Annotated in this window: 55 protein-coding genes and 1 pseudogene (1 of these 56 cut by a window edge); 30 read left to right on the forward strand and 26 right to left on the reverse strand. The window is 64.7% G+C overall.

Annotated features, from left to right (window positions below; translation table 11 throughout):
• The 4 genes and pseudogenes from HYH08_RS37495 to HYH08_RS18105 all read left to right on the forward strand — a co-directional run.
• Positions 1–86: pseudogene (locus HYH08_RS37495) on the forward strand (chemotaxis protein CheW); the annotation flags it as partial.
• Between the two features lie 73 nt (positions 87–159).
• Complete coding sequence (locus HYH08_RS18095; RefSeq protein ID WP_008138864.1) at positions 160–525, forward strand: response regulator; 366 nt, start codon at positions 160–162, stop codon at positions 523–525.
• 75 nt (positions 526–600) lie between these two features.
• Positions 601–1,794, forward strand: coding sequence for a protein-glutamate methylesterase/protein-glutamine glutaminase (locus HYH08_RS18100; protein WP_220011160.1), 1,194 nt, complete (start codon positions 601–603; stop codon positions 1,792–1,794).
• A complete protein-coding gene (locus tag HYH08_RS18105; RefSeq protein WP_220011161.1) occupies positions 1,791–2,663 on the forward strand; it encodes a CheR family methyltransferase in 873 nt (290 codons plus the stop codon). The genes HYH08_RS18100 and HYH08_RS18105 overlap by 4 nt, the downstream gene beginning before the upstream one ends.
• A gap of 159 nt (positions 2,664–2,822) precedes the next feature.
• On the opposite strand, the gene HYH08_RS18110 is transcribed toward HYH08_RS18105, so the two are convergent.
• From HYH08_RS18110 to ctrA, 4 genes are all read right to left on the reverse strand, one after another.
• Positions 2,823–3,983 (reverse strand): glutathionylspermidine synthase family protein, encoded by a 1,161-nt coding sequence (locus tag HYH08_RS18110; RefSeq protein ID WP_220011162.1) that lies wholly within the window; start codon positions 3,981–3,983, stop codon positions 2,823–2,825.
• 3 nt (positions 3,984–3,986) lie between these two features.
• Entirely contained in the window at positions 3,987–4,388 is a 402-nt protein-coding gene (locus tag HYH08_RS18115; protein WP_220011163.1) for a hypothetical protein, read from the reverse strand.
• A gap of 1 nt (position 4,389) precedes the next feature.
• Positions 4,390–4,794 carry a DUF350 domain-containing protein gene (locus tag HYH08_RS18120; RefSeq protein ID WP_220011164.1) on the reverse strand — a complete coding sequence of 135 codons (405 nt, stop codon included), beginning with the start codon at positions 4,792–4,794 and terminating at the stop codon, positions 4,390–4,392.
• A gap of 164 nt (positions 4,795–4,958) precedes the next feature.
• Positions 4,959–5,660: a response regulator transcription factor CtrA gene (ctrA, locus tag HYH08_RS18125; RefSeq protein WP_008138878.1), complete on the reverse strand. Its 702-nt coding sequence runs from the start codon at positions 5,658–5,660 to the stop codon at positions 4,959–4,961.
• 416 nt (positions 5,661–6,076) lie between these two features.
• On the opposite strand from ctrA, the gene fliI reads away from it, so the two are divergent.
• The 6 genes from fliI to HYH08_RS18155 all read left to right on the forward strand — a co-directional run bounded on the left by fliI (position 6,077) and on the right by HYH08_RS18155 (position 12,559).
• The gene (gene fliI / locus HYH08_RS18130) at positions 6,077–7,402 is read left to right on the forward strand and encodes a flagellar protein export ATPase FliI (protein ID WP_220011165.1); all 1,326 of its coding nucleotides are present in this window, start codon (positions 6,077–6,079) and stop codon (positions 7,400–7,402) included.
• Positions 7,403–7,535: 133 nt separating this feature from the next.
• On the forward strand, positions 7,536–7,955 hold the full coding sequence (gene fliJ / locus HYH08_RS18135; protein WP_008138882.1) for a flagellar export protein FliJ: 420 nt from the start codon (positions 7,536–7,538) through the stop codon (positions 7,953–7,955).
• Between the two features lie 344 nt (positions 7,956–8,299).
• The gene (locus HYH08_RS18140) at positions 8,300–8,845 is read left to right on the forward strand and encodes a sigma-70 family RNA polymerase sigma factor (protein ID WP_220011166.1); all 546 of its coding nucleotides are present in this window, start codon (positions 8,300–8,302) and stop codon (positions 8,843–8,845) included.
• A 182-nt stretch (positions 8,846–9,027) separates the two neighbouring features.
• Positions 9,028–10,089: an anti-sigma factor gene (locus tag HYH08_RS18145; RefSeq protein ID WP_220011352.1), complete on the forward strand. Its 1,062-nt coding sequence runs from the start codon at positions 9,028–9,030 to the stop codon at positions 10,087–10,089.
• A 176-nt stretch (positions 10,090–10,265) separates the two neighbouring features.
• Positions 10,266–11,225 (forward strand): helix-turn-helix transcriptional regulator, encoded by a 960-nt coding sequence (locus HYH08_RS18150; RefSeq protein WP_220011167.1) that lies wholly within the window; start codon positions 10,266–10,268, stop codon positions 11,223–11,225.
• Positions 11,226–11,341: 116 nt separating this feature from the next.
• Complete coding sequence (locus tag HYH08_RS18155) at positions 11,342–12,559, forward strand: NAD(P)/FAD-dependent oxidoreductase (protein ID WP_220011168.1); 1,218 nt, start codon at positions 11,342–11,344, stop codon at positions 12,557–12,559.
• Between the two features lie 63 nt (positions 12,560–12,622).
• Here HYH08_RS18155 and HYH08_RS18160 read toward each other — a convergent pair whose 3' ends face one another.
• A complete protein-coding gene (locus HYH08_RS18160; RefSeq protein WP_220011353.1) occupies positions 12,623–13,546 on the reverse strand; it encodes a LysR substrate-binding domain-containing protein in 924 nt (307 codons plus the stop codon).
• A 301-nt stretch (positions 13,547–13,847) separates the two neighbouring features.
• On the opposite strand from HYH08_RS18160, the gene HYH08_RS18165 reads away from it, so the two are divergent.
• Positions 13,848–14,666: an alpha/beta fold hydrolase gene (locus tag HYH08_RS18165; RefSeq protein ID WP_220011169.1), complete on the forward strand. Its 819-nt coding sequence runs from the start codon at positions 13,848–13,850 to the stop codon at positions 14,664–14,666.
• Between the two features lie 112 nt (positions 14,667–14,778).
• On the opposite strand, the gene HYH08_RS18170 is transcribed toward HYH08_RS18165, so the two are convergent.
• Both HYH08_RS18170 and HYH08_RS18175 read right to left on the reverse strand, forming a co-directional pair.
• Entirely contained in the window at positions 14,779–17,232 is a 2,454-nt protein-coding gene (locus tag HYH08_RS18170; protein WP_349631438.1) for a response regulator, read from the reverse strand.
• Positions 17,233–17,321: 89 nt separating this feature from the next.
• Positions 17,322–18,836, reverse strand: coding sequence for an ATPase domain-containing protein (locus tag HYH08_RS18175; RefSeq protein WP_220011355.1), 1,515 nt, complete (start codon positions 18,834–18,836; stop codon positions 17,322–17,324).
• Positions 18,837–19,285: 449 nt separating this feature from the next.
• Between HYH08_RS18175 and HYH08_RS18180 the strand changes: the two genes are divergently transcribed.
• The 5 genes from HYH08_RS18180 (at position 19,286) to HYH08_RS37900 (ending at position 23,207) form a co-directional block, all read left to right on the forward strand.
• The gene (locus tag HYH08_RS18180) at positions 19,286–19,795 is read left to right on the forward strand and encodes a Spy/CpxP family protein refolding chaperone (RefSeq protein ID WP_220011170.1); all 510 of its coding nucleotides are present in this window, start codon (positions 19,286–19,288) and stop codon (positions 19,793–19,795) included.
• Positions 19,796–19,814: 19 nt separating this feature from the next.
• Positions 19,815–20,309, forward strand: a complete 495-nt coding sequence (locus HYH08_RS18185; RefSeq protein WP_220011171.1) for a hypothetical protein — start codon at positions 19,815–19,817, stop codon at positions 20,307–20,309.
• Between the two features lie 304 nt (positions 20,310–20,613).
• Complete coding sequence (locus HYH08_RS18190; RefSeq protein ID WP_220011172.1) at positions 20,614–21,867, forward strand: glycosyltransferase family 2 protein; 1,254 nt, start codon at positions 20,614–20,616, stop codon at positions 21,865–21,867.
• 9 nt (positions 21,868–21,876) lie between these two features.
• A complete protein-coding gene (locus HYH08_RS18195) occupies positions 21,877–22,920 on the forward strand; it encodes an HlyD family secretion protein (RefSeq protein ID WP_220011173.1) in 1,044 nt (347 codons plus the stop codon).
• A 107-nt stretch (positions 22,921–23,027) separates the two neighbouring features.
• The gene (locus HYH08_RS37900; RefSeq protein WP_502788336.1) at positions 23,028–23,207 is read left to right on the forward strand and encodes a hypothetical protein; all 180 of its coding nucleotides are present in this window, start codon (positions 23,028–23,030) and stop codon (positions 23,205–23,207) included.
• Positions 23,208–23,382: 175 nt separating this feature from the next.
• Here HYH08_RS37900 and HYH08_RS18205 read toward each other — a convergent pair whose 3' ends face one another.
• From HYH08_RS18205 to HYH08_RS18245, 9 genes are all read right to left on the reverse strand, one after another.
• Positions 23,383–23,799: a nuclear transport factor 2 family protein gene (locus HYH08_RS18205; RefSeq protein ID WP_220011175.1), complete on the reverse strand. Its 417-nt coding sequence runs from the start codon at positions 23,797–23,799 to the stop codon at positions 23,383–23,385.
• Between the two features lie 1,440 nt (positions 23,800–25,239).
• The gene (locus HYH08_RS18210; protein WP_220011176.1) at positions 25,240–25,440 is read right to left on the reverse strand and encodes a hypothetical protein; all 201 of its coding nucleotides are present in this window, start codon (positions 25,438–25,440) and stop codon (positions 25,240–25,242) included.
• 294 nt (positions 25,441–25,734) lie between these two features.
• Entirely contained in the window at positions 25,735–27,876 is a 2,142-nt protein-coding gene (gene flhA, locus HYH08_RS18215; protein ID WP_220011177.1) for a flagellar biosynthesis protein FlhA, read from the reverse strand.
• A 341-nt stretch (positions 27,877–28,217) separates the two neighbouring features.
• Positions 28,218–28,520, reverse strand: coding sequence for a copper-binding protein (locus HYH08_RS18220; protein WP_220011178.1), 303 nt, complete (start codon positions 28,518–28,520; stop codon positions 28,218–28,220).
• A gap of 16 nt (positions 28,521–28,536) precedes the next feature.
• Complete coding sequence (locus HYH08_RS18225) at positions 28,537–28,992, reverse strand: cupredoxin domain-containing protein (RefSeq protein WP_220011179.1); 456 nt, start codon at positions 28,990–28,992, stop codon at positions 28,537–28,539.
• 32 nt (positions 28,993–29,024) lie between these two features.
• Positions 29,025–30,362 (reverse strand): multicopper oxidase family protein, encoded by a 1,338-nt coding sequence (locus tag HYH08_RS18230; RefSeq protein ID WP_220011180.1) that lies wholly within the window; start codon positions 30,360–30,362, stop codon positions 29,025–29,027.
• 13 nt (positions 30,363–30,375) lie between these two features.
• Positions 30,376–31,815, reverse strand: coding sequence for a TolC family protein (locus tag HYH08_RS18235; RefSeq protein ID WP_220011181.1), 1,440 nt, complete (start codon positions 31,813–31,815; stop codon positions 30,376–30,378).
• 9 nt (positions 31,816–31,824) lie between these two features.
• Positions 31,825–32,109 (reverse strand): hypothetical protein, encoded by a 285-nt coding sequence (locus HYH08_RS18240; RefSeq protein ID WP_220011182.1) that lies wholly within the window; start codon positions 32,107–32,109, stop codon positions 31,825–31,827.
• Positions 32,110–32,186: 77 nt separating this feature from the next.
• A complete protein-coding gene (locus tag HYH08_RS18245; RefSeq protein WP_220011183.1) occupies positions 32,187–32,630 on the reverse strand; it encodes a hypothetical protein in 444 nt (147 codons plus the stop codon).
• A 150-nt stretch (positions 32,631–32,780) separates the two neighbouring features.
• On the opposite strand from HYH08_RS18245, the gene HYH08_RS18250 reads away from it, so the two are divergent.
• Positions 32,781–34,046, forward strand: a complete 1,266-nt coding sequence (locus tag HYH08_RS18250; RefSeq protein WP_220011184.1) for an MFS transporter — start codon at positions 32,781–32,783, stop codon at positions 34,044–34,046.
• On the opposite strand, the gene HYH08_RS18255 is transcribed toward HYH08_RS18250, so the two are convergent.
• A complete protein-coding gene (locus tag HYH08_RS18255; RefSeq protein ID WP_220011185.1) occupies positions 34,043–34,450 on the reverse strand; it encodes a DUF4864 domain-containing protein in 408 nt (135 codons plus the stop codon). The genes HYH08_RS18250 and HYH08_RS18255 overlap by 4 nt on opposite strands.
• Before the next feature lie 66 nt (positions 34,451–34,516).
• A complete protein-coding gene (locus tag HYH08_RS18260; RefSeq protein WP_220011356.1) occupies positions 34,517–35,167 on the reverse strand; it encodes a TetR/AcrR family transcriptional regulator in 651 nt (216 codons plus the stop codon).
• A gap of 250 nt (positions 35,168–35,417) precedes the next feature.
• Between HYH08_RS18260 and HYH08_RS18265 the strand changes: the two genes are divergently transcribed.
• Genes HYH08_RS18265 through HYH08_RS18275 form a run of 3 tightly spaced genes read left to right on the forward strand, consistent with a single transcriptional unit; the run spans position 35,418 to position 39,221 of the window.
• The gene (locus HYH08_RS18265) at positions 35,418–35,915 is read left to right on the forward strand and encodes a (2Fe-2S)-binding protein (RefSeq protein WP_220011186.1); all 498 of its coding nucleotides are present in this window, start codon (positions 35,418–35,420) and stop codon (positions 35,913–35,915) included.
• On the forward strand, positions 35,912–36,967 hold the full coding sequence (locus HYH08_RS18270) for an FAD binding domain-containing protein (protein WP_220011187.1): 1,056 nt from the start codon (positions 35,912–35,914) through the stop codon (positions 36,965–36,967). The genes HYH08_RS18265 and HYH08_RS18270 overlap by 4 nt, the downstream gene beginning before the upstream one ends.
• Positions 36,960–39,221, forward strand: a complete 2,262-nt coding sequence (locus HYH08_RS18275; RefSeq protein WP_220011188.1) for a xanthine dehydrogenase family protein molybdopterin-binding subunit — start codon at positions 36,960–36,962, stop codon at positions 39,219–39,221. Before HYH08_RS18270 ends, HYH08_RS18275 begins: the two co-directional genes overlap by 8 nt.
• A gap of 43 nt (positions 39,222–39,264) precedes the next feature.
• Here HYH08_RS18275 and HYH08_RS18280 read toward each other — a convergent pair whose 3' ends face one another.
• Both HYH08_RS18280 and HYH08_RS18285 read right to left on the reverse strand, forming a co-directional pair.
• Entirely contained in the window at positions 39,265–39,417 is a 153-nt protein-coding gene (locus tag HYH08_RS18280) for a hypothetical protein (RefSeq protein ID WP_220011189.1), read from the reverse strand.
• Between the two features lie 145 nt (positions 39,418–39,562).
• Entirely contained in the window at positions 39,563–40,111 is a 549-nt protein-coding gene (locus tag HYH08_RS18285; RefSeq protein ID WP_220011190.1) for a cupin domain-containing protein, read from the reverse strand.
• Positions 40,112–40,272: 161 nt separating this feature from the next.
• Here HYH08_RS18285 and aptA point away from each other — a divergent pair, with 161 nt between their 5' ends.
• Together aptA and HYH08_RS18295 are read left to right on the forward strand one after the other, a co-directional pair.
• Positions 40,273–41,601, forward strand: coding sequence for an omega-aminotransferase AptA (gene aptA, locus HYH08_RS18290; RefSeq protein ID WP_220011191.1), 1,329 nt, complete (start codon positions 40,273–40,275; stop codon positions 41,599–41,601).
• A gap of 70 nt (positions 41,602–41,671) precedes the next feature.
• Entirely contained in the window at positions 41,672–42,937 is a 1,266-nt protein-coding gene (locus HYH08_RS18295) for a D-amino acid dehydrogenase (protein ID WP_220011192.1), read from the forward strand.
• A 191-nt stretch (positions 42,938–43,128) separates the two neighbouring features.
• On the opposite strand, the gene HYH08_RS18300 is transcribed toward HYH08_RS18295, so the two are convergent.
• Positions 43,129–43,785 carry a helix-turn-helix domain-containing protein gene (locus HYH08_RS18300; RefSeq protein WP_220011193.1) on the reverse strand — a complete coding sequence of 219 codons (657 nt, stop codon included), beginning with the start codon at positions 43,783–43,785 and terminating at the stop codon, positions 43,129–43,131.
• Positions 43,786–43,967: 182 nt separating this feature from the next.
• Here HYH08_RS18300 and HYH08_RS18305 point away from each other — a divergent pair, with 182 nt between their 5' ends.
• From HYH08_RS18305 to HYH08_RS18320, 4 genes are read left to right on the forward strand one after another with little or no spacing between them, the layout of a single operon-like run.
• On the forward strand, positions 43,968–44,732 hold the full coding sequence (locus HYH08_RS18305) for an ABC transporter substrate-binding protein (protein WP_220011194.1): 765 nt from the start codon (positions 43,968–43,970) through the stop codon (positions 44,730–44,732).
• A 44-nt stretch (positions 44,733–44,776) separates the two neighbouring features.
• Positions 44,777–45,430 carry an amino acid ABC transporter permease gene (locus HYH08_RS18310; protein ID WP_220011195.1) on the forward strand — a complete coding sequence of 218 codons (654 nt, stop codon included), beginning with the start codon at positions 44,777–44,779 and terminating at the stop codon, positions 45,428–45,430.
• Positions 45,427–46,158, forward strand: a complete 732-nt coding sequence (locus tag HYH08_RS18315; RefSeq protein WP_220011196.1) for an amino acid ABC transporter ATP-binding protein — start codon at positions 45,427–45,429, stop codon at positions 46,156–46,158. Before HYH08_RS18310 ends, HYH08_RS18315 begins: the two co-directional genes overlap by 4 nt.
• A 13-nt stretch (positions 46,159–46,171) precedes the next feature.
• On the forward strand, positions 46,172–47,458 hold the full coding sequence (locus tag HYH08_RS18320; RefSeq protein ID WP_220011197.1) for an NAD(P)/FAD-dependent oxidoreductase: 1,287 nt from the start codon (positions 46,172–46,174) through the stop codon (positions 47,456–47,458).
• A gap of 2 nt (positions 47,459–47,460) precedes the next feature.
• On the opposite strand, the gene HYH08_RS18325 is transcribed toward HYH08_RS18320, so the two are convergent.
• Positions 47,461–49,050 (reverse strand): gamma-glutamyltransferase family protein, encoded by a 1,590-nt coding sequence (locus HYH08_RS18325; protein ID WP_220011198.1) that lies wholly within the window; start codon positions 49,048–49,050, stop codon positions 47,461–47,463.
• Between the two features lie 118 nt (positions 49,051–49,168).
• Here HYH08_RS18325 and HYH08_RS18330 point away from each other — a divergent pair, with 118 nt between their 5' ends.
• Positions 49,169–49,942: an enoyl-CoA hydratase-related protein gene (locus HYH08_RS18330; protein ID WP_220011199.1), complete on the forward strand. Its 774-nt coding sequence runs from the start codon at positions 49,169–49,171 to the stop codon at positions 49,940–49,942.
• A gap of 75 nt (positions 49,943–50,017) precedes the next feature.
• On the opposite strand, the gene HYH08_RS18335 is transcribed toward HYH08_RS18330, so the two are convergent.
• Both HYH08_RS18335 and HYH08_RS18340 read right to left on the reverse strand, forming a co-directional pair.
• Positions 50,018–50,194 (reverse strand): hypothetical protein, encoded by a 177-nt coding sequence (locus HYH08_RS18335; protein ID WP_220011200.1) that lies wholly within the window; start codon positions 50,192–50,194, stop codon positions 50,018–50,020.
• A 9-nt stretch (positions 50,195–50,203) separates the two neighbouring features.
• Entirely contained in the window at positions 50,204–50,437 is a 234-nt protein-coding gene (locus HYH08_RS18340) for a DUF6894 family protein (RefSeq protein ID WP_220011201.1), read from the reverse strand.
• Positions 50,438–50,641: 204 nt separating this feature from the next.
• On the opposite strand from HYH08_RS18340, the gene HYH08_RS18345 reads away from it, so the two are divergent.
• From HYH08_RS18345 to HYH08_RS18355, 3 genes are all read left to right on the forward strand, one after another.
• On the forward strand, positions 50,642–52,714 hold the full coding sequence (locus HYH08_RS18345; protein ID WP_220011202.1) for a PQQ-dependent sugar dehydrogenase: 2,073 nt from the start codon (positions 50,642–50,644) through the stop codon (positions 52,712–52,714).
• The gene (locus HYH08_RS18350) at positions 52,671–53,609 is read left to right on the forward strand and encodes an SMP-30/gluconolactonase/LRE family protein (protein ID WP_220011203.1); all 939 of its coding nucleotides are present in this window, start codon (positions 52,671–52,673) and stop codon (positions 53,607–53,609) included. Before HYH08_RS18345 ends, HYH08_RS18350 begins: the two co-directional genes overlap by 44 nt.
• 126 nt (positions 53,610–53,735) lie before the next feature.
• Positions 53,736–54,761 (forward strand): histone deacetylase family protein, encoded by a 1,026-nt coding sequence (locus HYH08_RS18355; protein ID WP_220011204.1) that lies wholly within the window; start codon positions 53,736–53,738, stop codon positions 54,759–54,761.
• Between the two features lie 160 nt (positions 54,762–54,921).
• Here HYH08_RS18355 and HYH08_RS18360 read toward each other — a convergent pair whose 3' ends face one another.
• Positions 54,922–55,902 (reverse strand): LLM class flavin-dependent oxidoreductase, encoded by a 981-nt coding sequence (locus HYH08_RS18360; RefSeq protein WP_220011205.1) that lies wholly within the window; start codon positions 55,900–55,902, stop codon positions 54,922–54,924.
• On the reverse strand, positions 55,899–55,951 hold the final stretch of the coding sequence (locus HYH08_RS18365) for a 4'-phosphopantetheinyl transferase family protein (RefSeq protein ID WP_220011206.1). The gene runs 679 nt beyond the window's last position; 53 of the gene's 732 nt are visible here — the last part of the coding sequence; its start codon lies off the right edge, out of view; it ends in the stop codon at positions 55,899–55,901. Before HYH08_RS18365 ends, HYH08_RS18360 begins: the two co-directional genes overlap by 4 nt.

The raw sequence follows: 55,951 nt of genomic DNA on the forward strand, positions 1-55,951 counted from the left end.
GCGTCCACCGTCTCGACGGCCAGCTCATGGTCGTCCTCGACGTCGATCGCGTCCTCGAGCTCGCGCCCGAGATGATGGCGGCCTGATACGGCGGCATCGCCGCCGACGTGCCGGCAATTGGAAGTGCCCCCGCACAGGGGGAAGGAAGCAGAGGTTCACATGCGAACTTGTCTCGTCGTTGATGATTCCAGCGTCATCCGCAAGGTTGCGCGCCGGATCCTGGAGGGCCTCGACTTCCAGATTCTCGAAGCCGAGGACGGTGAGAAGGCGCTCGAGGCCTGCAAGCGCGGCTTGCCCGATGCGGTGCTGCTCGACTGGAATATGCCGATCATGGACGGCTACGAGTTCCTTGGTCATCTGCGCCGCATGCCCGGCGGCGACCAGCCGAAGGTGGTGTTCTGCACCACAGAGAACGACGTCGCGCACATCGCGCGTGCGCTGCATGCCGGCGCCAACGAATACATCATGAAGCCCTTCGACAAGGACATCGTGACGGCGAAATTCCAGGAAGTCGGACTTATCTAAGCGAACACCCGGAGGCTGAACGGATCCTTCGGCGATTGTTTTCAACTGAACCGTTTCAGCCTGAGTTGGTGAGTAATGAGTGTTGCCTTCGCTGGGAATTCGACCACGAGTCCATCGCGCGAAGCCGGGCCGCTGCGGGTGATGATCGTTGACGACTCCGTCGTCATCCGCGGTCTGATCTCGCGCTGGATCGGAGCCGAGCATGACATGGAGGTCGCGGCTTCGCTGCGCACCGGGCTCGAGGCGGTCAACCAGCTCGAACGCATCAATCCCGACGTGGCCGTGCTCGACATCGAAATGCCCGAGCTCGACGGCATCTCGGCGTTGCCGCAATTGCTGGCGAAGAAGCGCGATCTCGTCATCATCATGGCTTCGACGCTGACCCGCCGCAACGCGGAGATCAGCTTCAAGGCGCTGTCGCTCGGTGCGGCGGATTACATTCCGAAGCCGGAATCGACGCGCGAGGCCTCGGCCGCGGACATCTTCCATCACGACCTGATCCAGAAGATCCGTCACCTCGGCGCACGCCTGCGCCGCAAGCCCGCGGTCGCAAGCCCACCGCTCGCGCCTGCGAGCCCGGCACCGGCCGCGCGTGCTCCGATTGTTGCACGGCCTGCTGCGCCGGCTCCGGCAATGCCTGCGCCGTCGTCGGGGGCGCTGTCGACGCGCCCGTTCTCGTCTCAGGCCCCGAAGGTGCTGCTGATCGGCTCCTCGACCGGCGGCCCGCAGGCGCTGATGGCGCTCGTCACCGAACTCGGCCCGGTCATCGACCGTTTCCCGGTGCTGATCACCCAGCACATGCCGCCGACCTTCACGACCATTCTGGCCGAGCATCTGGCGCGCGCGAGCCGCAAGCCGGCGGCCGAGGCGGTCGATGGCGAGCCGGTGAAGCCGGGGCGGATCTATCTCGCGCCGGGCGGCAAGCACATGCGCGTCGTGCGCAGCGGCGCCGACGTCGCGATCGCACTCGACGACGGCCCTGCCGTCAATTTCTGCAAGCCCGCGGTCGATCCGCTGTTCACCTCCGCCATCGACATCTGGCACGGCAACATTCTCTCGGTGATCCTGACGGGCATGGGCTCGGACGGCATGCGTGGCGGCAAGGATATCGTCGCCGCCGGCGGCAGCGTGATCGCGCAGGACGAAGCCTCCAGCGTGGTCTGGGGCATGCCGGGCGCTGCGGCCAATGCCGGCATCTGCGCGGCGATCCTGCCGCTCAACCAGATCGGCGCCAAGGTCAACCGCCTGTTCGCGGGAGACCGCTCGTGACGCCTGCAGATTACGACTATCTGCGCAAGTTCCTGAAAGAGCGCTCCGGTCTCGATCTGTCGCCCGACAAGCAATATCTGGTCGAGAGCAGGCTGTTGCCGCTCGCCCGCAAGGCGAGCCTTCCCGGGATCCCCGATCTCGTGCTGAAGATCCGGAACGGCGACGGCCGGCTCGCGACCGATGTGGTCGAAGCGATGACCACCAACGAGACCTTCTTCTATCGCGACAAGATCCCGTTCGATCATTTGCGCGAAACCATCTTGCCGGGCCTAATCAAGGCGCGCGCCGCGCGCAAGAGCCTGCGGATCTGGTCGGCGGCCTCCTCGACGGGGCAGGAGCCCTATTCGATCGCGATGTGCGTGAAGGAGATGGGCGCGGCCTTTGCCGGCTGGCGCATCGAGATCGTCGCCACGGATCTCTCGCAGGAAGTGCTGGAGAAATCCAAAGCCGGCCTCTACAGCCAGTTCGAGGTGCAGCGCGGCCTGCCGATCCAGCACTTGATGAAGTATTTTACGCAAACCGGCGAGCTCTGGCAGCTCAATGCCGAGATTCGCGCGATGGTGCAGTTCCGCCAGCTCAACCTGCTGCAGGACTTCTCCCATCTCGGCACGTTCGACGTGATCTTCTGCCGCAACGTGCTGATCTATTTCGATCAGGACACCAAGGCGGTGATCTTCGAGCGCATGGCGAAGACCATGGAGGCCGACGGCACGCTGCTGCTCGGCGCCGCCGAATCCGTCGTCGGCATCACCGATGCGTTCCGCCCGATCGCCGATCGCCGCGGCCTCTACCAGCTCAATCCCGCACGCTCGGGTCGCCCGATGGGCGGTTTGATGCCGCAGCCGCTGAAGCTCGCCGCGGCGAGGTGAGCTTCCCGTCATTCCGGGGCCGCGCGTCAGCGCGGAGCCCGGAATCCATAACCACAGGCCATGGTAACAGGCAGGCGGTTGGACGTGGCGCCACTCGATCGGCTTGTGGTTATGGATTCCGGGCTCGCGACTTCGTCGCGCCCCGGAATGACGAGCCCTTCACAAAATCGCATGCGGCAGAAACCGCGAGCCGTTGCCGGTGATCGGGCTCTCATCCTCGCGGATCGACAGGCCGCACGGCTCGTGGTTCACCAGCCAGCTTCCCACCACCACGTAATTGCCTGAGAAGTTCGGCAGCGGCGACAGCGCCTGTCGCACAAAACCTTCCGCGCCGTAAGGGCCGGGCTGCGCGTCGAGCGCCGTGCCGCCTGAGACCAGCGTGACATTGGCGCCTTCGCGCGACAGCAGTGGTTTCCGCACGTAGCTCGTCCCGAGCTCGGCTGCTCGCGCGTCGTCCTCGAAGAAAGCCGGCAGCAGATTGGGATGGTTCGGAAACATCTCCCACAGCAGCGGCAATATGCCCTTGTTGGACAACACCGCCTTCCATGGCGGCTCGATCCAACGCGTCGGCGCGTCCTTGAGCTTGGCGCCGAAAGCGTCGTGGAACATCCATTCCCAGGGATAGAGCTTGAAGACGAGCTCCATGTCATTGTCGTCGAGATCGACGAAGCCGCCTGCCGCATCGCGCCAGCCGATCTCTTCGATATCGAGCAGCGTGGTCGAGAGCCTCGCCTGGCGCGCGGTGTCTTCGAGATAAGCCAGCGTGCCGGCATCCTCGACATTGCCGGTGGTGCCGGTGAGATGGAGATGCCGGCCTGCGGCAATCTCCTTCCACGCTGCGATCAGCCGCTCATGGATGGAGTTGAACTGGTCGGCGCGTGCAGGGATGATGCGGCGTTCGATCGCCTGCTCGAGCCAGGTCCATTGAAACACCGCGGCCTCGAAGATCGAGGTCGGCGTATCCGCGTTGTATTCGAGCAGCTTTGCCGGCGACTTTCCGTCGTATGTCAGGTCGAGCCGGCCGTAGAGGCTGCGGTCGTCGCGCTCCCAACTCTCGGCGATCAGGCTCCAGAACGCTTCGGGGATCTGCAGGCGACGCAGATGCCGTTCGTCATGGATCACGCGGCCGGCAAGCTCCAGGCACATTGCGTCGATCTCGCCGGTCGGCGTCTCAATGCCGCGCTCGATCTCGTCGAGCGTAAAACCGTAATAGGCTCGCTCGTCCCAATAGCGCTCGCCGCCGATGGTGTGGAAGACAAAGCCGCATTGCGCCGCGGTCTCTCGCCAGTCATCGCGTTCGAGACAGGTGATGCGCTGCATGGATCAGCCGCCACCTGAGAAGCCATGGCCGAACGAGCCGAAGCCGCCGCGGCTGACGCTGCTGTGGCCGGCGTCGGATGATGTGCTTGACGACGAGTGGCTCGATGAATCGCTGCTGTAGAAGCTCGATCGCGAGGACGAGCCCGAGCCGCCGCTGCCGCCCGACGAACTGCTGCCGCTGCTGGTGCAATTCGTGACCGTCTGTCCTGGCGCGGCTCCGGGCGTGGGCTCGCAGGTCTGCCGCGGCATCAGCGTGTAGGCGGTGGCGCCGACCGCGATGGTGCCCATCACCAGCAGCGCGACATGGCCGGAGCGTTTCACCGGCTCGCGCGGCGGCAGCGGCAGGTCTGCCGGCAGGCGCGGCCTGCGCTTGCCGAACTCCTTGTTGGTGGGTTTCTCCGCCATGTCAGTAGATCATGCAGGCGGCGTTCAACAGGCCGGCCGCGAGCGAGGACAGCCCGAGCCAGATCGCCGGCGCAAGTTCGCCGTCGGCAATCCGCGCCGACAGGTTCGGCACCGGTAGCTTGACGATGAAGAACACGATGATCTGCACGATCAGCGCGATCGTTGCCCAGATCAGGCAGTCCAGCACATTGGCCGAATGCGCGATGGCGCTGACCAGCGGCGCCACGAAGCCGAGCAGGCTGAGCCCGAGCGCAATCGCCGCGGCCGGATCGTCGTCCCGGATCAGCTGGAACTCGTTATGTGGGGTGATGCGGGTATAGACCAACAGATACGCCACGATCGCGACGAGGCCTGTGCAGAAATAGACCAGGAAGGCGGGCAGGCCGGCCAGTGATTGCAGGATCATCGTTCCCCCATCATGCAGCGACCATTCGTCGGCGGGGGGAGCGTAGCGGTTCAAACCTTAAGCTTCGGATGAAGTAGTCCTGCAAAAACAAAACCCCGCCATTTGCGGCGGGGTCCAGGCTGGGAGGAGCGAGCCGGGCTGGCTCGCGACGTAAACCCAGAAGATCAGGCGGGGATGCGCTCTTCGTGCTCGTGCGGCTCGCGCAGCACGTAGCCGCGGCCCCACACGGTCTCGATGAAGTTGCGGCCCTCGGAGGCGTTGGCCAGCTTCTTGCGGAGCTTGCAGATGAAGACGTCGATGATCTTCAGCTCGGGCTCGTCCATGCCGCCATAGAGGTGGTTGAGGAACATTTCCTTGGTGAGGGTGGTACCCTTGCGGAGCGAGAGCAGCTCCAGCATCTGGTATTCCTTACCCGTGAGGTGCACGCGCTGGCCGCCGACTTCGACCGTCTTGGTGTCGAGGTTGACGACGAGGTCGCCGGTCTGGATGACCGACTGGGCGTGACCCTTGGACCGGCGCACGATCGCGTGGATGCGGGCGACCAGTTCGTCCTTGTGGAAGGGCTTGGTCATGTAGTCGTCGGCGCCGACGCCGAGACCCTTGACCTTGTCCTCGATGCCGGCGAGGCCGGAGAGGATCAGAATCGGTGTCTTGATCTTGGAGACCCGGAGCTGCTTGAGCACGTCGTAACCCGACATGTCCGGCAGGTTGAGATCGAGAAGAATGATGTCGTAATCGTATAATTTACCGAGATCGACGCCTTCTTCCCCCAAATCGGTCGTGTAGACGTTGAAGCTCTCAGACTTCAGCATCAGCTCGATCGACTGCGCGACGGCGCTGTCATCTTCAATCAGCAAAACGCGCATGCCAGTTCCCCATAGTCGCCGCTCCTGGGCGTCAGGTCGGCCGCATTCGCGGCACTCAACAAAACGCCTTTGAACAACTGATTCGGATCCTGACAACAGATGGTTAACAAATCCTGATTCTGGAACGCAAGTCCCCCCGGTGCAATTTTTCTCGAATCGCCCTAAGGTCTTGTGCGTGAAGCAGCTTTCGTTATCCGGTTCCGTTCAAGTTCCACTTTAAGAGACGGGCCTAACCGACTCCCGCGACTCAGCCTTCTTCTGAAGGGGAGCCACGCTCAGTCACAAAGACAGTGACGCAATGATTAATGATGCGGGTAAACACGAAGTTAAGCGGCGTTCAGAAATATGGCGAAACTTAAGGGTTTTACCGTGAGGGCCCGGATGCCGCAGCCGACCACCTTGCCGAAGGCCCTCACATGAAGGCTTTGGCCGAACAGATCGGCGACATCGACGGCGTCAATATCTATGGCCGTGTGGTCGGCGTACGCGGCCTGATGGTCGAGGTAGCCGGACCCATTCACGCGATGTCGGTCGGCGCGCGGCTCGTGATCGAGACCGGCGCGAACCGCTCGATCCCCTGCGAGGTGATCGGCTTCTCCGGCAACAACGCTGTCGTGATGCCGTTCGCCGGTCTCGATGGTGTGCGCCGCGGCTGCAAGGCCGTCATCGCCAACGCTGCCAACCAGGTGCGTCCGTCATCGGCGTGGCTTGGCCGTGTCGTCAATGCGCTCGGCGAGCCGATCGACGGCAAGGGGCCGTTGCCGCAGGGATCCTCGCCGATGCCGTTCCGCAATACGCCGCCGCCGGCGCATTCGAGGAAGCGCGTCGGCGCGCCGCTCGATCTCGGCGTGCGCGCGATGAACACCTTCCTCACCTGCTGCCGCGGCCAGCGCATGGGCATCTTCGCCGGTTCCGGCGTCGGCAAATCGGTGCTGCTCTCGATGCTCGCGCGCAATGTCGATGCCGCCGTCAGCGTCATCGGGCTGATCGGCGAACGCGGCCGCGAGGTGCAGGAATTCCTGCAGGACGACCTTGGTGAAGAAGGCCTGGCGCGCTCCGTCGTCGTGGTCGCGACGTCGGACGAGCCGGCGCTGATGCGACGGCAGGCGGCGTATCTGACGCTCGCGGTCGCCGAATATTTTCGCGACGAGAACCAGGACGTGCTCTGCCTGATGGACTCGGTGACGCGCTTTGCCATGGCCCAGCGCGAGATCGGCCTGTCCGCCGGCGAGCCGCCGACCGCCAAGGGCTATACGCCGACCGTCTTCACCGAGCTGCCGAAGCTTCTCGAACGCGCCGGGCCGGGCTTAGGGGAGGGCGCGATCACCGCGATCTTCACGGTGCTGGTCGACGGCGACGATCACAACGAGCCGATCGCGGACGCCGTCCGCGGCATCCTCGACGGCCATATCGTGATGCAGCGCTCGATCGCCGAGCGCGGCCGCTACCCCGCCATCAACATCCTCAAATCGGTCTCGCGCACCATGCCGAAATCGGCCGATCCGCAGTTCTGGCCGGTCATCCAGAAAGCGCGGGCGGTGATGGCGACCTATGCCGACATGGAGGAATTGATCCGGCTCGGGGCCTACCGCGCCGGCTCCAGCCCCGAGGTCGACGAGGCGATCCGGCTGCACGAGCCGCTGGAAGCCTTCCTGCGGCAGCGCAAGGACGAAAATGCCTCACTCGCGGAGGGCTACCGCCAATTGGCGCAAATCATCGGTAATTTGGAAACGGAACGCTAACTTTGTCCCGTCATCATCCGATCCCACAGAGTAGCAGAGCCGGTCTTGGCCCCCGTCGGGCCAGTGGGGAGACCGGTGACGTCCCAATGTGTGTCTGTCTTGCAGCCAAGGGACTTCTGGGGAGTATGAGTCGATGAAGTCACGAGATACCCTCATCCGCCTGAAGAAGTTTCAGGTCGACGAGAAGCGCCGCCGGGTCACCCAGATCGAGACCATGATCGCCGACTTCCAGCGGATGTCGACCGATCTCGAACGCGAGATCACGACCGAGCAGGAGCGCGCCGGGATCAACGATCCCTCGCATTTCGCCTATCCGACCTATGCCAAGGCCGCGATCCAGCGCCGCGAGAACCTGACCCGCTCGGCCGACGAGCTCAAGGGCCAGCTCGACGAAGCCAAGGCCGCTCTGGCCGAGGCCTTCGAGGAGCTGAAGAAGGTCGAGCTGCTCGATGAGCGCGACCAGGCCCGCGAGCGCGCCGAAGAGAACGCCCGCGAGCAGGCCGACCTCGACAGCATCGGCCTGATGCGCGCCCGCATCGGCGCCGTCGCCTGAGCGATCGGCGCCGTCGCGTAAAGCGGCCGCCAGCAGTAAACCAGCGCGAGAATTTGCCGAACCCGGACCGCAAGGTCCGGGTTTTCGCATGTGCTATCCACAGTGCGGCGCCGGCCCCCTTGGTGAGGGGCTTTGCTGCGCGCTATGGTGGCGGGAATGAATGCTAGGCCAGCGACGGCGGTGTCCACCTCTCCCTTGGGAGAGGTCGGCGCGGAGCGCCGGGTGAGGGGTGACGGTCTCCCGTTAGCCTCCCGCCCCCTCACCCGATTTGCTGCGCAAATCGACCTCTCCCCGACGGGGAGAGGTGAAGAGAGATGCGACGGGGCCGCGCGTTGGGGGGCTGAATGCTGACGCCAGCAGAGCTGGTCGGGCTGATAGGGGAGGTCGCCAAAGGCGACCAGGCCGCGTTCGAGCGCCTGTATGTCGCAACGCGCGCGAAACTTTACGGCGTCGTGCTCCGTATCTTGCGCCGACAGGATCTCGCAGAGGAGGTCATTCAGGAGACCTACGTCAAGATCTGGAACTCCGCCGGCCAGTTCAATCCGGCCCTGTCGTCGCCGATCACGTGGATGGTGGCGATTGCGCGCAACCGTGCGATCGACATCGTGCGCAAGAAATCGGAAGTCTCCATCGAGGAAGAGCCTCAGGCGATGGAGGTCGCAAGCGATAGCCCGGACCCGCTGTCGCGCCGCGAGATGACCGAGGAGCTGAAGCGGCTCCTGGAATGTATCGGCCGGCTCGAGCCGGACCGTCAGAGGCTCGTGCTTCTCGCCTATTACAACGGCTGGAGCCGCGAGCAATTGGCGGAGAAATTTGCCGCGCCCGTCAACACCGTGAAGACGTGGCTGCGGCGCAGCATGCTGGATATCCGGGAGTGCCTCGGGCTTTAGAGGATGACGAGAGTGGCACGAACCAGAGCGGCAAATGCAGTCCACCTCTCCCCGTCGGGGAGAGGTCGGCGCGTAGCGCCGGGTGAGGGGCCGCAGGTTTCACGAGAGAGCGTGACCCCTCACCCGGACCGCGTCTTGCGACGCGATCCGACCTCTCCCTTCGGGAGAGGTGAAAGAGAGTGATGGCCTACAGCGAGGACCATATCGCGCTCGCCGCGGAATATGCGCTCGGTACGCTCGATGCCGACGAGCGCGCGCAGGTCGAGACCATGATGGCGGTGGACACGGCGTTCGCCGACATCGTTCAGGGCTGGGCCTACCGGCTCGGTGTCCTCAACCAGATGGTCGGCACCATCGAGCCGCGTCCGATCGTGTGGGAGAACATCACGGCCGAGCTCGCGCGGACGAACTTTGCGCAGGAACAGCCTGCGCCGCCGGACGTCGCGCCGCCTCCGCCGCCACCCGTGACGGAGACGTCTTCGCTCGAAGCGGTGCAGCCGGAGCCGTCATCGGACAGCACGGAGCAACCGGCTCCGCAGCCTCCCGAGGCCGAGCAACCCGGCGCCGCGCAGCCGGAGCCCGATGCAATCCCCGAGATCGCGCCGGTCTTCATGCCGCAGGTCCATGCGCCCGATCCTGACGTCGTGCGAGCGCCATCACCGCCGGTCGCCGACAACAGCAATGTGATCCGGCTCGAGGGCCGCGTGAAGCGCTGGCGCACCATCGCGTCTGCCGTCGGTGCGCTTGCCGCCGCGCTGCTGGTGACGTTGTCGCTGCAGATCTTCCGGCCCGACGCGTTGCCGGGCGCGTTGCGTCCGCCACCGCGCATCCAGACGGTCGAGGTCAAGACGCCGGCGCCGCTCGCCTCGTCGCAATTCGTCGCGCTGCTGCAGGGACAGGGCGGCGGCCCCGCTTTCATTCTCACGGTGGACGGCGCCACCCGGAATTTCACCGTGCGCAAGGTCGGCGCGACGCCGGAGCCCGGCAAGAGCTTCGAGCTCTGGCTGATCTCCGACAAGCTGCCGCGCCCGCGCTCGCTGGGCGTGATCGGTGCGGGCGATTTCACGGCGCGTCCGGTGCTCGGCGCCTACGATGCCGACGTCGTCAACGACGCGACCTATGCCGTCACCGTCGAGCAGGCCGGCGGCTCGCCCGACGGCAATCCGCACTCCGCGCCGGTCTTCACCGGCAAGCTGATCGAGACCGTGCCGCCGGCGCAGCCGCAGGTTCCGGCGAGGAAGTAGGTGCCGGGCTATAGGACCTTGTTCCTGTCGCTACCGTCCATCCCCGCCGTCGCAATCCGACAAGTCCCGCCAAATCCATCCCCGATTTGAACCTACGTCCATTCCGCGGCGTCAAATGCCCGGAATTTGCAGTCGGCACCGCCGTTCATGGCGCCGGAGAAGGGGCTAGAAATCAAATGGATGCAGCAAGGGCGCCGGGCATCTTCGTCCACCAATATGCGGGCCTGCCGCAGGGGCCGGCTTTCGAACAGTGGCGCGAGCGGGCGTTCGGGTCGTGCGGCCTCGACATCGGGCCGAGCCATGGCGACAGCATCGATTGCCGGCTCCAGGTCAGCGTGGTCGACAACATCGCGCTCGCCATTCCCGAAGGCGCCTCCGCGCAATATACCCGAACCCAGAGCCACCTTGCCGACGGCAGCGACGATCTCGTGCTGATCTCGGCCCATGCGGGCCTCGTCCGCGTCGGGCAGAACGGCCATACCCTGGAGCTCGCACCCACGCAGATGGTGCTCGTCGACATGGCCGTCACCGGCACCGTCGGCCACACCGATGACGATCGCTTCACCACCATCCGCATGCCGCGCCGCGCGCTGCTCGACATCAATCCGCGTGCCGAGGAGAAGCTGTCGCAAGTGCTCTCCGACGGTGCGGTCGCCGAGACCATTTTCCGCTACCATTCGCTCGCAGCCAACCACGCGCCGCATCTGGATGCCGTCGGCCAGCGCCTGACCGCGCAGCACATGGTCGATCTCGTCGGCCTCCTGCTCGGCACCGATGCGGAGCACGCGGCCCTCGCACGCGGTCGCGGCCACGCGGCGGCTCGTCTTGATATCATGCGCGCCGACGTGATGGCCGCGCTCGGCCGCAACGATCTCTGCCTGTCCGAAGTTGCGACGCGCTCCGGCCTCAGCCCGCGCCAGGCGCAGCGTCTGTTCGAGCAGGCCGGCACCACCTTCACCGAGTTCGTGCTGGAGCAGCGCCTGCTGCAGGCGCGCAAGCTGCTCGGCGATCCCCGCGCGCGAACGCGCAAGATCAGCGACATCGCGCATTCCTCGGGCTTTTCCGATCTGTCCTATTTCAACCGCGCCTTCCGCAAGCGCTTTGGCGCGACGCCGTCGGAACTGCGCGAAGCCTGACGCCCGATTTTGTACGGCGGCACGCCGCTGCGGCAGTTGGTCGACAGGGACGATTGCGCTATATTGATCTGCGCGGGCAGCCCGCAGGACACCCTTGGAAAGCAGCGTAGGCGGACATGGCGCGTATCGTCGTGCTCGGCGCCGGATTTGCAGGCCTGTGGGCGGCGATCGGCGCCGCGCGCAAGCGCGCCGAGATCGGTGCCGACCGCGACATCGAAATTCACGTCGTCGACCGTAATCCCTATCACAACATCCGTGTGCGCAATTACGAGGTGGATCTCAGCGAGGTCGCACTGCCGCTGCCGCAATTGCTCGATCCGATCGGCGTCACGCACGGTATCGGCGAGGTCGAGGCCATCGATCCTCTGCGGCGCGAGATATCGCTGGTCACCAGCGGTGGCGAGGAGACGCTGGCCTATGACCGCCTGGTGCTTGCGCTCGGCAGCGAGGTGTTGCGGCCGGACATTTTGGGCCTCTCCGAGCACGCCTTCGATGTCGATACTTACGCCGCGGCGCTTCGCCTCGAAGATCATCTCGCCTCGCTCGGGCGCAGCGCGCCGTCGCCGGGACGTTCGACGGTCGTGGTGGTCGGCGCCGGCTTCACCGGCATCGAGGTTGCGGCCGAGATGCCGCGAAAGCTCGCGCGCGCCGGCATCACCGGCAGCCGCCGCATCATCCTGGTCGATCCCAATGCGGCTGTCGGCGCCAGCATCGGCGCGCAGGCGCGTCCCGCCATCGAGACGGCGTTGGCCTCGCTCGACGTCGAGATGCGGCTCGGCGTGCGCGTGGTCTCGATCGAAGCCGCCGGCATCCATCTCAGTTCGGGCGAGTTCATCCCGACGCAGACGGTGATCTGGTGCGCGGGCATGCGGGCGAGCCGGCTGGCCGAAAACTTTCCCGGCGCGCGCGATCGTCTCGGCCGCCTTCTGGTCGATCCCTTTATGCGTGTTGCGGATGTCGGCGGGGTGTTCGCGGCCGGCGACGTCGCCTCAAGCGTGATCGACGGGCTGCATCCGACCGTGATGTCCTGCCAGTTCGCCCGGCCCATGGGCCGCTTCGCCGGCCACAACGTCGTCGCCGATCTCGCCGGCCTGCCGATGCTGCCGCTGCGGATCGACTGGTATGTGACCGTGCTCGATCTCGGCGGCTGGGGGGCTCTCTACACGGAGGGCTGGGATCGCGAGGTGCGCAGCACAGGCGCGGCCGCGAAGGCGACCAAAGAGACCATCAACCGCAGGCGCATCTATCCGCCGCGCGATGGCAGCAAGGACGATCTGTTCGCGGCGGCCGCGCCGATCGTGCAAGCGCCGCCGCCGACCTATAGGGCGCGGTAGCTGACGTTGCAGTTGGCTGCAGAGGTCGGCACATGAGTCGCGGCAGACGTCCAACACCGCTGCCTATGGAGCTTCAACGTATCGGATGATGCTCTGGTTCTGGACGTTTGCGACCAATTCATCCGCGCGGGACAAAAGACGGCGGAGCAAGGGCGACGAATTTGCCCGATTGTATCCCAGCGCCAGATCGACCGTCGGCGTGCCGCCGTCGAGCGCCCTGGCGACGACGTTCGGCGCCAGCATGTTCTGCGCGTAGAGGGGGACGAGGCTGATTCCGCCCGTGGAGGCCACGAGCGACATCGCCGATGATATGTTTTCGCCTTCGTACTTCGCCTTGAGGGCAATGCCGACCCGGGATGCGTAATTCTGTATGACCTCCTGCAGGACCGGCGACGTTCTTGCCGAGCTGACATAGATCTCGCGGGCGAGATCCTGCGGGCGAATCTTCTTGCGCGATGCCAGGCGGTGTTCGGCCGGCAGCACGGCGATCAAGGGCTCCTTCGCCAATATCTTGTAGACCACGCCCTCGTTGTCCTTCTCGGGGCGAAGGAAGGCGATGTCGAGCTTTCCCCGCATCAGTGCCAGCGCGAGCTCCGGCGACGACTGCGTGCTGAGCGTGACGTCGACGTCGGGCGCTTCCTCGCGAAGGATGCGCAGCAGCTGGGGGAGCCACATCACCTCCAGCCCGACGAGAAAGCCCATCGAGAGGACCGGCCGTTGCGGTTGCGCCGTCTGCCGCGCGCCTTCCGTTGCGGCCTCGACCTGCAGCAGCGCCAGCCGCGCATGATCGAGAAACACGCGTCCGGCGGCGGTCAGCGTCACGCCGCGCGCCTGGCGCTCCAACAGCTGCACGCCGATCTCGGCTTCGAGATCGCGGATCTGCCGGCTCAGCGACGGCTGCGAGGTGTGCAGTCGCCGCTCGGCCGCGGTCAGCAGGCTGCCTTCTTCGGCGACGGCAACGAAATAGCGCAGGTGCCGGAGCTCCATGATCCCTCGTATATCTTCCAGGCATAGCTTGAAGCCTACAAGGTCTTGGTCATCGGCCAAAGAGCGATTTACCGTTTCGCACGCCAACCAAGAACGGACAAACAACAATGTCGAGCACGAAGCCAGCATCGTCTTCTGCCGCGACCGAGCAGCGCGATCGCGTCGACGATCGGGTGTTGAAGGCAAGGGCTCGCCAGGGCCTCTATTCGAAAACGCCCGAAAATTGAGTCACGCGCGGCTCAAGGGATCAACTGATCCCTATCTTCAATAAAATGTCTAACAGCGTAGATGGAGCACCTCGATGGCCACGATCACGACGACAGACGGCGTAAACATCTTCTACAAGGATTGGGGATCTGGTCAGCCGATCGTTTTCAGCCACGGTTGGCCGCTGACAGCGGACGACTGGGATGCCCAGATGATGTTCTTCCTTCATCACGGGTATCGTGTGATCGCGCACGACCGGCGCGGCCACGGCCGGTCCGACCAGCCCGCGACCGGCAACGACATGGACCATTGGGTTGAGGACCTCGCGGCCCTGACGGAACACCTCAACCTGCGTGACGCGATCCATATCGGGCATTCGACAGGTTGCGGTGAGGTCGCTCGCTATGTCGCCCGCCACCCGCAGCGCGTCGCAAAGGCGGTGCTGGTCGCTTCACTGACGCCGAACATGTACCGGAGCGAGGAGAACCCGTCCGGTCAGCCGCCGGAGTGGTTCGAAGCGATCCGGGCAGGCATGCTGGGAAACCGATCGGAGTTCTACCGGTTCGTCCCCGAGAATCCGTTCTATGGCTACAACCTGGAGGGAGCGAAGCCTTCGGAGGCGGTCATCGCGAATTGGTGGCGCCAGGGCATGGCTGGCGGTGCCCTCGCTCATTACGCAACCGTCGACTCCTGGCTTGAAGATTATACCGAAGACCTCAAGAAGATCACCGTGCCGTTGCTGGTGATGCATGGCGAGGCCGATCAAATCGTCCCCTTCAAGAGTACCGTGCCGCGTGCGCTCGACCTGCTCAAGAACGGGTCGCTGAAGACTTATCCCGGTTACCCCCATGGCATGCTGACCACGCATGCGGATGTCCTCAACCCCGACCTGCTCTCGTTCATCAGGTCCTGACGACATCTCTCCTGTGTCATCGCCCGTGTGTTTGGGGCCGTAGATTCAGGAGAGATTGGGTTTCGTCGTGACGACGAAAGCGCAGGATGGCGCCGCGCCGCTGAAAAGGCGGTTACGGGAGATCCGCAAGACGCTTGGCCCGCATCACACGCCGCAGCACGCGCGACAGCTCCTCGGCCGCATAAGGCTTCTGCACGAGGTCGAAGCCGTGCCGCCCCTCTTCGGCGAGGACTTCGCTGTAACCCGAGGTCAGCACCACCGGCACTTTGGGGTGCCGGCGCCGGATCTCCCGGCCGAGCTCAACCCCGTTCATTCCAGGCATGATCACGTCGGAGAACACCACGTCGAACCTGTCGGCCTCGTCGAGCAGCCTGAGCGCCTCGGTCGCATTCGTCGCCAGGGTCGTGTCGTAGCCGAGGTCTGTCAGGATCTGGGTCGAGGAACGTCCAACCTCGACGTTGTCTTCCACCACGAGAACGCGGGGACCGCGGTCGCGCTCGGCCTGCGCGTCGTCCTGATTGAGGTCGATCTCGGTCCGGTCCTTGTCCGAAGCTGCCTCGTGCGCGGCCCGAGGCAAATAGAGCGTAAACGTGGTGCCCCGGCCCACCTCGCTTGTGACCGCGACATCGCCGCCCGATTGCTTGGCAAAGCCGTAGACCTGGCTGAGGCCGAGGCCCGTGCCCTTGCCCACTTCCTTGGTTGTGAAGAATGGCTCGAAGACATGCGCGAGCTTGTCAGCCGGGATACCTGAGCCTGAATCGGTCAGTGACACCGCGACGAAAGGGGCGGGATTGCCGGCGTGCCCGCGGACAGCCGGCATGGCGGCGATATCTTCGATGCGGATGTGCAGGGTGCCTTCGCCCTTCATCGCGTCGCGCGCGTTCACGGCCATATTGACCAGCGCCGTCTCGAATTGACTGGCATCCGCCTCGACGGGACAGCTCTCGCGCGGCATCTCCGTCTCGATCCGGATGCGGGATCCCACGATCGTGCGGAGCATGTCGCTGATCGCCTTCACGCGTTCGGATGCGTCGAACACCTCGGGCTTGAGCGCCTGGCGGCGGGCGAACGCGAGAAGCTGACCGGTCAGCTTCGCGGCCCGGTCCACGGTGTTGGAGATCGCGTCGACATAGCGGCGCCGGCGCTCCTCGGCGAGACCTGGACGGCGCAACAAATCGGTGGAGCTCTTGATGATGGTCAGCAGATTGTTGAAGTCGTGCGCCACGCCGCCTGTGAGCTGGCCCACCGCTTCCATTTTCTGGGCTTGCCGCAGGGCTTCCTCGGCGTTCATCAGCTCGGCGGTCCGCTCCGTGACGCGCCGTTCCAGCGAGGCGGCGAGCTCCCGGATCTCCTGCTCGGCGCGCCGGCGCTCGACGGCGGTTCTTGTGCGCTCGGCAACTTCCCGGATCAACTCGAGCTCGTCCGGCGTCCACTCGCGCGCGGTCGCGTGATTGAGGTAGAGGAGCGCGACGATCCCGCCCTGTTCGGTCACGGGCATGTTCACGACGGATTGTGCGCTGATCGCCTTGAGGGCGTCGGCGGTCGCAGCGGTTCGCGGGTCCTTTTCGGCATCGGGAAACACCACCGTCTCGCCGCGCTTGAGATCATCGATATACGAGCCGTAGTCGCGAAAGTGCAGGACGCCGGCGAGGCTCTTGATTCCGGGGGCATTCCAGTCGCGCTCGATCCTGATCGTCTCGGCCGCCTTGTCGATCGTGCCGTAGCCTGCCCGGCTCACGCCGAGCGTACGCCCAAGGATCTCGGCCGCCGCATAGGAGAGCTCGGCCGGATCCTCGATGTCGCGGATGCGGTCGGACAGTTCGAGGAGAGCGACGCGGCGCGCTTCGGCCAGCCGCCGGTCCGTCTCGTCGCGCGCGATCTTGATGAACCCTCGCTCCCGACCCAAATCGTCAGGCCGCAACGGCCGCATCGACCCTCTCAGGAACACACGCGAACCGTCAGCGCGCAGATGCCAGCGCTCGTCGGGAGCGAAGCCCTTGCTGCGTGCCGTTGCAACCTCGGCCTCGGGCTGCCCCGATGCCCGGTCCTCGGGCAAGAAGATCGCGTCGGCCGAGTGGCCCATCATCTCGGCAGCCGTCCAGCCGAAGATCGTCTCCGCGCCTACGGACCAACTCGTGACTCTTCGCTCCTGGTCGGTGGTGATGATGGCATAGTCCTCGGCGCTGTCGACGACGAGCCGGAGTCTCTCTTCGCCTGCCCGCAGGGATTCCAGCCTGGCGCGGGCCTCGTATTGACGGCGCCGGCTGCGCAGGGCGGAGCGCGCGAGGCTGACGAGGGTGGTCGGGTGAAAGGGCCGCTCCAGGAATGTGACGTTGCCCAGCAGTTCGAGAAAACGTTGCGCGGCCGGATTGCGCTCCAACCCTCCGCCGCCCGTCGTCAGCAGCACGAAGGGCATGTCCGACCAGTCTTCCTGATTGTCCAGCCAGGCACCGAGCGGCGCGAGATCCGCCGTGGCCAATGCTTCCTCGGTGACTACGACGAAGCCGGCGCCTGCATCGAGTTCGGCGATGAGCGTGGGCAGTGAAGGGCAGGCGTCGGCGGTCACACCGGCCTCCCGCAGGATCCCCGATGCAATGACAGCGTCGCGTCCCCGCGGCGCGAGAACGAGCGCTCGCTCCGAAACCGTGCTGCGCTTCACGTTTCCCCCGCCCTGAGCAGCTGCGCCGCGTCTCCGACCAGCGCAGGTATACCGCTCAGGACACCCTGGAAGTTGGTCAGTGGGCCGCCCAATGTGAGGCCGCGTCGATCGATCAGGAACTCCCGGATCGTGTCCTCATGGGGCCCGGTGCGCTTCTTGACGACCGACATCGCCCGGCGCACGCGACCGACCGCCTCGAAATAGCGCAGCAGGATCACCGTGTCCGCCAGATAGGTGACGTCCACCGGAACGCGCATGTCGCCGACGAGCCCGTGCTGCGCGACGGTCAGGAATGTCGTGGCGCCCTGGCGGTTCAAATATTGCAGGAGTTCGTGCATGTGAAGGACCAGCGCCTGCTCGCCGGGCATGGCGGCCTGGAAGCCGTTGAGGCTGTCGATGACCACCGTCTGGGCGCCGTGAAGCTCGACGCAGCGGCGCACGCGCGCGGAGAACTCGCCGGGCGTCAGCTCGGCGGCGTCGATTTGCTCGATGACCAGTTGGTCGGCGTCGACCAGCGCCTGAAGATTGATGTCGAGGCCTTTCGCGCGCTCGAACAGCACACCCAGCTCCTCGTCGAAGACGAACATGGCGGCGCGCTCGCCGCGATGTGCGGCCCCCTGGACGAAGCTGAGCGCAAGCAGCGATTTGCCCGCTCCCGTCGGACCGAGGATGAGAACGCTCGTGCCACGCTCGATTCCTCCGCCGAGGAGGGCATCCAGTTCGCCGGATTCGGTCGTGAGAAGGTCACGCGTGTAATCCGCCTTGTGCTCGGCCGAGACGAGCCGCGGGAAGACCTGCACGCCGCCTTTCGCGATGGCAAAGTCGTGGAAGCCGCCACGAAAAGGCCGCCCGCGATATTTGATCACGCGCATCCGCCGCCGCTCCGCGCCATATTCGGGCGCGGTTTCCTCCAGGCGGATCACGCCGTGAGCGACGGAATGCACCGTCTTGTCATTCAGATCGGTGGTGAGATCGTCGAGCAGAAGAACGGTCGCGTCGAGTCCCGCAAAATAGTGCTTCAGGCTCAGGATCTGCCGCCGGTAGCGCAGCGAACTCTGCGCGAGCAGCCTGATCTCCGAGAGGCTGTCGAGCACGAGCCTTTGCGGCTTCATGCGCTCGACCCTCTCGAAGATACGCTTCGTCGTCTCGCCGAGCTCCAGATCGGAGGAATAAAGCAGGCTCTGCTGCTGGTCCTCGTCGAGCAGGTTCTCTGGCGGGATGAGCTCGAAGACCTCGACGCCCGACAAATCCCACCCGTGGGAGGTCGCGCCGTCGCGGAGCTCGGCCTCGCTCTCGGACAGGGTGATGTAAAGGCAGCGTTCGCCGGCCGCGGCTCCCGCGATCAGGAACTGGGTCGCAACTGTCGTCTTACCGGTACCTGGCGCACCTTCGAGCAGGAATGCGCGCCCGCGCTGAAATCCGCCACCGAGGACGTCATCCAGCCCCTCGATGCCTGTGCTTGCCTGGCGCTCGACCCGTTGTGACACGCTGTTGTCCTTCACCCTTGTCATGCATTCGCCGCCCGCGAGCGAGCGGACTGGTCGGCAGGAATGGAGCGGCTGGCGCAAAGCACCCCCGCGGTGGCGGAATTGGTCGTCAATTGGGAAGGTCGGCGAACGAGCTCGCCCCCCGAAGGAACAAACGCCTACGCCCCAAGCTGGGTTCCCGCGCCACGTAGCCGGGAACCACCTACCAGCGAGCAATTAGACCTCGGGTGCTGGCGAACCGATTCGAATCCGGCGGGGGGCGCCCGACGCAAGCTGATGTTGAGGATCGCCCATCTGTTTCGGTCAAATGGTGTTCCGCGTCGAGCCAGTCCGAACTGGGCCGACAACCCGGGAATTGCCGGGAAACTGCAAAAGGCTCCGATGATCTCCATCGCTTTGATTTAGATCAATCCGTCGGTGGCTTATCCGCGCCGTGGTGATTGGGGGGCGAATTGACAGGCTTGGAGCTTGCCATGGACAAGAAAGCAGTTCTCATAGGCATCGCCGTTCTGATGACGACACCGTCTCTCTCCTCCGCCACGGAAACCTCTTCTACGGTGGGCGCAGGCCGAGCCAGCGCCTCAGACCTGAAGAGCCTCACGGACATGCGCGTCGGCATCATCAAAGCTGCCTTGCAATTGACTCCCGATCAGGAAAAGCTTTGGCCGGCGGTTGAAGATGCCATCCGGAATAGGGCGAAGAACCGTCAAGCTCGGCTGGAACGGATAGCCGAGCTGCACGATGATGCCACGGATCCTCTGCACGCAACCAATCCGGTTGAACTCATGCAACGCAGAGGTGATCGTCTCGTTCAGCGCGGAACGGATCTCAAGAAGCTCGCTGAGGCCTGGGAGCCTCTCTACAAAACATTGAACGAAGACCAGAAGAGGAGAATGTCCTTTGCATCCTATGTCGTGATGCGGGGCATGCGGGATGCAATCGAGCACAGTCTCGAGAGCGAAAACGAAGACGATGACGATTAGGCCAGACAGGAGGTGCATCATGCTGCGATACATTCTTGCCTTCGTGGCGGCATTCGTTCTGTTCACTGCGACTTTGATTCCCGACGACGCGTTGGCCCGGCGCGGCGGTGGCGGTTATCGCGGGGGTGGCGGCATGCGGGCTGGAGGCTTTCATGGAGGAGGCATGCGCGTGGCCCATGTTCGCACTGGTCGCGTGCATTCCGGTCGTATCCATGGTGGTCACGGCTATCGCGTCGCGGGAGGTCCAAGACCGGCGCATCCGATAGCAGGTCGTCCGGGACGCCCCGGCTATCCAAATCGTCCGATCGCGGGCCGTCCCGGTCGGCCGATCGCGGGTTATCCCGGCTATGGAGGTGGCTACTATCGTCCGGGCTGGGGATATGGTGCGGCCGCGGTGGGGGCTGCCGCCGCCGCGGGAGCCTACGGCTATTATAACAATTACTACGGCAGTGGCTGCTACTACGACACCTACGGCAACTACGTCTGCCCAGGTCAATACCCCTATTCCTATTGACGTGGGGCTGCTGCGAACGGCGGTCGTCAGGCCGCCGCTTGCAGCAAAAGCGACCGGTGCGCTTCAAGCCACGATTCACGGCACCTCGCTGAACTTTCGACCGGCGAGGATCGGGCGTCCTCGCGAGCGCATCAGGTCGCCATTGCACGGTGGCCCATCTGTCCTCGTCCTCGCGGCGAGGGAGGACGCGCGGATCATCTTGACTAAAAACGTCGGAAAAATCTTGTCTTGATCCATCTCAAGGCCTGTGCAGCCCACCGACCTATCTCTTGCCGGCCTTGGTCAGCCTTTTGTGGGAGGCTCCATGTTCGAGATGTTGCAGCTCGTCGCGAGGAGCGACCCATTGCAGCTTTTTCTTGCAGTGCTGATCTTCGATATTCCCCGCTTCACGCTTTCTTTGCTCTCGCTCGCGCTCTTTGGCATGCGCAGATCAATAACGGCCGATCCGCCTGCCAAACTTCCTGCGATCAGTGTCATCATTCCGACTTTCAACGGCGGCTCCGGCCTCGAGCCGACGATTGCATCGCTGCGCCGGCAGACCCTGCCGCCGGCTGAAATCATCGTCGTGGACGACGGCTCGACCGATCAGACACGTGCTATCGCGGAGCGGGCTCGCGCACGCGGGCTCGTCGACATGGTGATCTGTCACGGTACGCGCTGCGGCCGCAGCCCGGCGATCAATGCAGCTGCGCGATTTGCCCGCGGCGACCTCATCTTGACTGTCGATGCGGATACGGTGTTCGAGCCCACTGCGGTTGCTCGGCTTGCGGACGCATTTCGCGATCCCCGCGTCGGTGGGGCGAGTTGCAATATTGCCATCAGCAACGAACGCGACTCGCTCTGGACCGGGCTGCAAAGCGTCGAGTACCTGATGTCGATCAGCGCCGGCCGATCGATCTTGGATGTCGTTGGTGCCATTGCTTGCCTGTCAGGCGCTTGCTCGATGTATCGTCGCGAGACTTTTCTGCGCAGCGGTGGCCTCGATGTCGGCCCCGGCGAGGACCTGGAGTACAGCTTGCGGCTGCGCCGCCTCGGCTATCTCATTCGCTTCGTGCCGGACGCCTGGGCTGAGACGGACGGTCCTGCAAGCAGCATAGGCTTGTTACGCCAACGTGCGCGATGGGATCGCGATGCGTTGAGAATCCGCTTCATGATGTATGACGAATTGAGCTTGTTTCATCCTCTGGAGCGCTTGCCCGACACGATGCAGCGGCTGGACTTCATCGTCTTTGATCTCGTCCCGACGCTGACATTGCCGTTCTACCTGATCTACGTCGTTCTGCTGTTTGGCCCAAACGCTGCCTCGTTTCTCGGCGCGATTTATGTTTTGCTGCTGTGGATATCGTTTTTCAACATGGCGCTCGCGTTCGTGATGTTCGGTCGGTCGATCGGCTTTTTCGCGCTCGGCACATCCTTGATCTTTCCATTCTATCAGGGCGTCTATTTGAAATGCGCCCGATTCTTTTCTTACTCGTCGGAGATCATATTCGCCACGTCGCGCCGAGATGACTTTGTGCCGCCGCGGGTTCGTCGAGCCCTCCTGAAAGATCGGGGCTGAGAGCGGATCATGGACATCAACATCAAGCGTCTCGACCCGAGCGTGCCAGATCCAGTTGAAAGCCGCCGGCGTGCGGCGGGGCGGATGGTACGCTTCGCCTATGCGCTGATCGTGTTTGGCGTGCTCGCCTTCTTCGTCGTCTATTTCGGTGCGCCATTGGTATATCTCGGTGGGCCCGGCACCGTCACCTCGCCGCGCCAAATCGTGTCTTTGCCCTATACCGTACAGATCACCAAAATGGATCTGGAGCCTGGGGCGGTCGTCAAGGCAGGGGAAGAGATCGCCGAGGTGGTTTCACCGGAGCAGGACAGCATCGTCGCGACCTATATGCGGGCGCTGGCCGACATCAATGGCCGCACCGCAGAGCTGCGTATCAAAGCCCGTATCGCCCAAGAATCGCTAAATGCAGCGCGCGCCTACCTGAACGTGACTGAAGAGGCGGCAAAGCAAGTTGACGCCATGTCTTCCGCCACGGTGACGTTCCGCATGGAAGTGTTGCGCGAGCGCGCCTCGGCCGGCAAAGCCGTGGTTTCCCATGAGGCGGAAGTAGCAGAATCAACAGTTCAGCTCGCCTCGCTGGATGACTTCATCGATCAACTTCGGGCTCGCCTGAACGACGTGCAAAGCCACTTCGGGCAGGGCAAGGTCTTTGCGCCGGTGGCTGGCGTCGTATCGACCGGCATCGCGCATGTCGGACAGTCCCTGACGGCGGGCGCTTCGATCGCCGAAATCCTGGACCCAACCGACACCTTTGTTGACTGGTATATTCCGAACGAGCGTCTGATCGACCCTAAGGTGGGAAAAGATGTCTTCGTCGTGTTCGGTAACCGCCGCATACCGGGAAGGATCGCCCAGATACTGCCGGTCTCGGCCGTGTATGCCGGAACCCAAGTCCAGCTCCGGGATCGCCCCGCAACGCAGATCGCGCGCATCCGCTTTGATCCGGGCAAGTCTCCGCCGCCGCTCAACTCCACCGTTTATATTCACATGCATTACAGTGAGTTCGTTGCGCGGCTCGCTGGCATGCTTGTAGGTGTTTTCGGCCTTTACTGAGACTGCAACTGCGATCTGAATTCCAAAGCATGCAAGTCGAGGACCAGGATACGATATGTCCAATCTGCGGCTCCGAGGGCTTGCAGCGCTTCCCGATTGTTCACCACATGATCTGCGCTTACGTCGGCCCGGATTACGACTTCGATCGTCCGGACGACGCCGCGTATTCCTGCCCCAAATGCAACCGGGCAATCGTATCCGATGATCCTGCGTGTGAAATCGTCGGATTGAGTGCGCGCTGCCTGCGTTGCGGCGGCGAGATGGTCGTCTCACCTTCATTGCGATAGCCGTTGGCCAGGGCGTCCAATGCGATTCGGGCGTGACGGGCCGCATCCGGATGATGCAGTCGCTCGATTTCCTCGATGGCCCAAGTCAGATACTGCACAGCAGCGTCGGGCGGGTTTTCGACCTTGCTCTCATCTCGCTTCATTTTCGAACCTGAGACAGCAGAGTTAGGAGCAGTTAAATGCGCAAATTTGACGTATTTGCCCCTGCGAGTTGGCGGACGGCGTCAAATGAATCGATGATGGCGCGATAGTCGACGATACGATCTTCGCGGAGCCGCAGAAAATGTGCTGCCAGGAATGTTGCGGATTTTCTGGTTGCACGTTCTCTCACGTTCACGACGACGGTTAACGCTGCTTGATCATCGTCTACGACGACCGTGATCGGCCAGAAAGCGATGACCTCGAGCTTTTCATGCACTTGCGAAAGAGCATTCAATATTTCGCGCCGCCCCCGCCGCCGCCCCAGGTAGGGAAATATGTCCTGTGGCGCGTGGCTGAGGAAGTCGATGTCCTCATCGAGCAGTGGCGAAACTCTGTCGAGCCGGCCGCTGGCAAAATCCTCGTAGACTGTGCGAATGCGGTTGGAATCCATCGCTGCAACACGGTTGAGGCCCGCTGACTACCGAAAGATAGCGCACCGGGTTTCTACCACAAGAGGTATTTGGATGGCGGAACCCCGTGAGTGTTGCGTATAACTTTTGTTAAGCGGCATTCCTGCCAAACCGAAATGGCCCGCGCTCGAGCCACGACGCACCACGCCGGCTCAAGTCAGAACCCATTGTGCAGCCGCTAAGGTCGAGGGAGTGTTCGGGTACAAGCCCTTGTGTTGCCCGACGGGCAAAACACTCCACTGCCAGGTCAACTGCAACCGCAGAAAATATTCCACTTTACCGAAATTCGGAAATGTCGTATCTATTGCGGCAACTCGGCCCATGGAAGAGGGCGTATCGCGATCGTCACGAAACGCGGGCTGGGGGGCGGTGGACGTGGGTCACATCGGCGCAAAGGGTTTTGCAGGGCGGGCAACCGTGAGCAGGATACCTCGCGCACACGACCGGTGCGATCTCGCGTACGGCAAAATCGTGTGGTCCTGGCGCCCGGGGTCTGTGCGCCAAGTCTTGTGGTGATGCGGCGGCCCTACCGGGCACGCGCATCAGTCATCGGCAAGGCGACGGGGGCAATAGTGCAACGCTCCCCGGGGAGAGCACGACATAAGCCGTAAAACCACTGCGCAGGGAAGGCCGGATGTTGAGGCCACACCTGTATGCCGCTGTGCAAATTCTCGTTGCTACCTACCGCACAGTGGACCGTGGGTGCCCGGCCGGCACTCGGTCTTCCCTGCGCCCTTTTCCAATTGGGGCGATGCGACAGCAAAGCTCGGGCGATGAGCCGCGAGGCTGCGAAGGTGTGTCTGCCGCTACGCAGAAGGTGTCATCGCCCGGCTCGACCGGGCGATCCAGTACTCCGAGACAGTTATGGTTCAACCGAGAAGCCGCGGCGTACTGGATTCCCCGCCTTCGCGGGGAATGACAGTAGTATTTGGAGGACGAGTTGTCACCACACACTCCGTCATTGCGAGCGCAGCGAAGCAAGCCAGAGTCTTTCGGCGGAGGGATTCTGGATTGCTTCCGCCTTCGCCAAGGCTACGGCGGACGAGCCGCTGCGCTCGCAATGACGGTGGAGGGAGTTGCGCGAAAACTCAGGTCTCGTGCCCCGGACGCAGCGCAGCGCTCCTTCAGCGGTGCGCTGCAGAGCCGGGGCCCATCTCTCAGCAAGCCCTGCGGCCTCCTGGGTCCCGGCTCTGCGCAGCAACGCGAAGGGCGTTGCAGCGCGTCCGGGACACGAGAGCCGACGAGAGACGAGTTTGGAGGGAGCGCTTACCGAAGACGCACCACACCCTAGACATGAGAAAGCGCCCGTGGGGGGCGGGCGCTTTCTGTAGTCGACTTGGGGTTGGGGTCGTCTACATATCCACGTGGCGACTTTGGGGGGCTGGTAAAGAGCCGCGTGAATTCCTGAAACTCATGTCTCCTTATCGAACGAGGTTCGCGTTCGAACTGGTGATAACGACCGGCTTCCCGGCCTTGATGACGCGGGCGATCTGGGTCAGACCGTCGTCCGAACCCGAGCGTGCCGTGATGCCGAGGCCCGCCACCGCGATCCCCGCGACGAGGGCAACGACCACGATCTTCAAATGGGTCGAGCGATCTGCGCTGTAGATCGAGTGGTTCATGGAAGCCTCCTGCCGCCATCTACCCGAAGTAGTCGCCGGCCGTTTGAGGCAGGTTCATGCTTCCGGTGCCCAACAACCTAGTATTGGGGGGATTCGTTCCCAAGGGGCGATCACAAGAGCGTGAATGGTCGTGAAAGATCGCGATCAAAGGCGACCCTTGATAGTGCAATTCTGTAATTATTTCAATGTTATAATGCGCTTTCGAGGCGCCTTTTCAGTCTTTGGTCGACAAGGCGCCAGGAACTCAAAAAGCATTTGCCTGTGGCCGAAAAACACACGGCTTCTTAAGGCAAATCAGACGCTTCCGACGGTTTTCAGTCGCGCCCGCGGGTGGATCTCGGCCTGCGACAGCACGGTGGTCTGGGCCCGGAACCGCTCGACCAGGGAGCGCACGAAGGGACGAATTGCCGCAGACGTCACCAGCACCGGCGCCTCGCCCTCGCGGGCGGCGCGCTCGAACGCCTCGCGCACGGCGGTCATGAACTCCGACAGTTTCGAGGGCTGCATGGCGAGGCTCCGCTCCTCGCCCTGGCCGATGATGGATTCGGCGAAGGCCTGCTCCCATTTCGCCGACAGCGCGATCAGCGGCAGATAGCCGTTGTAGGAGGTGTTTTGCGCGCAGATCTGCCGGGCGAGGCGGGCGCGGACGTGTTCGACCATGGTGGCCGGGTTGCGCGAGAAGGCCAGCGAGTCGGCGATGCCTTCGAGGATGGTCGAGAGGTCGCGGATCGAGATGCGCTCGGCCAGCAGCAGCTGCAGCACGCGCTGGATACCGGAGACGGTGACCTGGCCGGGGACGATGTCCTTAACCAGCTCGCTCTGCTCCTTCGGCAGCTCCTTGAGCAGCTTCTGCACCTCGCCATAGGAGAGCAGGTCCGACATGTTGGCCTTGAGCAGCTCGGTGAGGTGGGTCGAGAGCACGGTCGCGGCGTCGACGACGGTGTAGCCCTTGAGCGAGGCCTCCTCCTTGAGGCTGGCGTCCACCCATGTCGCGGGCAGGCCGAAGGTCGGCTCGGTGGTGTGGATGCCGGGCACCTGCACCTGGCTGCCGCCGGGGTCCATGACCATGAACTGGTTCGGCCAGATCTTGCCGGAGCCTGCATCGACCTCCTTGATCTTGATGACGTAGGTGTTGGCCTCGAGCTGGACGTTGTCGAGGATGCGGACCGCCGGCATCACAAAGCCCATCTCGATCGCGAGCGAACGGCGCAGCGCCTTGATCTGCTCGGTGAGCCGGTCGGTGCCGTCGGGGCCGTTGACCAGCGGCAGCAGGGCGTAGCCGAGCTCGATCTTGAGGTCGTCGATCTTCAGCGCCGCGGAGATCGGCTCCTCGGCCGCGGCGGCACCTGGCGCACCGGGCTGACCGGCCGCCGGCGCGGCCTTGGCGGCTTCCTCGGCCTTGGCCGTCACCCGGTTGCGGTTGCGGGCGTGCCAGGCCAGCGCGCCGGCGCCGGCGCCGAGCGCGAGGAACGGGATGGTCGGAATGCCCGGCAGCGCCGCCAGCACCAGCATGACCGCCGAGGACATCGCCAGCGCCTGCGGATAGCCGGAGAACTGCTTCATCAGCGCCTTGTCGGCCGCGCCGGAGACGCCGGCCTTGGAGACCAGCAGGCCGGCGGCGGTCGAGACGATCAGCGCCGGCACCTGGGTGACGAGGCCGTCGCCGACGGTCAGCAGCGTGTAGCTGCGGCCGGCATCGGCGAACGACAGGCCCTGCTGCGCGACGCCGATGATTATGCCGCCGACGACGTTGATGAAGACGATCAGGAGGCCGGCGATGGCATCGCCGCGGACGAATTTCGAGGCACCGTCCATGGCGCCGAAGAAGCCGCTTTCGTCCTCGAGCTCCTTGCGCCGCTGCTTGGCCACCTTCTCGTCGATCAGGCCGGCGGAGAGGTCGGCGTCGATCGCCATCTGCTTGCCGGGCATGGCGTCGAGGTGGAAGCGGGCGGCGACTTCGGCAATGCGGCCCGAACCCTTGGTGATGACGACGAAGTTGACGATGATCAGGATGGCGAAGACGATGATGCCGATGACGAAATTGCCGCCCATCACGAAGCTGCCGAAGGCCTCGATGACGTGACCGGCGGCATCCGTGCCCTCGTGCCCGTGCGACAGGATCAGGCGGGTCGAGGCCATGTTGAGCGACAGCCGCAGCATGGTCGAGATCAGGAGGACGGTCGGGAAGGCGGAGAATTCCAGCGGCGCCTGGATGAACAGCGAGGTCATCAGGATCAGGATCGAGAGCGTGATCGAGATCGCCAGGAACAGGTCCAGCACGATCGAGGGCAGCGGCAGGATCAGCACCACCAGGATGGTGAGCACGCCGAGCGCCAGCGCGATGTCGCCGCGCTTGAGGATGGCGACGATCTCGTTGAGGGAGGGGATGCCCGGCTTCGGGCTGCCTACGCCCTGTCCCGCGGTGACGTCGACCATGGTAGCTGCCTCCCCGCGCGACGGCCGGCCGCGCGCCCCAAACGTCTGCGCGGCGGCCGACGGGCCGCCGTTCCGAAAGTGAGGCACCGCACTGGCGTCCACAGGGGATCCCCCGTTTTAACGCGGCTGACGACACTCGACTTCACCCGGCAATTCTTGCCGGGTGTATGGTTAGCAAAGGGTTAACGGACGGGGCGGGACGAGGGCGGACGGCAGAGTTTCGGAGCCTACAGCCGTGATTCCGGGCGCCCGAAGGGCGAACCCGGAATCCATCGGATGGCGGAGCCGGTGGATGAATGGATTCCGGGCTCGCGCTGCGCGCGCCCGGAATGACCGAGAGGCTACTTCGCCTTCTCGATTTTCGTCACCGTGTACCCCGACGCCGCCTCCTCGGCCTCAAAGGTCACCTTGTCGCCGACCTTCACCTGCTTGAGCATCGCGGGGTCCTTGACGCGGTAGACCATGGTCATGGGCTCGTCCATGCCGAGGCTCTTGGCCGGGCCGTGCTTGAGCGTGACCTTGCCGGCGCTCTCGTCGATCTTCTTGACCTCGCCGCTGATCGAGGCGGCCTGCGCCGCGATGGCGCTGAGCGTCAGGCCGAACGTCAGTGCGAGTGCTGCGGCGATGCGGGTAATGGATTTCATGGCTCTCTCCTTGGCTTCAGTTCACGGTGACGTGGCCGACCATGCCGTAGTCGCGATGGCCGGGGATCAGGCAGGAAAATTCGAACGTGCCGGATTTGGTGAACTTCCAGAGGATCTCGGCGGTCTTGCTTGGCGCGAGGCGGACGCCGTTGGGATCGTCGTGCTCCATATGCGGGTGCTTCTTCATCACCTCGGCATGGGCGAGATTCTCCTTCGCGGTGGCGAGCAGGAATTCGTGGTCCTCCTTGCCGACATTGCGCAGCACGAAGCGGACCTGCTCGCCGCGTTTGACCTCGATCTTGGATGGCGTGTAGTCCATCTCGTTCATCAGGATCTCGATGGTGCGCGCGGGCTTCTTCGGATTGCCGGGCTCGCCGGCCGAAAAGCTGCCGTGATCGTGCTGGTCGTGGGCAAAGGCCGGCGCGATTGAAAGCGCAGCCAGCGCGACAGCGAGTTTGATCGTCGTCTTCATCTTGGTCTCCAGTTGGTGGTTCATCGAAACGCTCACATCTTCATGTGCTTCATCGGCGGGCTGCCGCCCTGCTGTCGTGCCGGCTCGGCGGCCGGCGCGGTGACCTCGTAGGCGACGGTGCCTTGCGGGAATTTGTAGGGGCCGGGATCGCGGTAATCGTCGCGCGAAAGGTCCTCGCGGATCTTCATCACGGTGAACATGCCGCCCATCTCGATCGGGCCGAACTGGCCGGTGCCGGTCATCATCGGCAGCGTGTTGTCGGGCGCGGGCATCTCCATGCTGCCCATCGCCATGCCGGTCGAGCCCATCGCCATGCCGTCAGGCGCGAGCTTGCCGACGGCCTTGGCGAGATCCTTGCGTGACACGCCGATCAGATTGCGCACCTCGTGACCCATCGCATTCATGGTGTGGTGCGATTTGTGGCAGTGGAACGCCCAGTCGCCGGGATTGTCGGCGAGCACGTCGAACACGCGCACCGCGCCGACCGGCACGTCGGTGGTCGTTTCCGGATATTGCGCGCTCTCGGGAATCCAGCCGCCGTCGGTGCAGGTCACCGCAAAGCTGTGGCCGTGCAGATGGATCGGATGGTTGGTCATGCTGAGATTGCCGATGCGCACGCGCACTCTGTCGCCGAGCCGCACCGGCAGCGGGTCGATCCCCGGAAACACCCGTGAATTCCAGGTCCACATGTTGAAATCGGTCATCTCGTTGACTTGCGGCAGATAAGTGCCGGGATCGACGCGATAGGTGCTCATCACGAAGACGAAGTCGCGGTCGACCGGCCGGAAGCTCGGGTCGCGCGGATGCACGACGACCATGCCCATCATGCCCATCGCCATCTGCACCATCTCGTCGGAATGCGGGTGGTACATGAAGGTCCCGCTCTTCTTCATCTCGAACTCGTAGACGAAGGTCTTGCCGGGATCGATGTGCGGCTGGGTCAGCCCGCCGACGCCGTCCATGCCGCTCGGCACGATCATGCCGTGCCAGTGCACGGTGGTGTATTCGGGCAGGCGGTTGGTGACGAAGATGCGGACCTTGTCGCCCTCGACGGCTTCGATGGTCGGTCCCGGCGACTGGCCGTTATAGCCCCACAGATTGACCTTCATGCCCTCGGCGAATTCGCGCACGACCGGTTCGGCGACGAGGTGAAATTCCTTCCAGTCGCCGTTCATGCGGAACGGCAGCGACCAGCCGTTCAGCGTCACCACGGGGCGGTAGTCAGGTCCGCTCGTGGGATGCAGCGGCGGCTGCATCACCACCTTGTCCATGGTGGGCGCTTCCGGAATCGACGCGGCCTGGACGCGGCCGCTGACGACGGACGCGCCGGCAAGCGCGGCGGTGCCCAGAAATCCTCGACGGGAAAACATGCTGGCCTCCATCTCAGTGATCGCCATCGGCAGACGCTGCCGCGGCGATGGTGGTTGAATTGTCGCCGCCGGAGGCGGACGAGCCGCCGCCGTTGACGGCAGTCTGCAAATCGGATTGCGCGAGGAAGAATCTCTGCCTGGCATCGATGGCACCGCGCAGCGACGCCAGGCGCTGCCGCGCCTCCGTCAGCAGCGCAAAGATGTCGACCTGCATGCTGGAGAAGCGCAGTTGCATCTCCTCGGTAATGATCTTTCGCAAGGGAACGATCTCGCGCTGGTAGTGGCTGGCGATGTCGTAGGTCGCCCGGTAAATGCGATAAGCGTCGCGGGCTTCCGAGCGGACGTTCACGGCGCGCTCGGTCAGGCGGTTGAAGGCGAGATTGTAGGTCTCCGCCGCCTGCCGCACGCGCACCTCGCCGCCGTCGAAGATCGGGATCTGGAACTGCACGTCGAAGCCGCGTTCGCGGAACGGGGAGCCTTCCGGATCCTGGGTGCGGCGGGAGATGCCGGCGAGATCGAGCAGCGTGACAAAGCGCGTCGCCTCGGTCAGGTTCAGCGCCTTCGCCAGCGCCGTCAGTTCCAGCCGCGCGATCTGCAAATCGATGCGATGGGCGACCGCATCCGCTTCGATCGAGGGCAGGGACTGCGGCCGGCGCGGCAATGGCGGAAGCTGGTTGGGCAGACGGAAGTCGAGGCCGTCGTCCCACAGTCCCATCAGGCGCGCCAATCTTTCGCGCGTGCTCGCCGCGGCCTGCCGCGCGGTGGCGAGGTCGGCGGTTGTTTCGGCGTAGAACACCTGTTCGCGAGCCTGATCGAGCTTGTTGAGCGATCCGGTCTCGCCGAGCTTCACGGCGAGCTGGGCCGTCGATTCCGCGGTGGCTTTCGCGTCAGTCAGCAGAACCACCAACTCGTTGCAGGTGACGGCGCGGACATAGGCGCGGCGAACGTCGGCTGCGAGCCGCAATGTCGCCAGCGCCGCGCGCAATTGCGCCTGGCGGAAGCGGTCGCGCGCGATCTCGGAGCGGAACGGCAGTGTGGCGAGGGCGAGAATGTCGCCGACCACCTGCCGCTCAATCTCGTTCGCGCCATCGCCCGAGATCCGCGAGACCGAGAACACCGGATTGGGCGGCAGGCTCTGCTCGACCTGCTCGGTCTCGGCCAGCGCCAGCTCGTTGTAGGCAGCTTGCAACCCCTTGTTGTTGAGCAGAGCGACCTGCACGGCGGTCTCGGCACTCAGCGTGCGCGCCAGCAAGCGGCGGACAGTGGCGTTGACGGCGTCCGCGCCCTCGGGCGTTCGGACGAAGGCGACGTCCTTGTTGATGGTCTGGCTGGCGAGGTCCGAGACCGTCGTCATGCCGCCGTCGGGCGAGAATGCCATGCAGCCCGCAAGACTCACTGCTGAAACTCCGAACGCAGTAAGCACCAGCAGGCGCCGCGCGAAATGACGTGCCATGGCGTGCTCCTACCGGTCTTGCTTCGGCTGCGGTGCGACAGCGTCATTGCGGTCGCGCCATGGCGCCGGCGTCGCGGGCCGCAGGCTGGTGTAGGGTGCAGTGGTCGAGCGATAACCGACAGGCGCGACCCTTGCCGCAGGATCGGCAGGATCGGCGCTGGCGACTTGCGTGGTTGCCGGCATGCAGCCGGACAGCGCGAGCGCAATCACGGCCAGCAGTGACAAGCTAGATAGAGAGTCGCGTCCACGAGCTGCGGATGCGGCGGCGGACTTCGCCCCGGAAAGCGTAAGCATGAGTCATCCTTGATCTGTCGTAGGACCACAGGTTCGCGCGCGCAGACGCGCGCAAGGCCTGACGTCGTCTGCTCAGATCAAGCGATGGGGGGACGATAGTGCCGGGGCGGCGCCGTGCTGTGCAGGCTGGCCACGATCTCGGGCGCGCAGGCCGACATCGGCCGGACCGGCGTCGTCAGGCTGGGCAGATCCGCCGGCAGCGCGCTCACGCACATCATCGCGCAGCACGGGCCCACTGTTCCCTTGCTATCGTGATGATGTGGAGCGGGGACGTCCTGCGCAGCCATCTGGTGGTGCGCATGCGGGCCGGCGTGGTCATGCGCGGTGCCGTCATGCATGTGGCCGGCCTGCATCTGGTGATGCACCGGCACGAGGTCGGCAAGGAGCGCGTCGTCCAGGCACGGCGCTGGACCACTGCCCCAGGCAAGGCTTGCGGCGGGCGCGAGCACGCAGAACAGATAGGCGAGGGCGATGATCCGCCCCACCCTGATCCGCATCGATCGCGTCAATCGCAACAGCATTCCGCCAATAGACTCCTCGCGCGGCAATGTTGCACACGCAGATTGCAAACTAATGGCAAAGCCCGGTTTCGCCAAGCACCTTCTTACCGCAGTGCACCGCGCATGCCCAATATATCGCCACGCCGGTTGACCGCGAGGCACACCGCGAACATGGTCCGCGCCGTGCACGCCCCAAATCATCCAGGACAGAAGCCGGCTCCGTTCGCCCCTGATTCCCGTCAGGCCTGGGTGCGATTGCTGCTTGCGCTTGTCATAAGTTCGATCGGCGGCGTCGGCATGTGGGCGATCGTCGTCATGATCCCCGCAGTGCAGACCGAATTCGCCGCCACGCGCGGCGCGGTGTCGCTGCCTTTCACCCTCATGATGTTCGGCTTCGGGCTCGGCGGCGTGATCGCCGGCAAGATCACTGACCGGTTTGGCATCGTGCCGGCGATGGCGATCAGCATCGCCTTCCTCGGCATTGCCAATACGCTGGCGGGGCTTTCGACCCAGCTCTGGCAGTTCGTCGCGGCTTATTTCCTGATCGGGCTCGGCACATCAGCGACCTTCGCGCCGCTGATGGCGGAGGCCTCGCACTGGTTCGAGCGTTATCGGGGCCTTGCCGTGACCATCGTCGCCAGCGGCAATTACGTTGCCGGCACGATGTGGCCGCCGCTCGTCAATGCGGGCCTGCAGACGATCGGCTGGCGCTATACTCATATCGGCCTCGGCCTTGTTTGCGTGAGCCTGATGACCACCCTGGTGCTGGTCTTGCGCGCGCAGATGGGCAATGACCATATCCGCGACCATGCCAATGCGCCGCCGCCGCGCGTCGATCTCCGGCTGTCGACCAACACGCTGACGGTGCTGCTTTCAATCGCCAGCATCTCCTGCTGCGTCGCCATGGCGATGCCGCAGGTGCATATCGTCGCCTATTGCGGCGACCTCGGCTATGGCGTGGCGCGCGGCTCCGAGATGCTGTCCTTGATGATGGCCTGCGGCGTCGTCAGCCGGATCGGCTCGGGCTATCTCGCCGACAAGATCGGCGGCATCCGGACGCTGCTGATCGGTGCGCTGGCGCAAGGCTTTGCGCTGGTATTCTACCTGTTCTTCGACAGCCTCGCCTCGCTCTACATCATCTCCGCGATGTTCGGCCTGTTCCAGGGCGGCATTGTGCCGAGCTACGCCATCATCGTGCGCGAGGCGATGCCGGCAGGCGAAGCGGCGACCCGCGTCGGCATCGTGATCTTCGCCTCCGTGTTCGGCATGTCCTTTGGCGGCTGGGTGTCGGGCGTCATCTTCGATGCGACGGGCTCTTATGCCGCGGCCTTCGCGAACGGCGTAGCGTGGAGCGCGCTGAATATCGGCATCGTGCTGACGCTGTTGATCCGTTCGCGGATGAATGCGGTCAAGGCAGGGCCGGGATTCGCGACCTAAACTTCCCGCCCCACCTTCAGCAGCGAGCAGCCGGTGATCTTGTAGCTGCCGTCAGCCTGCTGCTCGAGCGTATAGAGCGCTTCCCACGCCTCGCCATTGGCGTCGACGATGTGAACACGCTGGGAGACCCAGTTGCCTTCACTCTTGCTCTCGCCGAACTCAAAGCTCTTATGCCGGTAGACCGGCGCGTAGCCGTTCTGCACCATCGACATGAAGATGTCGGGTGCGGGGAAGATCTCCCTGATCGCCGGTGCGGCGTAGGAATAGGCCGCATTCGCATCGTCGCGTGCAAAGGCCTGCTCCTGGGCGCGGATGACGCCCTGTGCAACGGCAACGTCGTCGGCGAATGCCGGAGCGGCACCGAGGGTGATCATGAAGGCGACGAGCAAGGCGGCAATGCGCATGATAGGCTCCGCGTTGAAATCCCGGCGGTGCTGATCCTAGCACGCCCCGAGGGAGATACGGGCGGGCTATCGCTTCCGTTTCGGCGCCGGCTTCTCGGGTTTGCCAACGCGGGCCTTGGCCTTGGCCTTGGCCTTGGTCGCCGGCTGCACGCGCAGGCCGTCGATGAATACATCCAGCAGCCGCAGTGCGGTTGCTTGCCAGCCGGGTTGGTCGTGGATGTAGCACATGCCGAAGAACGCGCGCAGCAGATCCTCGGGACTGATGTCGGCGCGCATCTCGCCGGCGGCGACCGCGCGCGCGAGCAGCGAGCCTGTCGCCTTGGTCAGGCGCTCGAAGGAGAAGGCATGCAGCTCAGACCCGCTCTGCACCGCGAGCGCCAGCGCCGCCACCATGCCCTTTTTCGTCGCGACGAATTCGACACCTGAGTGCAACCAGCGCCTGAGCGCGTCGACCGGGTCCTTCGCATTCCTCAATTGCTCGGCAAGCTCGCTGAGCTGCTCGACCTCGCGCCGGTACACCGCCTCGAACAAATCCTCGCGCGTCGGAAAGTGTCGGTAGAGCGTGCCGATGCCGACGCCGGCGCGTTTGGCGACGGCCTCCAGGCTCGCTTCGGGCCCGCCGGCGCTGAACACGACCTTGGCGGCTTCGAGCACGCGCTCGCGATTGCGTACGGCATCGGCGCGGGGCTTCCGAATCTGGTCGGTGTGGTCGTCCATATCGGCAATGTAGATCACGAATTGGTTAGATTGAACCCTCGTCGGACCCGCGCAGGACAGCATCGCGTTGGTCGCGCATGGGCTTTTGACCAATTCCAAATATTTTTCCGCGACCCTTGTTAAGCGGAGGGTGCCTCCGTATCTTCGTCGAGATGTTGGCCGGGTTTCGCTCGGCCGGCACATGTCGACGGCGGCCACGGAGGTGGCGCGCCGGCCGATGAGCCATGTCCATATCTGATCGGAGCCTTGTATGAACCACTCCATCAGCGTCACCGTGAACGGTGCGCGGCGCGACTTCGTCCTCGACGATCCGCGCGTCACGCTGCTCGATCTCCTGCGTGAGCGCCTCCATCTGACCGGAACCAAGAAGGGATGCGACCGCGGCCAATGCGGGGCCTGCACCATTCTCGTCGACGGCAAGCGGATCAACTCCTGCCTCGCGCTCGCCATCAGCCATGACGGCGCCAACATCCTCACCATCGAAGGCGTCGCGCGCGGCGACCAGCTTCACCCCGTGCAGGCTGCCTTCATCGCCCATGACGGCTTCCAGTGCGGCTTCTGCACGCCCGGCCAGATCATGAGCGCGATCGGCATGATGCAGGAAGCGCAAGCCGGCAACGATCCCGAGCGCATTCGCGAATGCATGAGCGGCAATCTGTGCCGCTGCGGCGCCTATGCCGGCATCGTCGATGCCGTACTCGAGGCGCAGGCCGGCATGGACGAGACCAATCAGAGGCGCTTCGCATGAAACAGTTCGATTATGTCAGGCCGGCCACGGTCGCTGAAGCCGTCGCTGCCGCCGCCCAGCCGGGTGCCGTCTATCTTGCCGCCGGCACCAATCTGCTCGATCTGATGAAGGGCAATATCAGCCGTCCGGATCGCCTTGTCGATGTCACGCATCTCGGCGGGCTCGATCAAATCGAGACCCTCGCCGACGGATCGTTGCGTATCGGTGCGCTCGTCAGCAACGCCGACCTCGCGCATGACGCAAACTTCGCGAAGTCCTATCCGGCCGTCGCCGAAGCGCTGCTCTCCGGCGCGTCGGCACAACTGCGCAATGCTGCGACCGTCGGCGGCAATCTGCTGCAGCGGACGCGCTGCGCGTATTTCTACGACACCGCCAGCCGCTGCAACAAACGCGAGGCCGGCTCCGGCTGCGACGCCCGCGACGGCGAGAACCGCGGCCATGCCGTGCTCGGCTGGAGCGAGAGCTGCATCGCGACGCACCCCTCGGACTTCTGCGTACCTCTGGTCGCGCTTGACGCGATCGTCGAGATCGAAGGCAGGAACGGTCGTCGCGAGATCGCTCTAGACGATCTGCACCGTCTGCCCGGCAATACGCCGGAGCGTGAATCGGCGCTCGAACCGGGCGATCTCATTGTCGCAGTGCGCCTGCCGCCGGCGGCGCGCGGCTTTGCCACGCATGCCCGCTACCTCAAGGTTCGCGAGCGCACGTCCTACGCCTTCGCCGTGGTGTCGGCTGCGGCCGCGTTGCGGATCGAGAATGGCAAGATCGCGGAGGCGCGGCTTGCGCTCGGCAGCGTCGCCGCAAAGCCCTGGCGTGCGCGTGCCGCTGAAGATGTGCTCAAGGGCGTCGCGCCCACCGCCGATGCTTTTCAGGAGGCGGCCTGGCGCGCGCTCAGCGAAGCAAAACCGTCCGGCGACAACGCCTTCAAGATCGAGCTCGCGCGCCGCATCGTCGTGCGCGCGCTGACCCTTGCCGCCGCCGGCACGCCCGCGCGCATTCCCGCGCTGCCGGCCTCTCCCTTTGCCTCCACGTCCGGAGCCCTTCATGCCTGAGCTCAATCTATCCAGCACGCCCGCGCATCTGCGCCACGGCTCGAACATCGGCCAGCCGCTGACCCGCCGGGACGGCATCCTCAAGGTCAAGGGTCAGGCGACCTACGCCGCCGACAATCATCCGCCCGGCATGCTGTTCGCTGTGATGGCCGTGTCCAGCATCGCGCATGGCCGCGTGATCTCGCTCGATGTCGCCGCCGCAAAACGCCATCCGGGCGTGGTCGATGTCATGACGCCGGACCACAAGCCGCAGCTTGCGATCGACCCGGAGATCAAGACCAATCCGTTCGTGTTCCGGATGGAGGTGTTGCAGAGCAACGAGGTCCGCTACGCCAACCAGCCGATCGCCGTCGTGATCGCCGAGACGCTCGAGGCGGCGACGGAAGGCGCGGTGCTGCTGGCGCCACGTTACGAGACACTGCCTCCGCTCGTCGGTCTCGACGCCGGCGAGAGTTACGTGCCGCCGGTCGTCGGCGTCGGTAACCCCACCGAAAATCACCTCGGCGATGTCGAGGCCGGTCTTGCCGCCGCCGAGAAGCAGATCGACGCAACTTACGAGACGCCGCCGCAATATCACAACGCCATGGAGCCGCATGCGATCGTTGCCGCCTGGAACGGCGACAGTCTCCAGATCGACATGCCGACCCAGGGCCTGATGCTGTCGCTGGCTCGCGTCGCCGAGCTGTTCGGCATCGCCCACGACAAGATCCACATCCGCAGCCCGTTCCTCGGCGGCGGCTTTGGATCGAAGGGGCTGATGGCCGGTCCCCCGGTGCTCGGCATCATGGCGGCAAAGCTGGTCGGCAAGCCGGTCAAGCTGGTGCTACGCCGCGAGCAGATGTATGGTCCGGTCGGCCATCGCGCGCCGACGCGACAGCGCCTGCGCATCGGGGCCGACGGCGAGGGACGTCTCACCGCGCTCGATCATCATGCCAGAACCGTGTCGAGCGCGTTCGACGACTTTTACGAGCCCGCGGCCGATGCTTCGCACACGCTCTATGCGGCACCTGCGATCCGCACCTCGCATGACGCCGTGCGCGTCCACACCGGCACGCCGCTGTTCATGCGCGCGCCGGGCGAGGCGACCGGTTCGATCGCGCTCGAAAGCGCGATCGACGAGATGGCCTGGGCCTGCGGCATGGATCCGCTCGCGTTCCGGCTGAAGAACTACGCCGAGGTTGAGCCGATGACGGGAAAGCCGTTCTCCTCAAAAGCACTGCGTGCCTGCTATGAACAGGGCGCGGCGCGCTTCGGCTGGTCGAAGCGCTCGCTCCAGCCGCAGCAGATGCGCGACGATGCCGGTCTGCTCGTCGGCTGGGGCATGGGCACCGCGACGTTCCCCGCGCTGATGTTCCAGGCGGAGGCGCGCGCGGTGCTCCGCCGCGATGGCTCCGGTGCGATGGAGATCGGCGCGCATGACATGGGGCAGGGCGCCTGGACGGCGCTGGCCCAGATCGCGGCCGACGAGCTCGGCCTCGACATCGACCGGGTCGAGTTCAAGGCGGGTACGTCCGATCTGCCGGACGCCGGCATCGCCGGCGGCTCGGCACACACGGCGACCGCGGGGGCTGCGATCCACAGCGCCGGTGCCGCCGTGATCGCAAAGCTTGCCGATCTCGCCACCAATGACGAGCGCTCGCCGCTGTTCGGCGCCGGCAATGCCGGCGTGGTCGCGCGCGACGGTCGGCTGATCCGGCGTGACGACGAGAGCCGCAGCGAGAGCTATGTGGATATCCTGGCGCGCGCGGGCGTTGCCGAGGTCGAGGCCCGCGGCACCGGTGCGCCGAACCCGGCGGCGACGGAGGAGTATGCCATGCACGCCCATGGCGCGGTGTTTGCGGAGGTGAAGGTCGATCCTGAACTCGGCCAGATCCGTGTCTCCCGCATGGTCGGTGCCTTCGCGGCGGGACGCATCGTCAATCCGCATCTGGTGAAGAGCCAGCTGTTCGGCGGCATGATCTGGGGCATGTCGTTCGCGCTGCACGAGGAGGCCATCACCGACCGCCGCAGTGGGCGGATCATGAACGCCAATCTCGGCGAGTACCATATCCCCGTGAATGCCGACGTGCCGCCGCTCGACGTGATCACGGTCGAGGAGCACGATCCGCATGTGAATGCACTCGGCATCAAGGGCGTCGGCGAGATCGGCATCACCGGCAGCGCGGGCGCGGTCGCCAATGCGGTCTGGCACGCGACCGGCGTGCGCGTTCGCCGGTTTCCGATCAGGATCGAGGACTTGCTGACGCAGCTCTGAGACAATCAGGCGGGGCGAGATTGTCTCGCTCCGCCGGGTGTTGCTAATGCAGCTTCTTGCGGAGCGCCTTGAGCGCCTGTCGCTGCGTCTCGATATATTCGGCAATCGCCTTGCGCAGCTCCTGCGAATGGAGCTTGTCGGCGTCGCGCTGCACTTCGTCGAGCGCAGCCTCTGCATTGGCGAGCGTGATCTTCATCTGCGAGCCCGGTTGTGGAGCCGCGCCGGAATGTGTCTCGGCTACGGCCCAAACCATATAAGAGGTTTGGCGCGCGGAAATTGAGATGCCTCAAGCTCCGTATGATACGGAGCACTCCGTGGGAACCCGGATAGCCTTGCGCGCCTCAAAACGTCGGCGGCGTGCAGGCCGAGATCACCTCGCATGGCTTGCCGCCGACGCAGCGGAAACGATGCGGGCGGCGGCTCTCGAAGTAATAGGCATCGCCCGGATTGAGGATGCGGCGCTCGTCCTCGACGGTGACCTCTAACTTGCCTGAAATGACGATGCCGCCTTCCTCGCCGTCATGGACGAGGTGCACGCGCCCGGTGTCGCTGCCGGGCTCGTAGCGCTCCTTCAAAATCTGCAGGCTACGGCCGAACAGATTGTCGCCGACTTGCCGGTACGAGATCGGCTTCTTGCCGACCTCGGTCAGTTCCTCCGCGCGGTAGAAGATCTTGCGGCGCGACTCCGGTTCCAGCGCGAAGAACTCGGCGAGTCCCATCGGGATGCCGTCGAGGATGCGCTTGAGCGCGCCGACCGAGGGGTTCATCTGGTTGGATTCGATCAGCGAGATGGCCGAATTGGTGACGCCGGCACGCTTGGCAAGCTCGCGCTGCGACAGCTTCTGGCGCGCCCGGATGAATCGCAGCCGTCCACCGATGTCGACGCTCATGTCCTGGTCCTTGCCCCGATCCGGTGTTGCAGGTGTTGCGGATCGCGCAAATATGGACCGGCGGGCAGAGCAAAATCAATGGCTTGCAAGTCCCCAGAAAAGGACTTGTTGCCCTATCGAAGCCGTGGCTCTGCTATCGGGTCAGCAAAGGAGCGTGGCCCGTGACCCTTCATCAGATTCCGAACACTATCAAGACCGATTCGTTCTGGATGCCGTTCACGGCCAACCGGCAGTTCAAGAAGGCGCCGCGCCTGTTTTCCTCGGCCGAGGGCATGTACTACACCACCGTTGACGGTCGTAAGGTGATCGACGGCTCCGCCGGCCTCTGGTGCGTCAATGCCGGCCACGGCCGCAAGCAGATCGCCGCCGCCGTCGAGCGCCAGCTGATGACGCTGGACTTCGCGCCCTCGTTCCAGATGGGTCATCCGCTGGCGTTCGACTTCGCCGAGCGCCTCGCCGAGATCGCGCCCAAGGGCCTCGACCGCATCTTCTTCACCAACTCCGGCTCCGAATCGGTCGACACCGCGCTGAAGATCGCGCTCGCCTATCACCGCGCCAACGGGCAGGCGAGCCGTACCCGCCTGATCGGCCGCGAGCGCGGCTATCACGGCGTCGGCTTCGGCGGCACCTCGGTCGGCGGCATGGTCGCCAACCGCCGCGCCTTCGCGACCCTGCTGCCGGGCGTCGACCACATCCGCCATACCCACGATCTCACCCGTAACGCCTTCGCCAAGGATCAGCCGGAGCACGGCGCCGAGCTTGCCGACGACCTCGAGCGTCTGGTGGCTCTGCACGGCGCCGAGACCATCGCCGCCGTCATCGTCGAGCCGGTGCCCGGTTCGACCGCGGTGCTGCCGCCGCCGAAGGGCTATCTCAACCGTCTGCGCGAGATCTGCGACAAGCACGGCATCCTCTTGATCTTCGACGAGGTCATTACCGGGTTCGGCCGTCTCGGCACCCCGTTCGCCGCCAATTTCTTCGGCGTCACACCGGACCTGATGACGACAGCCAAAGGCATCACCAACGGCACCATTCCCTGCGGCGCGGTGTTCGCGCATCGCAAGGTGCATGACGCCATGATGATCGGCCCGGAAAACGTCATGGAGCTGTTCCACGGCTACACCTATTCGGCGCATCCGACCGCCTGCGCCGCCGGCATCGCGACGCTTGATATCTACAAGGACGAAGGCCTGCTCACGCGCGGCGCCTCGATCGCGGAATACTGGCGCGATGCGCTGCACTCGCTGAAGGGCCTGCCCAACGTCATCGACATCCGCAATTGCGGCTTGATGGGCGCGGTCGAGCTGTCGCCGCGCGACGGCACGGTCGGCGCGCGTGGTTACGACGTGATGGTCGACTGCTTCAATCGCGGGCTGTATTTCCGCATGAGCGGCGACTCCTTCGCGCTGTCGCCGCCGCTTATCGTCGAGAAGAGCCATATCGACGACATCGTCTCGATCTTGGGCGACGCCATCAAGCGGGTGGCCTGATAATTGCTCTCGCCGTTGCGAGTTGTTTCCTTGCAGCGGCGAGCGTGATGCCGCGGGAGTTTGACCAAGCGTGAAAGTTCTGATCCTCGGCAGCGGTGTCATTGGTGTCACCTCTGCCTACTACCTCGCACGTGCCGGCCACGACGTGACGGTCATCGACCGTCAGCCCGAACCGGCGCTGGAGACCTCGTTTGCCAATGCCGGCGAAGTCTCGCCCGGCTATTCCTCGCCCTGGGCCGGCCCCGGGGTACCCGTAAAGGCGATCAAGTGGCTGCTGATGAAGCACGGCCCGCTGGTGATCCGGCCGAAGCTGGATCCCGTGATGTGGATCTGGCTCTCCAAGATGCTGCGCAACTGCACCAGCGCGCGCTACGCGGTCAACAAGAGCCGGATGATTCCGATCGCGGAATACAGCCGCGACTGCCTGCGCGATCTGCGTCGCGATATCGGCATTCAGTATGACGAGCGCTCGCAGGGCACGTTGCAGCTGTTCCGCTACCAGGCCCAGCTCGACGGCACCGGCGAAGACGTCGCCGTGCTCAAGCAATACGGCGTGCCTTACGAGACGCTGAGCCGGGAGGGCTGCATCGCGGTCGAACCGGCGCTCGCAGGCGTGAAGGAAAAATTCGTCGGCGGGCTTCGTCTGCCGCAGGACGAGACCGGTGACTGCCACATGTTCACGCAGGCGCTGGCCAAGCATGCCCAGGCGCTCGGCGTGCGTTTCGTGTTCAACACCGGCATCGACCGTATCGTCACCGACGGCGCGCGCGTCAGCGGCGTTGCAACCAGCGCCGGCCTGCTGCAGGCCGACAGCTACGTGCTCGCGCTCGGCAGCTATTCCTCGCAGATGGTCGCGCCGCTCGGCATCTCGCTGCCGGTCTATCCGGTGAAGGGCTATTCGATCACGGTGCCGATCAAGGACGCTTCCGGCGCGCCGGAATCGACCGTGATGGACGAGAGCTACAAGGTCGCGATCACCCGGCTCGGCAATCGCATCCGCGTCGGCGGCACCGCCGAGATCTCCGGCTTCTCGACAAAACTCTACGACGCCCGCCGCGCCACGCTCGATCATTCCCTGACCGATCTGTTCCCGCGCGGCGGCGATCTCGCCAAGGCAACGTTTTGGAGCGGCCTGCGTCCGATGACGCCTGACGGTCCGCCCGTGATCGGCCCCACGCAATACGGCAATCTCCATCTGAACACCGGCCACGGCACGCTCGGCTGGACCATGTCCTGCGGCTCGGGACGCGTGCTCGCGGACATGCTGTCGGGCAAGAAGCCGGAGGTGGATGTGAGCGCGCTGACGGTAGACCGGTACAATCACAGGTTCGGGTAAGACTCTATCCGCTCGATTGACTCCATCACCGTCACCCTGAGGTGGCCGCTTCTTCAGCGGCCCTCGAAGGGCGACGGCCCGGCTGCATCTCGGCCGTTCATCCTTCGAGGCTCCCGGCGCGATGCTAGTGCATCGCGCCACTCGCACCTCAGGATGACGGGTTGAGAGCATGTGCGCGGAAGCGGGGAAGCCTAAGCCCCCGTCACGCAATTCACCCACAGCACCACGGTCTTCGCATCCTGCGCCGGATTGGAAAACCGGTGCGGCCGCCGGCTCGCGAACCGAAAACTGTCCCCGGTCTTCAGCGACCATGTCTCGCTGTCCACCGTCAGCATCATTTCGCCGTCCAGCACGAGGCCGGCCTCCTCACCGTCATGGGTGTAAAGTTCGTCGCCGGTGGAGCCGCCGGGCTCCAGATGCACCAGGAACAGGTTCAACTTGTTGTCGGCGCCCGCCGGGCTCAGCAATTGCTTGGACACGCCGGTGCGCCACAGCTTGAGCTCGGGCCGTTGCAGCCCGCGCGTGACGACCTTATCAGGCGCGCCGTCGGCGCTTGGGCTCGCGCCGAACAATGCGGCGATGCCGACGCCGAGCACGTCGGCGAGCGTGGCCAGCACGCGCAGCGACGGTGACGACAGGCCGCGCTCGATCTGGCTGAGGAAGCCGATCGAAAGATCCGTGCGCGCCGCGACCGTTTCGAGCGAGAATTGTCTGACGCGGCGGAGATCCCTGATGCGCCGTCCGACCGCGACGTCCATCGCCGGCTCAGCCGGTTTGACGATCGCCCTGGCCGAAGCTGTCCTGGCTCTTGTCTTCTTCGCCGGCTTTGCGGCGGCCGGTTTGCGCATTCTTTTGCCACCGCTCACGTCAAACCGCTTCCTTCATGTGCATGAAAATTGCTTGCATCGTTTCGGAAAGTGTGACCAAATTTTCATATTGGTGAAAATAGGCCGAAACGGCTTGGCCCGCAACGTCTGCGATAAAAAGACATCTGCGAGCGCCGCATCGGCCGGGCCCAAAGGGGGATGCGATGGCGTTGAAGCGTTTTGTCCAGGCCGCAGTCGCGGCGCTCGCGATTTCGGCCACCATGCCGGCGTCCGCGCAGCAGGTGCTGAAGGTCGGCTCGACGCCGACGGGCATTCCCTTCACTTTCCTCGACACCAAGACCAACACCATCCAGGGCATCATGGTCGATCTCGTCACCGAGATCGGCAAGGATGCCGGCCTCAACGTGCAGATCGAGCCGATGGCGTTCTCGGCGCTGATCCCGTCGCTGACCTCGAGCAAGATCGATATCATTGCGGCTGCGATGTTCATCACCGCGCCGCGCAAGGAGGTCGTCGACTTCTCAGACCCGATCTACACCTATGGTGAAGGCCTCGTGGTGCCGAAGAGCGACACCAAGGCCTATGCGACACAGGAAGACCTGAAGGGCGAGACAGTCGGCGCGCAAGTCGGCACCGCCTTCGTCGATGCCCTGAAGAAGTCGGGGCTGTTCGCTGACGTCAAGGCTTACGACACCATCCCCGACATCCTGCGCGACGTGAACACGGGGCGCCTCAAGGCCGGCTACGCCGACTATCCGATCCTCGCCTACAATCTGAAGCAGGGCGGCTTTCCCGAGGTGCGCCTTGTTGATGGCTACAAGCCCGTCACCGTCGGCTCGGTCGGCATCGGCGTGCGCAAGGGGGAGACCGCGTTGCTCGGCAAGATCAACGCGTCGCTGGCGAAGCTGAAGGCCAACGGCACCATTGACAAGATCCTCGAGAAATGGGGCCAGAAGGCGCAAGGCTGATCAAGAGGGGTGATCGAGCGCGTTAGATCGACATAGGCTGCCCGATGAAAGGCTTCTGGCACGACGCCGCCGAATTCTTCCCGATCCTGATGAGCGGCGTCGCGCTGACGATTATCGTCACCATCGGCTCGCTGCTGCTCTCGACGGTGCTCGGCCTGATCTGGGCGATGATGCGGGTCTCCGGCATCAAGGCGCTCTCGATGCTCAGCGCCAGCCTGATCAACGTGATCCGCGGCATCCCGATCATCGTATTGCTGTTCTATCTCTACTTCGTGATGCCTGATCTGGGCGTCACGCTGTCGGCCTTGCAGGCTGCCATCCTCGGGCTCGGCATCGCGTACTCGGCCTACCAGGCTGAAAACTTCCGCGCCGGCATCGAGGCGATCGATAAGGGCCAGATCGAGGCGGCGCAGTCGATCGGCATGGGCTGGTGGCTGACCATGCGCCGCGTGGTGCTGCCGCAGGCGGTGCGCATCGTGCTGCCACCTTACGGCAACGTCATGATCATGATGCTGAAGGATTCCTCGCAGGCCTCGACCATCACGGTCGCCGAGCTTGCGCTGCAAGGCAAGTTGATCGCGTCCTCGACGTTCAAGAACACCAACGTGTTCACGCTTGTTGCGTTGATGTATCTCACCATGAGCATCCCGCTGATCCTGCTGGTCCGTCACTTCGAGAAGCGGGCGGGCAAGAAATGATCGAGCTCGACGACGTCCACAAGAGCTTTGGCAAGGTCGAGGTGCTCAAGGGCATCACGGCCTCCGTGCAGAAGGGCGAGGTGGTCTGCATCGTCGGTCCCTCGGGCTCGGGCAAGTCCACGATCCTGCGCTGCATCAACGGGCTGGAAAGCTACGACCGCGGCGAGATCAGCGTCGAGGGCCTCAAGGTTGACCGCGACGCGCCGTCAATCGTGAAGGTGCGCACCCAGGTCTCGATGGTATTCCAGCGCTTCAACCTGTTCCCGCATCGGACGGTGCTTGAGAACGTCGTCGAAGGCCCGCTGTTCGTGAAGAAGGAACCGCGCGCGCAGGTGCTCGAACGCGGCCGCGCGTTGCTCGGCCAGGTTGGCCTCGCGGAAAAGGCCGACGCCCATCCGCCGCAGCTGTCCGGCGGCCAGCAGCAGCGCGTCGCGATCGCGCGGGCGCTGGCGATGCAGCCCAAGGCGATCCTGTTCGACGAGCCGACCTCGGCGCTCGATCCCGAGCTGGTCGGCGACGTCCTTGGTGTCATGCGCAAGCTCGCCGACGACGGCATGACCATGGTCGTCGTCACCCACGAGATGGGCTTTGCCCGCGACGTCGCCGACCGCGTGCTGTTCATCGACGGCGGCGTGATCGTCGAGCAGGGCCCGGCCAAATCCGTGCTCAACCAACCCCAGCATCCACGCACGCAGGACTTTTTGCGCCGCGTGCTGCATCCGCTCTGACTCGGATTTCGCCATGACCGCGCGTTTGCCCCTGCCACCCTCGCTCTATGCCGACACCGCCGTCGCGCCGGTGGCCACGCCGCCGCTCGACACGGACAAGAATGTCTCCATCGCAATCGTCGGCGGCGGCTACACCGGCCTGTCGACCGCGCTGCATCTGGCGGAGCAGGGCGTCGAGGCGCTGGTGCTGGAAGCGCAGGAGCCGGGCTGGGGCGCGTCCGGGAATAACGGCGGCCACACCAATCCCGGCTTGAAGCACGACCCCGATCAGATCGAGGCCGATTTCGGCACCGAGCTCGGCCGCCGCATGATCGAATTCTCCTACGGCACGCCGAATTTCACGCATGACCTGATCCGCCGCTACCAGATCCCGTGCGAGGCGCGGCAGAACGGCACGTTGCGCGTGGCCTATCACGAGGCCAGCGCCGCCGCGATCAAGGCAACGGCGGACCAATGCATCCGCCGTGGCATGCCGGTGTCGTATCTGAACCGCGAGCAATTGCGCGAGATGACAGGCACCGACCGCTATATCGGCGCGATGCTGGATCGCCGCGGCGGCGACCTGCATCCCCTCAGCTATGCCCGCGGCCTCGCGCGAGCCGCGATCTCTGCCGGTGCAAAGGTCCATGGCGAGACGCCGGCGCTGTCGCTGCGCCGCGACGGCACGCGCTGGCGCATCGAGACGCCGCGCGCAGTCGTGCATGCGGATAAGGTGTTGCTCGCCACCAACGGCTTTACCGACGATCTCTGGCCGGCGCTCCGCCGCACCATCGTGCCGGTGTTTTCCTCCATCGTCGCCACGGCGCCGCTCTCGGACGATGTCGCGCGCTCGATCATGCCGACGCGGCCGGTGCTCTACGAGAGCGGCCACATCACGGTGTACTACCGCATCGATCAGAGCAATCGCCTCTTGATGGGCGGCCGCGGCCCGATGCGCTGGATCAACTCGCCGGGCGACGTTGCCTATCTCATGCGCTACGCCGAGCGGCTGTGGCCGCAGCTCAAGGGCGTGGCCTGGACCCATGGCTGGAACAGCCGCCTCGCCATCACCAAGGATCACTATCCTCACGTGCACGAGCCGGCCGAGAACATCCTGATCTCGCTCGGCTGCAACGGCCGCGGCGTTGCGCTTTCGACGGCGATGGGTGCGCAGCTCGCCCGCCGACTGATCGGCGGCGCCAAGGCCGAGATCGACATGCCCGTCACCGGCATCAAGCCGATCCCGATGCATGCGTTCTGGCCAGTGGGTGTGACGACCGCGGTGATCGCCGGCCGCGTGCGGGATCGGCTGGGGATTTAGCCTCAGCCCTCCGCCACAGCATCGGCCCACGGCTGAAAAATCTCGACTGCGCCCGAATTAACATCGCCCTCGCGCATCACGACGCTCGGGCAGGCGAATTTCTGCGGCAAGGACTGCACCCGCGCTTCCTCGTAGTCGAAGCGTGCGGCCAGGGCTTTACGCGCTTCCGCCGGCAGGCGGGCATCGCCGATGACGATCGCGCCTTCGCTGGCGTCGATGCGCGGCTGATGGATGGCGGCATCGAGATCCATGCCGAAATCCATCGCAAAGGAAACGAGCTGCGTCACCGACGGCAGGATGCGGCGGCCGCCGGAAGCGCCGACCGCGAGGCGCTTGCCGTCCTTGGTCTCGGCGATGACGGGTGTGTAGTTGGTGAGGCAGCGTTTGCCCGGAGCGAGCGAATTGGTGGTGCCGGGCGTCGGGTCGAACCACATGATGCCGTTGTTCATGGCGATGCCGGTGTGCGGCGTCACATATTTCGAGCCGAACGACGACAGCAGCGTCTGCGTCACCGCAGCCATGTTGCCATGGCGGTCGACCACCGAGAAATGCGTGGTGCAGGCCGGCGCGACATATTCCGCGCCAAGCGAGCGCTTACCGTCGGCATCGCCCATGTCCTTGAGGCGCTCGCGATAGGCCGCTTGCAGCGCCACCGCATATTCGCCGTAGGTGGCCGCGTCCGGCATGGCCGCAGGCTTCAGATTGTCCTGCAGCAGGCGCAGCGCATGCGCCATGGTCGGTCCCGCCGTGAGCTCCGGCGTCGCGAACACCTTGCCGCCGCGATAGGGGATCGCCAGCGGCTCGCGCAGATGGCTACGGAACGCCGCGAGGTCTTCCACCGACAGCGAGCCGCCGTCGGCCTTGATGTCGGAGGCGATGCTTTTGGCGAGGTCGCCCTGGTAGAAATCGCGCGGACCCGCCTTAGCGAGATGCGACAGCGTCGCCTTCAGCGTGGCCAGCGGCAGCCGCGTCTCGGACTTGATGCCCCATGGCGCACTCGGCGGCAGGCCGTCCTTCAGGAATGTCGCCGCGCTTGCCGGATAGCGCCTGAGATCGGCGGCCGAGCTCGTGATCATCAGCGTGGTCCACCAATCCACCAGCATGCCTTCGCCGGCCAGCGCGACAGCCGGTGCAACCAGATCCTTCCACGGCAGTTTTGCGTGACGGCGATGCGCCTCTTCCATGCCGGCGACGACGCCGGGCACCGCGACCGAACCGGGACCGTGGATGTTGCGGTCGCCCTTCACCCGCGGCCAGGGAAACAGATCGGAGGCGGCGCCTTCGCCGCTGAGCGGATAGTCGGCGGCGCGCAGGCTCTGCGGCGCGCACATGCCGTAGTCGATCACTTCGTAGCGATTTTCCCGAGCGCGGTAGAGCACCATCGCACCGCCGCCGCCGATGCCGCTGTTCCAGGGCTCCAGCACGTTGAGCGCGAAGGTGGTCGCCACGATCGCGTCGACACAGTCGCCGCCTGCCGCCAGAACCTGCGCGCCGACTTCCGCCGCCCGACGCGATTGCGAGGCGACGATGCCGCCCTTGGATGTGACGGCGGGCTTGCGGACGGTTTGGGCAAGGCTGAACTGATGAGGCATGATGTCGTCTTGATCTCTGGTGTTTCGGCTTGTTGCGCTGCGCGGAAGCTCAGCATTGGCGGGACGCGCAGAGGATGGCACATTGCCGTCAACGAGAACATCCAAAGGGAGAGGCGACATGGCAGGTGTGAAACAGGCGCGGGATGGCGCGGTCGGAATCCTGACGCTGGACGAGCCGGCAAGCCTGAACGCGATGACGCCGGACCTGCTCGGTGCGCTCGCCGCTGCTGTCGCCGACATGACAGGGGATGACAGCATCCGCGCCCTGGTTCTCACCGGCGCGGGGCGCGGTTTTTGCTCGGGGCAGAATTTGAAGGCGTCCGAAGCGCTGGGTGAGGACATCTCCGCCGGCGTGATGCGGTTCTACTGGCCGGCCTTCAAGGCGCTGCGCGAATGCCGCGTGCCCGTGGTCGTCGCCGTCAACGGCGTCGCGGCCGGCGGCGGCTTCAGCCTCGCGATGGCCGGTGACATGATTGTCGCAGCTCGGTCGGCGAGCTTCATACAGGTGTTCAGCCGCATCGCGCTGGTGCCCGATCTCGGCTCGACCTGGCTGCTGCCGCGCCTGATTGGTCGGCAGCGCGCGCTCGAGCTGATGCTGCTCAACGAGCCGCTGACGGCGGAACGTGCGCAGGAGATCGGCCTGGTGCGGCAGGTCGTCGACGATGAGAGGCTGATGGACGAGGCCCTGGTCCTGGCGCGGCGCCTCGCCGAGGGCCCCACGCGCGCCCTGGTCGCAACCCGCGCGCTGGTCGAGGAAAGCGAACATGCGACCTACGAGGCGCAATTCCGCCGCGAGATCGAGCTTCAGGCCACCATCCGCAAAAGCGCTGACGCCATCGAAGGCCGCAATGCCTTCGTCGAGAAGCGCAAGGCGAAATTTACGGGGAGGTGAAGGACGGGCTATCCCTGAAACGCATCATGGCTGGGACAAGCCCGGCCATGATGATGAGATAAGGCGTTCGCTGGCTCAAAGCCCGCGGTTCAGCCGGCTGGCCTGATACTTGGCGTGCCATTTCGGGCCGGGGCCGCGCATGTAGTGGAGCTCGGGGCGATAGGGATTGCCGGCGATCCGCACCAGCTTCTGCCATTTGGTGGCGACAAAGGTGAGGGGCTGGCGGAGCAGGCTCAGGGAGGCGAACAGCATGGCATCATCTCAATGCGGCTTGCCGAGCATGGCGGTGAAGGGGAGATCGAAGATCTCTTCGCCGTCGTCTCCGCTGACATGGATCACCCAGTCGCGCCAGTCTTCGGCACCGGGCGTCTGGATCATCGAGTTCATGATCTGGCTGGCGCGGTCGCGTGCCTCGGCCAGGTTGGCGACGGCGGCGCCGTAGCGGTCGATCAGCGTGCCCTCGGTGTTGGAGCAGTGAAAGTAGACCTGGACCATATGCGTCTCCTATCGGGAGCGATTGGGATGGCAAACCGATACCACCCGAGGCCTTCGCGAAACATTCGGGGCGAGCCCGGTAAGGGAATTTACGGAGATTGGTCGGCGCCAAGGTCGTTACAGGTTTAATCACAGGCGGGTGATGGCTGGACGGCGCCGAGGCGCCATGGAACAAGCTGTCCGGAAAGTCCGGGGGAGGCCACCGTGAACCCATTCACATTCGCCACCGAACGCCGAAATTCGCGCGTGTTTGCAGCGATTTTGGCCGCAGCGCTGTTCGGCGTTGCCCCGGCCTCGTCCGATCCGGTGAGGAAGAGTGGCTATGCCATCGGCACGGAGACCTGCGGCAGCGGCGATCTCACATTTCCGAGAATCCAGATCGACATGAAGGCGGGATTTTGCGCCGGCCTCGTCGCCAGTGAGGAGGATCGTCTCAAATTCCCGCGCTCGATTGTCCAGGTGCCCGGCCGCGACCTGTTCGTGGTCGCCGACATGGGTGGTTGGGGCCATACCGACGGACGGCTGCTGCTGCTCGATCCGCACGCGCCGCAGGGCCAGCGCTTCAAGGAGCTGCTGACCGCAATCGAATATCCGTTCGGCCTCGTGATCGGTCCGGACAAGAAGCTCTATGCCTCGGCCGCCGAGACGATCTTCCGGTTCGATCCACTCGCAGACAATCCGCGGAGCACGGTGGAGACCATCATCCGCCACATGCCGGGCCGCCGGATCACCCTGCCCGACGGCACCAGGCTCGACGAAAGCGCACACCCGCTCAAGCAATTCGTGTTCGACCGGAACGGGCGGCTTTTCGTCAATATCGGTTCGCACAGTGATGACTGCATCACGCCGGCGCCGATCACAAAGCCCTGTGCGGCAGCCGAAGGCGCCTCCGCGATGGCGTCGATCTGGCTGTTCACGCCGCCCTCGGGTGGCGTCTTCCCGGCCTTGAAGCCTGGGGATGCCGACCCGCCGCACATGGTCTATGCCCGCGGCCTGCGCAATTCGATGGCGCTGGCGCTGCATCCGAATTTTCCGGATGCCGGCTACGCCTTCCTGCAAGGCGAGAACGGCCGCGACCTGCCCGACATCTTCAAGCCGAACGAGGAAATCAACGTCATCGAGCAGGGCAGGCATTACGGCTGGCCGTATTGCTATGACTTGGCGACGCCGAGCCCTGAATTCAGGATCGTGCTGCAGTCGGGCGTCTACAAATCGCTCTGCACGGCTAATACGCTCTACAAGCCGCCGTTGACGCTGATGCCGCCGCACGGCGCGCCGCTTGCGATGCTCTATTACCACGGTGCCAAATTTCCGGAGCTGGAGGGCAAGCTGCTGGTCGGCCTGCATGGCTATCGCCCGACCGGCAGCCGCGTCCTCATCTACGATGTCGACGATCACGGCTTCCCGAAGCCGAGCCCTGCGCCGGTGCGTTACCGCGTCAGCTGTGCGGCCGATCCGACCCACAGCTTTCAAGCCGACGGCAACGACGTGGCCGCCGCACCGTTCGAGGAACTGGTCGCAGGCTGGCACCGCGTCAACGGCGCACGGCCGCAAGGCGCGCCGGTCGGCATGACCGTTGCCGAGGACGGTGCGATCTGGCTGGTCGAGGACAAGAACCAGACAATCATCCGCATCGACCGCGCCGCGGGCGATCCACCGCAGCCGCTGCCCTGCGACACGCGCAGCCAGGCGATGATCGACCAGCTCGCGGCCTTCGTTGCCAGGGACCCGCAGAACAGCATCCGCCTCACCAGCTTGCGCAAGGGCCTCGTCGAGAAGCATTGCGTCGGCTGCCATTCGGATTTTGGCCTGAAGGCAGGACAATCCGAGGCAGAGAAGGACAGGACCGCGCTCCGCTTCATGCTGTCACAGGACGGCTGGATCTATCCTGGCGATCCTGCCTCCGGCAGGCTGCGCACGCGCCTGCGCGGCATCGGCGCCGAGAAGCTGATGCCGCCCGGTGGTGAGAGCCTGCCGAAGACCGAGCCCGGCTACACGCGCCTGCTCGATACCGCCGACCTGCTCGTCGCCAAAATGGTTCCGGGCACGCGGATGCGGATCAAGGGCGGCCCGCCGCAGCGCAAGTTCTTCGGTAAAACCGGCAGGGAATGCGGCGAAATACCGGCCGGCAAGGTCGTCGTCGTGACACAAAGGAGCGCTGTAGACAAATCCGGCTTCAGCCGATTCTTCCGGCCCGCAGATCCCTATCTGAATGGCGAGTGCAGCGACGACGATGGCTATTACATCCGGCAGGAATTTCTGGTGCCTGTGCAGTAGCATCCTGCTGATCGCGACGCCGCTGGCCGCAACCGAGACTAAACTTTTCGACAGCGTGCAGGTAACGCCCGCCAGCGAATATACCTTCGGCATCGAAGGCCCCGCCGCAGATACCGACGGCAATCTGTTCGTCGTCAATCTCGGCAGGCCCGGCACCATCGGCAAGCTGCCCGCGGGTGGTGCGGCGTCGGAGCTGTTCACGACGCTCCCTGAGGGCAGCGTCGGCAACGCGATCCGTTTCGATCGTAGCGGCACCATGTTCATCGCCGACTACAAGAAGCACAACATCTTCGCGATCCGGAAAGGCGGCGCCGACCCCGCCGTCTGGTTTCATTCTGACGAGATGAACCAGCCGAACGACATCACCATTGCGCGCGACGGCACGATCTATGCGAGCGATCCGAACTGGAAAGGCCGCGAGGGTCACATCTGGCGAATTGCGAAGGCGGCCGATGGTTCGGTGCAAGGACAGATTATGGCGGCGCCGCGCGCGATGGGCACCACCAACGGCATCGATCTCAGTCCCGACGGCAGGACGCTCTATGTGGGCGAATCCAGCAGCGGCCAGATCTGGTCCTACGCCATCAATGGCAACGAGCTCACCAACGCGAAGCTCGTCAAGGCATTCCAGCCCGACACCATCGACGGCCTGCGCACCGACATTGCGGGGCGCCTCTATGTCGCGCGCATCCTCAAAGGCACCATCGCGCTGATGAGGCCGAACGGCGCGGTCGAGCGCGAGATCACACTGAAAGGCAAGGAGCCGACCAACCTCGCCTTCGGCGGCAGCGACGGCAAGACCGTCTTCGTCACCCAGCGCCAGGGCGGCTTCATCGAGGCGTTCCGCACCGACCAGGAGGGCCGCGAGCACTGCCTTCAGCGCGGGCGTTGCTGAGGTTCAAAGGCGGTCTGCTTACTGTGCAGAGCGGTGCGACAGAGGCGGCATTCTTCTTGCTTGCATCCGGCGGCCGCAGCGATCAAGACAATCTGTGGCATCTTCAAAGCGACCACGGAGTGTTGAGTGAAAGCCGTCCATACCGATCTGCATCGCAGCCATGATCCGCAATTCTTCCTGGTTCGCGGTGTCGTCAAGCGCACCACCGAGCAGCCCGAGCGCGCCGACCGCCTGCTCAAGGGACTCAAGGACGGCAAGCATCAGCTGGTCGAGCCGACCAAGTTCGGGCAGGGGCCGCGTGCGCGCATTCACAGCCCCGAATATCTGACGTTCCTCAGCGAAGCCTGGGACGCCTGGACCGCGCTCGGCGATTCCGGCCCCGAGATGATCGGCAACATCCATCCCGTGCGCCATGCCGCGACCTATCCGACCCACATCGTCGGTAAGCTCGGCTGGCACACCGCCGATACCGCGGCGCCGATCGGCCCCGGCACCTGGGCCGCGGCTTGCGCTGCGACGGATGTTGCGGTCACCGCGGCGCAGATGGTGATGGACGGCGAGGACGCGACTTACGCGCTCTGCCGCCCGCCCGGCCATCACGCCTATCGCGACATGGCCGGCGGCTTCTGCTTCCTCAACAACAGCGCGATCGCCGCCGCGCACCTGCGGCAGAAGCACGAGCGCGTCGTGATCCTCGACGTCGACGTCCATCACGGCAACGGCACGCAGGGCATCTTCTATGCGCGGCCGGACGTCTACACGATCTCGATCCATGCCGATCCGACCGCGTATTATCCATTCGTGTGGGGCTACGCGCATGAGCGCGGCGAAGGCCCCGGGCTCGGCACCAATCTCAACATTCCGCTCGCCATCGGCACCGGCGACGACGGCTACATCCAGGCCATGGACGTCGTGCGCAAGGCGATCGAGTCCTTTTCGCCCGGCGCCCTCGTCATCGCTCTTGGCCTCGATGCCTCCGAGCACGATCCGCTCAAGGGCCTCGCTGTCACCACGCCCGGCTTCCGCCGCATCGGTCAGGCCATCGCGAAGATGGGCCTGCCGACCGTGTTCGTGCAGGAAGGCGGCTATCTCTCGGATATCCTGGGCGCGAACCTGACCTCGGTGCTGGCCGGATTTGAGGAGGCAAGGTGAGGTCTCTTTCGCCTCTCCCCGCGTGCGGGGAGAGGCCGGAATTTGCGCCCGCAAATTCCGGGTGAGGGGGACTCTCCGCGAATCCGACTGTCACCTCCCCCGCGGAGACTCTCCCTCATTCCGACCCTCTCCCCGCAAGCGTGGAGAGCGAGAGGAAATCTCAAAACATCCCGCTCGCTTTGAGCGCCTTGCAAACGTGCTGCATCTCGGCCTCGTCCGCGACCATGTCGAGCATGATGGTCGTCAGGCCTTTCGCCGCAAAATCCTTCAGTTTCGCGCCGATCTCCTCGTAGCTGCCGACGAGGTAGGGGCAGTCGGCCTGGAAGGTCAGGAACGGCAGCAGCCAGTAGCCGTTGTCGTGAAGCTCGCCGCTTTGCCCCTCGTACAGCCGCCGCTTCCACACGGAGTCGCTGTTCTCCACGGTGAGCGCGAGCAGCTCGCGGTCATCGACATTGTCGCGAAAGCGCGCCCGTGCCGCCTGCCGCGCCTCCTCGCGTCCCTCGCGGGTGAAGATGCCAAAGTTCATTCCCGGCGCATCGAGGCCGCGATCGAGATCGGGTGGCAGCATCTGCATCTTGATGCAGCCGGTCTCCTTCGCGACGCGCTGCGCCGCCTCCGACTGGCCCGCGATCAGGAATTCCGGCATCAGCTCCGCCGGCAGGCGCGGGCGAAGTTGCAGATGGTGCGCGCGGTAGAACCGGCCCTCGGCATTCACCGGCCGCGGGCTCGCCAGCAACTGGCGCATCAGCGCCACGAACTCGCCGAGCCGGACATAGCGGTCGCCATGCGGCTGCTCGTCGCCGAGACCCTGCAAGTCGCTGAGCGCGGTCCCGGTGATCATGTTGAGATAGACCTTGCGCCCATAGAGTTGCGCAAAGGACGACACGAACTTCGCCGCGGTGAACGGGTGCATATAGACCGGATTGACCGCAATCAGCGGCGAGGATCGCGTCGTCGCCGCCATGATGTGCTGAGCCATCGCCCAGGGCTCGACGAATACGTCGTTGCCTTCGAACAGCAGGATGCCTTCGAAGCCGTTGCGGTCCGCGAACTCAGCCACCCGCATCAGCTCGCCGACATATTTTCGTGGATCGCGGTTGCGCGAGATCGCGGGAAAGACGCGCAGCCGCGGCGCCGTCATTCCGCCGCTTCCTGGAATGGCCAGGCATTCCGGCTGATGGGAAGGCCGC

The organism is Bradyrhizobium sp. BR 10289, assembly GCF_019455385.1.
GTDB lineage: Bacteria > Pseudomonadota > Alphaproteobacteria > Rhizobiales > Xanthobacteraceae > Bradyrhizobium.

Coding starts and splice junctions, on each gene's coding strand:
- HYH08_RS18210 (WP_220011176.1), bottom strand. CDS start 25,440: ATGAACCACTCGATCTACAGCGCAGATCGCTCGACCCATTTGAAGATC.
- ctrA (WP_008138878.1), bottom strand. CDS start 5,660: ATGCGCGTTTTGCTGATTGAAGATGACAGCGCCGTCGCGCAGTCGATC.
- HYH08_RS18310 (WP_220011195.1), top strand. CDS start 44,777: ATGAAAGGCTTCTGGCACGACGCCGCCGAATTCTTCCCGATCCTGATG.
- HYH08_RS18145 (WP_220011352.1), top strand. CDS start 9,028: ATGGCCTACAGCGAGGACCATATCGCGCTCGCCGCGGAATATGCGCTC.
- HYH08_RS18230 (WP_220011180.1), bottom strand. CDS start 30,362: ATGTTTTCCCGTCGAGGATTTCTGGGCACCGCCGCGCTTGCCGGCGCG.
- HYH08_RS18240 (WP_220011182.1), bottom strand. CDS start 32,109: ATGCTTACGCTTTCCGGGGCGAAGTCCGCCGCCGCATCCGCAGCTCGT.
- HYH08_RS18265 (WP_220011186.1), top strand. CDS start 35,418: ATGAACCACTCCATCAGCGTCACCGTGAACGGTGCGCGGCGCGACTTC.
- HYH08_RS18155 (WP_220011168.1), top strand. CDS start 11,342: ATGGCGCGTATCGTCGTGCTCGGCGCCGGATTTGCAGGCCTGTGGGCG.
- HYH08_RS18325 (WP_220011198.1), bottom strand. CDS start 49,050: ATGCCTCATCAGTTCAGCCTTGCCCAAACCGTCCGCAAGCCCGCCGTC.
- HYH08_RS18340 (WP_220011201.1), bottom strand. CDS start 50,437: ATGGTCCAGGTCTACTTTCACTGCTCCAACACCGAGGGCACGCTGATC.
- HYH08_RS18245 (WP_220011183.1), bottom strand. CDS start 32,630: ATGCTGTTGCGATTGACGCGATCGATGCGGATCAGGGTGGGGCGGATC.
- HYH08_RS18235 (WP_220011181.1), bottom strand. CDS start 31,815: ATGGCACGTCATTTCGCGCGGCGCCTGCTGGTGCTTACTGCGTTCGGA.
- HYH08_RS18225 (WP_220011179.1), bottom strand. CDS start 28,992: ATGAAGACGACGATCAAACTCGCTGTCGCGCTGGCTGCGCTTTCAATC.
- HYH08_RS18320 (WP_220011197.1), top strand. CDS start 46,172: ATGACCGCGCGTTTGCCCCTGCCACCCTCGCTCTATGCCGACACCGCC.
- HYH08_RS18190 (WP_220011172.1), top strand. CDS start 20,614: ATGTTCGAGATGTTGCAGCTCGTCGCGAGGAGCGACCCATTGCAGCTT.
- HYH08_RS18280 (WP_220011189.1), bottom strand. CDS start 39,417: ATGAAGATCACGCTCGCCAATGCAGAGGCTGCGCTCGACGAAGTGCAG.
- HYH08_RS18305 (WP_220011194.1), top strand. CDS start 43,968: ATGGCGTTGAAGCGTTTTGTCCAGGCCGCAGTCGCGGCGCTCGCGATT.
- fliI (WP_220011165.1), top strand. CDS start 6,077: ATGAAGGCTTTGGCCGAACAGATCGGCGACATCGACGGCGTCAATATC.
- HYH08_RS18115 (WP_220011163.1), bottom strand. CDS start 4,388: ATGGCGGAGAAACCCACCAACAAGGAGTTCGGCAAGCGCAGGCCGCGC.
- HYH08_RS18300 (WP_220011193.1), bottom strand. CDS start 43,785: ATGCGCAAACCGGCCGCCGCAAAGCCGGCGAAGAAGACAAGAGCCAGG.
- HYH08_RS18095 (WP_008138864.1), top strand. CDS start 160: ATGCGAACTTGTCTCGTCGTTGATGATTCCAGCGTCATCCGCAAGGTT.
- HYH08_RS18185 (WP_220011171.1), top strand. CDS start 19,815: ATGCTGCGATACATTCTTGCCTTCGTGGCGGCATTCGTTCTGTTCACT.
- HYH08_RS18250 (WP_220011184.1), top strand. CDS start 32,781: ATGGTCCGCGCCGTGCACGCCCCAAATCATCCAGGACAGAAGCCGGCT.
- HYH08_RS18120 (WP_220011164.1), bottom strand. CDS start 4,794: ATGATCCTGCAATCACTGGCCGGCCTGCCCGCCTTCCTGGTCTATTTC.
- HYH08_RS18275 (WP_220011188.1), top strand. CDS start 36,960: ATGCCTGAGCTCAATCTATCCAGCACGCCCGCGCATCTGCGCCACGGC.
- HYH08_RS18180 (WP_220011170.1), top strand. CDS start 19,286: ATGGACAAGAAAGCAGTTCTCATAGGCATCGCCGTTCTGATGACGACA.
- HYH08_RS18150 (WP_220011167.1), top strand. CDS start 10,266: ATGGATGCAGCAAGGGCGCCGGGCATCTTCGTCCACCAATATGCGGGC.
- HYH08_RS18205 (WP_220011175.1), bottom strand. CDS start 23,799: ATGGATTCCAACCGCATTCGCACAGTCTACGAGGATTTTGCCAGCGGC.
- HYH08_RS18285 (WP_220011190.1), bottom strand. CDS start 40,111: ATGAGCGTCGACATCGGTGGACGGCTGCGATTCATCCGGGCGCGCCAG.
- fliJ (WP_008138882.1), top strand. CDS start 7,536: ATGAAGTCACGAGATACCCTCATCCGCCTGAAGAAGTTTCAGGTCGAC.
- flhA (WP_220011177.1), bottom strand. CDS start 27,876: ATGGTCGACGTCACCGCGGGACAGGGCGTAGGCAGCCCGAAGCCGGGC.
- HYH08_RS37900 (WP_502788336.1), top strand. CDS start 23,028: ATGATCTGCGCTTACGTCGGCCCGGATTACGACTTCGATCGTCCGGAC.
- HYH08_RS18335 (WP_220011200.1), bottom strand. CDS start 50,194: ATGCTGTTCGCCTCCCTGAGCCTGCTCCGCCAGCCCCTCACCTTTGTC.
- HYH08_RS18255 (WP_220011185.1), bottom strand. CDS start 34,450: ATGCGCATTGCCGCCTTGCTCGTCGCCTTCATGATCACCCTCGGTGCC.
- HYH08_RS18110 (WP_220011162.1), bottom strand. CDS start 3,983: ATGCAGCGCATCACCTGTCTCGAACGCGATGACTGGCGAGAGACCGCG.
- HYH08_RS18260 (WP_220011356.1), bottom strand. CDS start 35,167: ATGGACGACCACACCGACCAGATTCGGAAGCCCCGCGCCGATGCCGTA.
- HYH08_RS18360 (WP_220011205.1), bottom strand. CDS start 55,902: ATGACGGCGCCGCGGCTGCGCGTCTTTCCCGCGATCTCGCGCAACCGC.
- HYH08_RS18160 (WP_220011353.1), bottom strand. CDS start 13,546: ATGGAGCTCCGGCACCTGCGCTATTTCGTTGCCGTCGCCGAAGAAGGC.
- HYH08_RS18100 (WP_220011160.1), top strand. CDS start 601: ATGAGTGTTGCCTTCGCTGGGAATTCGACCACGAGTCCATCGCGCGAA.
- HYH08_RS18140 (WP_220011166.1), top strand. CDS start 8,300: ATGCTGACGCCAGCAGAGCTGGTCGGGCTGATAGGGGAGGTCGCCAAA.
- HYH08_RS18165 (WP_220011169.1), top strand. CDS start 13,848: ATGGCCACGATCACGACGACAGACGGCGTAAACATCTTCTACAAGGAT.
- HYH08_RS18175 (WP_220011355.1), bottom strand. CDS start 18,836: ATGACAAGGGTGAAGGACAACAGCGTGTCACAACGGGTCGAGCGCCAG.
- HYH08_RS18270 (WP_220011187.1), top strand. CDS start 35,912: ATGAAACAGTTCGATTATGTCAGGCCGGCCACGGTCGCTGAAGCCGTC.
- HYH08_RS18330 (WP_220011199.1), top strand. CDS start 49,169: ATGGCAGGTGTGAAACAGGCGCGGGATGGCGCGGTCGGAATCCTGACG.
- HYH08_RS18350 (WP_220011203.1), top strand. CDS start 52,671: ATGGCTATTACATCCGGCAGGAATTTCTGGTGCCTGTGCAGTAGCATC.
- HYH08_RS18315 (WP_220011196.1), top strand. CDS start 45,427: ATGATCGAGCTCGACGACGTCCACAAGAGCTTTGGCAAGGTCGAGGTG.
- HYH08_RS18195 (WP_220011173.1), top strand. CDS start 21,877: ATGGACATCAACATCAAGCGTCTCGACCCGAGCGTGCCAGATCCAGTT.
- HYH08_RS18220 (WP_220011178.1), bottom strand. CDS start 28,520: ATGAAATCCATTACCCGCATCGCCGCAGCACTCGCACTGACGTTCGGC.